Origin of the sequence: Bacillus sp. 123MFChir2 (assembly GCF_000383235.1) — a bacterium.
Classification (GTDB): domain Bacteria; phylum Bacillota; class Bacilli; order Bacillales; family Bacillaceae_G; genus Bacillus_A.
On sequence record NZ_KB910935.1, the window covers coordinates 1 to 57,671 of the forward strand.

The following is a 57,671-nucleotide window of genomic DNA, read 5'->3' on the forward strand; positions in this document are numbered from 1 at the left end:
CGAACGGGCGGCACTGCGTTGCGGCCATTATCGAGACAATATTTACTTTTCAGTTCCTCTAAAACAAAAGAAAAATCTACCATTTCATTAAATTGACGGAGCATATTATCTTTTGGTATGACGATATCGTAAATCGCCATGAATGGGCTAAGGTTAAGAGATTGTTGTTTTGAAATCATCCGAGACACCACCTAGAATTATTACAACTATTATACATGAAAAAAACGAAAGCTTCCTCGATTTCATCGAGGAAGCTTTCGTTTTTTCTATGAAGACTTTTTCAGTGGCCTCTTTCGAAAAAGACTGTCTTTTTTGTATATATTTAGTTAGATTGTGGTTTACGGCCTGTATGCTTTCTTTCTCCGCCGCGCCCTCTAGGAGCTCCAGAACGACCATCGCGACCTTCGCGTCCTTGACCTTCTCCTTTACGACCACCACGATTACGGTTACCATCACGGTTACGGCCACCTTCACGATTACGGTTACCTTCGCGGTTACCATCACGATAACCACCTCTTCCGTTGCCGTTTCCGCTGCCGTTTCTCTTTCTAGAACGATCTTTTGAAACTACCGGCGGTTCTGACGTTAAAGAAACTGGCGTTGCATCCGGCTCTTTTGTCATCATTTTTAAAGCAGCTGCTACAACCGCTACAGAATCATGCTCTTCTAATAGCTCTTCCGCAATACGTTTGTAGTATGATAAGTTTTCACTTTCGATTGTACTTTGAAGTTTTTCAGCAATCAAACGTTGTTGTCCTTCTAAAGCTTCATCTAATGTTGGTGGATTCATACGATCCATTTTACGTTTTGTTGTACGCTCAATATTCTTTAATTGTCCTGTTTCACGCGGTGTTACAAACAGCATCGCAAGACCTGTTTTACCTGCACGACCTGTACGACCAATACGGTGTACGTATGATTCAGGATCTTGTGGGATATCAAAGTTATATACGTGTGTTACACCTGAAATATCAAGTCCACGTGCTGCTACATCTGTCGCAACAAGAACTTCGATTGAACCTTCTTTAAATTTACGTAATACAGAAAGACGCTTCGCTTGTGTTAAATCACCATGAATTCCTTCCGCTGCATAGCCACGTAAGTTTAATGCTTCTGATAATTCATCAACACGGCGCTTTGTACGACCGAATACGATTGCAAGCTCTGGAGATTGAATATCTAATAAACGTGTTAACACGTCAAATTTCTTTTTCTCTTGCACTTCTACATAGAACTGCTGAATGTTTGGCATAGTTACTTCTTTCGCTTTAACCTTAATATGTTTAGGTTCGCTCATGAAGCGTTCCGCAATGCGACGGATTGGATCCGGCATTGTTGCTGAGAATAATAATGTTTGGTGTGTTTCAGGCACATCTGTTAAAATCGCTTCAATATCTTCAATGAAGCCCATATTTAACATTTCATCTGCTTCATCAAGAACAACTGTCTCTACGTTTTGCAGACGAAGTGTTTTACGTTTAATATGATCTAAAATACGTCCTGGTGTACCAACAATAATGTGTGGACCTTTTTTCAACGCACGAATTTGACGGTTAATATCTTGACCACCATAGATTGGTAAAATGCGCACACGCTTATGTTGACCAATTTTGTATAACTCTTCACCTACTTGAATTGCTAATTCACGAGTTGGCGCGATAACGATACCTTGAACTGTATCTTGGCGTGTATTTACTTTTTCTAATAGTGGTAATCCAAATGCAGCTGTTTTCCCTGTACCCGTTTGAGCTTGACCAATGATGTCTACACCTTGTAAGGCTACTGGAATTGTTTCTGCCTGAATTGGTGTTGCCTCTTCAAACCCCATGCTTTCCACAGACTGTAACAAAGAATTGCTTAATCCTAACTCTCGAAATGTTGTCAATTTTACTTCTCCTTTTCTATCTAAAATAGCCCAGATTATTCCTTCTTTTCATATTCACAGGATATCCAAGTAAGGTTGGGCTAAGTCTTCTTCAGACAAAATGCGTTATCAGCGCAAGATCGCCTGACAATTATAATAAAACTAGCTTTTGAAAAATGAATGTAACAAGTATACGCACTTTAAACATCCAAACGTAAAGCTAGACAAAAGTAGTCCCGAGACAAATTTATCCCGCTATTCTTGGGCAGTAAAGCCCCAACTTCAAGCAATTATATTTAAATGGCAGGAGTAATCATCCTAGCTATTCATTCAAAAAAGACATTTTCCGTGTTCGTGGAAAATGCCCTTTCCCTTATGTTCACATATATAAACGGGCCTACATTTATCACAAAAATACTCTACAACGTTATTACACCCTATCAATTATATGTTTTGTATGTGTAAAAAGCAAACCCAACTCTCCCCATATTTTATACATGAACTTTTCCATCTTCATCCTAGATTTTGAATCCCTTGATTGTAAGGGGTTCCAGTAATCAACTAATAGAGTAAACCGTATGCAAAGGCAACAAAGCCCTATTACTTTATCATCGTAATAATTTCCTCTAACTTCATGCCACGAGATGCTTTTACTAATACAACGTCTTTCACATCAATGACTTCTTTTAAATCTTTAACGAGTTCTTCTTTATTGTTATACGCCTTTACTCGTTCATTAGGAAAATTAATTTTTGCGCCTTCTGCCATTTGTTCCCCGAGCGTACCGTACGTAAACACATATGCAATACGAGCTGGATCAATTAGTTTTCCAACTTCATAATGAAATTGCACTTCTTGGTCACCAAGCTCCAACATATCGCCAAGAACGAAAATTTTTTTAGAAAATCCATTTAATTCATTCATTAAATGGAACGCTGCTTCCATCGCTGTCGGACTCGCGTTATATGCATCATTAATTATTGTTAACCCAGCATCCGTCTTTACAACTTCCATACGCATGCCTGTCATTTTTAAATTTACTAAACCTTGTTTCATTTCTTCCCATGTTACGCCAAAGAACTCAGCAACCGCCATTGATGCTAATGCGTTATATACATTATGTTTCCCAAGAACGGGCAAATAAAATACTACATCCTGCGCTTGATTCATTTTAAATTGCGTACCTGTTGCTTCCAATTTCACAGAAACTGGGTAGTAATCATTTGCTCTTGCATCACCGAATGTAATTGTCTTTGCTGGTAAATTCATGCCTGGTACACGTGTAGTCAACAATGGCTCATCTCCGTTATAAACAAATACGCCATTATCTTGTAAACCTGTCACAATTTCTAACTTCGCTTCAGCAATTGCATCACGAGAGCCTAAATCCATTAAATGCGCTTCTCCGATATTTGTAATAATCGCTGCATCAGGACGAGCAAGCTTTGACAAAAATTCAATTTCACCACGACTCGACATACCCATTTCTAATACAGCTATTTCTGTATCTTCTTCTAAATTTAAAATGGTCAACGGAAGTCCAATATGGTTATTGAAATTCCCTTCTGTTTTTTGCACTTTAAATTTTGCTCCAAGCAAGCTTGTTACAATATCTTTCGTTGATGTTTTTCCGTTACTCCCTGTTACACCAACAACCTTCACATTTAACTGATCACGATAGGTTTTCGCTAATGTTTGTAATGCTTGTAATGTGTCTTCCACAAAAATAACTGGTATATTTTCTGGCGGGTTGGCCACACCTTTTTTCCATAGTGTTGCAACAGCACCATTTTCGATCGCTTCCCTCGCAAAAGTATGACCATCAAAACGTTCTCCTTGAATAGGAACATATAAATTCCCTTGTTCAATCTTTCTTGTATCAATGGAAACACCTTTTATCGCTATATCATGCCACTGCTCTGCTAAAGTTCCACATACCATTTTCTCAACTTGCTTCGCTGTTCGTTGTATCATACAAAACACTCCTTACAAGGAAGAAACACTATTCATTTGAATAGTGCTTCTCCTTTCTTGTTAGATTGTATATTTAATTTTTTGTTTTTCTTCATGACGTTCAATCGCTAAGCGCACTAACTCTTGAATAAGCTCTGGATAGGCCAATCCTGTATTTTCCCATAACAGAGGGAACATACTAAACGGCGTGAATCCTGGCATTGTATTTACTTCATTAATAAATACATCACCATCTTTCGTTAAGAAGAAATCTGCTCGCGTTAATCCCGCACCGTCTAAAGACTGAAATGCACGAATCGCATACTCTTTAATCTTCTCATATTCCGCTTCCTTAACTTCAGCAGGAATAACCATCGCCGTATCGCCATCAATGTATTTTGATTTATAATCATAGAATTCTTTTTTAGCTACGATTTCACCTACAACCGAACATTTTGGTTCATCATTTCCTAATACACCAACTTCCACTTCACGACCAACAATATTCTCTTCTACGATGATTTTACGATCGAATTGGAACGCTTCTTCAAATGCGCTCTCTAACTCAGCACAATTTTTACATTTATTAATTCCAACGCTCGAGCCAAGATTTGCTGGTTTCACGAAACATGGATAGCCTAATGTTTCTTCCACTTTTTCATACGCTTCTGTGCGATTTTTCTCCCAAGCACTGCGAATGAACGAAACATATTTTGCTTGCGGTAAGCCCGCTTCCGCAAAAATATTTTTCATAATAACTTTATCCATACCTGCAGCTGATGCTAATACACCGTTCCCTACATATGGAATATTTATAAGTTCTAACAAACCTTGTACGGTTCCATCTTCACCATTTGGTCCATGTAATAACGGAAAGATTACATCGAGTGCATTCTCTTTATCAGAAGCTGACATCGGGATAATCTCTGAACTTAATGACACAGGAGAAATCGCGTTCTCTTCTCCGTTCAATCGCAACGCTTGAACGCTGTTTATTTCACCTTCAATACGCTCACCGCGAATCCATTGTCCTTGTTCAGTAATATAAATTGGATGAACCTCAAATTTTTCTTGATCTAACGCTTTACTAACAGCAAGAGCCGTTTGTAAAGAAACTTGATGCTCCGCTGATTTCCCACCATATAATAAACCTAATTTAATTTTCATAATGAAATCACCCTAATCGTTTGTTTTCATTTTTCTATTGTAGCACTTTTTACGAAAATAGATAGTTCCTATTTTCGTAAAAGGCGAAACTGTCCACAAATAGTGAGATAGCCGCATCGACATAATAATTTTTCTAGTTATATACCTAATAATATGAGAAAAAGAAGTTATTTGTGTATGATGAAAACTTCATCCGGCTATTCATGGGCAGTAATACTCCCAACTGATTAAAGTTTCACTTTATGACGTTTGCTTTACCATGTTATCTTTTTGTTTTTGCTCTACAAGTCGATCTAATGATATGTAAACAAGTCCCGCTATCACACATCCGATCCCTAAAATCGTAAATAAAACGTGACCTAACAAACGATCGAGTAAAAAACCTCCAAGTAGCGGACCAAACGCATTACCTGTAATCCATTGTAAGCTAGCCGCTCCCATATATGTACCTCGCAAATGCTCTGGTGCTAAATTTGCTACGAACGTCATTTGGACAGGAGACATAATCATTTCTCCCAATGTATAAATCGCATATACAATTAATAGCGTAACAAGAACTACAGTAGCACTTGCCCCCATTCCGCCAAACCATTTCGGAAGCCATCCGATTGCAAGAAGACCGATTCCAAATAACCAAGCACCATATAGCATCGTTTTTCCTACCGGTTTATCTGTCGCCCATTTCGAAATTTGAAATTGAAACAAAACCACCAAAAGTCCATTCATAGCCATTAAATAAGGATACGGATTATTCATTCCAAAGATCCCTTTCAGTTCATTGTCAAAATGAAGAGGAAGCATACCTTCTGTTTGCGAAAATCCCATTGAAATAACAATTCCAGCTAATAAATAAATCAGTAAAATTTTATCTTGCAACACAACTTTCCATACAGATTGTTTCGTCTCCTCTTCCTTATTCATCTGTGTTATTGCATCTTTTGGCATTGTTTCTTGAATAAGTAGTAAAACGAGTAATGCATAGAAGAGCATAGAAGATGACGCAATCATAAAAATGACATTTTTGGAAAGCACCGCAACTGAAGCACCTAGAATTGGTCCAATTGCTGCTCCGATATTATGCCCCATCCGCAGCAAACCGTATGCTTCTGTTCGCTTTTCAGGTTCTGTTACATCAGCTACCATCGCAGAAGCTGCTGGGTGGAACAACGAATTACTAAGCCCTAAACAAATGGATAGAATAGCATATGGTATAAATCCATCTATAAATAAGAACCCTAGCATTAAAATTGCATTGCTAGCCATTGAAAATATCATAATTGGCTTCCTTCCATAAATATCGGCAATTCGGCCACCTATAAGAGAACCAAAACTTGCCGCAATTGGAGACAATGCCATAATAATTCCTACTTGTAGCAACGAATCTACTTTATCTTTTAAATATAATGCAAAAAATGGCATTAACATCATCATCGCAATTCCATTTAACGTTTCGCCAATAAATCGAATCCAAACATTACGATCCATTTGCTTTAATTCTTGCCATGTTTTCTTCATATTCTCCCCCCCTTTTAGGCAGTAAGCGCCCAATCGGTTCAATAATCCAGCGAAACCTTCACTTTATCGACCAATTTTCATCTTATATCATTTTTCGAAAAATGTAAATTTTCAAAAACAAAAGCCGTCCTTTTTCTAGGAACGGCTTTCAACTTTATAGATTAACTGTTTTTTCATCATCAGATTCTTTGTGTAATGCACTATTCTTTCTGCTATATAAGAAATAGACTGCTATTCCAATTACCATCCAAATCCCAAAACTTTTCCATGTAATTGCCGGTAATTGAAGCATTAAATATAAACAGAAAATCACTGTTAATGCTGGTAAAACTGGCACAAGCGGCACTTTAAATGCACGAGGTAAATCCGGATGTGTTTTGCGCATTACAATAACCGCAACTGCTACAAGTGCGAACGCAGATAGAGTTCCGATATTTACAAGGTGAGCTAACACACTTAAGTCAACAAGTCCTGAAATAAGCGCTGCTACAATCCCTGTTATCCATGTATTTAAAAACGGTGTTTTAAACTTGGGATGTACTTTCGCAAAACGGTTCGGTAATAAACCGTCACGACTCATTGCATACGACACTCGGACTTGACCATACATCATAACTAACATAACAGTTGTAATCCCTGTAATCGCACCTACTGAAATAATACCTGCTAAACCATCTTGTCCAATAAATTGAAGTGCAAATGCTACTGGATCTGATATATTTAATTGTCCATACGGTACAATACCTGTTAAAATAAGCGAAACAGCAATGTACAAAACGGTACAAATTAATAACGATGCTATAATACCAATCGGTAAATCACGCTGCGGACGTTTTACTTCTTCCGCCGCTGTTGAAACAGCATCAAAACCAATAAAAGCAAAAAATACCGTCGCTGCACCTACCATTACGCCATCGAAACCAAACGGCATGAATGGTGTCCAGTTTTCTGGTTTTACATACTTAAACCCAGCGAAGATGAACAATAGTACAACGGTTAATTTAATAAATACCATAATATTATTTACACGAGCACTTTCACGAACACCTCGTGATAAAAGGATCGTCATAATTAAAATAATACAAACAGCTGGCAAATCGATAATTCCACCTTTTCCTGCCCCAGGAGCAGAAGCTAAAATTGTTGGAATTTGAATTCCAAACCCCTTTAATAAAGACTGAAAGTAAGCGGACCATCCATTAGCAACAGCTGATGTCGCTAATAAGTACTCAAGCATTAAATCCCATCCAATTAAAAAGGCAAACACTTCTCCCATCGTTGCGTATGTATATGTATATACACTACCAGATACCGGTACGCTAGAAGCAAATTCTGCATAGCAAAAGGCAGCAAAGGCACAAGCTAGCGCGGCTAATGCAAAAGATAAAATAATGGCAGGTCCAGAATGTTTCGCAGCAACTACCCCAGTCAAGACGAAAATACCTGTCCCAACAATTGCCCCTACCCCTAACATCGTTAAATCTAACGCTCCTAATGTTCGATCTAATTTCTTCTGATTTCCCTCTTGCAACAATTGTGTAATCGGCTTTTTTTGAAAGATTTGCTTCATACTCAGCACCTCAACATTTATAATTTTCTGAAAATTTTAATATTTACACTCATTTTACTTATTTCACCTTTTTTCGTCAATAACTTAATGAGAAGTTTGTCCTTCCACCACTATTTTTCACGATCTAAAGTAGTGCGGTTCGTTATTGTATTATTAAGTAAAGCAAAATGAAAATCATAATAATGGTTTATATTTCTATATTTTTATATCATTTTACAAATATTTTTGGTATTTTATATAAGTCGATTCCTTTATGAACACAAGCACACCCATCAAATGAGTGTGCTTGTTGTTCTTTACATCTTATACGGTATATGTGCCTTGTTCTAGCCAGCTATACATGTATTGCTCATCTTCCATATCATGCGCATCTTTTATAACGCGCAGTGGCCGGAATGTATCAATCATAACCGCTAGTTCAATTGTTTCTTTTTTACCAAGACTAGCCTCTGTTTTCCCAGGGTGTGGTCCATGTGGAATACCGCTTGGATGAAGCGTAATAGACCCTTCCTCTACCCCTTTTCTGCTCATAAAATTACCTTCTACATAATAGAGCACCTCATCACTATTTACATTACTATGATAATATGGTGCCGGTATTGCTTCTGGATGATAATCATATAGACGCGGAACGAATGAGCAAACAACAAAGTTATGTCCCTCAAACGTTTGGTGTACTGGCGGCGGCTGATGAATACGTCCTGTAATTGGCTCAAAATCCTCAATATTAAATACCCATGGATATAAATGTCCATCCCATCCAACAACATCTAAAGGATGATGTTGCAAAACATGTTTATGCATATATCCTCTAGATTTTGTCATTACAACAAATTCACCTTTTTCATCGTACGTTTCCAACGTCTCTGGCCCACGGATATCACGCTCACAAAACGGACTATGTTCTAACAATTGTCCGTACTCATTGCGGTAATTACGAGGTGTTGTAATTTGACTATTTGCTTCAACAACGAGAAATTTTGATTCTCCCGCTTCAGGGATTACACGGTAAATCGTACCGATTGGAAGTATAATATAATCTCCTTTTCGGTAATGAATCGCACCGAACATTGTCTCGATTTTTCCAGATCCATAATGAACAAATAGCATTTCATCTCCATCGCCATTACGATAAAAATAGTCCATTTTTTCCGCCCCGTTTACAACCCCAATTAGTAAGTCTTCATTTCCTAATAGAAAATTCCTTCCGTTCACGGCATCTCCTATTTTTCTATATTCTTTCGTCCGAAAATGACGATGCGCTAACGCCACATCTTCTTCGTACTGCGCACGACAAGACCGTGCTAAAGAAGCATGCCCAACTTCTGTTGGCATGTAGTGGTGATACAAAATAGATTGCGTACCAGAAAAACCTTTCGTCCCCATAACTTGCTCACGATAGAGCGTTCCGTCTTGTTTACGAAACTGTATATGTCGTTTACGAGGAAGTTCCCCCATGCGACGATAATACATGTTCATCCCCCGCTTCCTTTTCTGCTTTTACCGTATTACGCAATGTTCCTAAACTAGTAATTTTCAACTCTACCACATCGCCATCTTTCAGCCATCTCTCTGTTCCAAGTTCTAAAATACAGCCGCTTCCAACCGTACCAGAACCAAGTACATCCCCTGGATACAACGTAACATCTTGAGATGCTCGTTCTATCATTTCAGCAAACGTATAATAAATATCTTGAAATTTACCTTTTGACCATTGTTCACCATTAATATAAGCTGTCATTTCTAAATTGTAACGATCCTCATTTCGATATATATCTAACTCATCTTTCGTCACAATATACGGCCCAAGCGATGTAGCAAAATCCTTTCCTTTTGCCGGTCCAAGTCCGACCTTCATTTCATGCGCTTGTAAATCTCTAGCGCTCCAATCATTCATAATACAATATCCGAAAATATATTCATGCGCTTGCTCGCGCGAAATATTTTTACCTTCTTTGCCAATGACACAAGCAATCTCTAATTCATAATCAAGTTTCTTCGTTGCGCCTGGACAAACAATAACTTCTTCCGGTCCGATAACAGCGCGATGATTCGTAAAATAGAAAACAGGAATATCATACCACTCTGGAACAATATCCAAACCACGGTTGCCACGCGCTGTCTTCACATGCTGTTCAAACGCATAAAAATCACGGATACTTCCCGGATTTGGTAAAGGTGCACAAAGCTCTACATCCGTAATATGATAAATCCCTCTCTCTGGCGTACCAATCTTACTGATGATTTCCATATATTTATCGGATTTCTCTAAAAAAGAAATCATTGTGGACGGAAGTGCCCCATGGCTTGCTGTATGCATATCAATAACTTTGTCACCTTCAAGCCAGCCAGCTCGCATTTCTTGTGAAGGAAGACGAAATGTAATAAACTTCATCATTTTCTCTCCTCGCTTAAAAAGTAAAGCGCGGGAGGAAGGAGCATCTCTCCTAACCATTATCCCGCTCTAACAGACAGTAGAATTTTCACTTTACAGATTGCCGCGACGCGCCTGTTCTCTTTCAATCGATTCGAATAATGCTTTAAAATTCCCTTCACCAAATCCTCTTGATCCTTTACGCTGAATAATCTCAATAAATAAAGTTGGACGATCTACAATTGGCTTCGTGAAAATTTGTAATAAGTATCCTTCATCATCACGATCCACAAGAATTTTTAGCTCTTTTAATTTTTCAATCTCTTCATCAATTTGACCAACACGTGCTGTTAACTCTTCATAATACGTATCTGGCGTATCTAAAAATTCAACACCATTTGTACGCAATGCGGAAACAGTTTTCACAATATCATTCGTTAATAACGCGAGGTGTTGTACACCTGCTCCGTTATAGAACTCTAAATATTCCTGAATTTGTGATTTTCTTTTCCCTTCTGCTGGTTCATTGATTGGAAACTTAATACGGCTTCCATTCGTCATTACTTTCGACATTAATGCCGAATACTCTGTACTGATATCATCATCGTCAAAATGAATCATTTGCTTAAAGCCCATTACATTTTCATAATAACTTACCCATTCTTCCATTTTTTCTACATTTCCAACAACATGATCAACAGCAACTAAACCTGTTTCTTCAAATGGAACAATAGATTCAAGTGGTTCATATCCTGGCATAAACGCACCTTTATAATTTTTTCTTTCTACAAGTGTATGAATTGTATCGCCGTATGTGCCAATGACCGCTTTTTTAAGCGTTCCGTGTTCATCAGACAGCACTTCTGGCGGAGCAATTGCAACGGCACCACGCTTTACAGCTTCTGCGTACGCTTTCTCTACATCTTCTACTAGAAGTGCCACATCTTTTACACCATCACCGTGCTGTTTTACAAACTCGGCAATGCGGCTATTTGTATTTAAAGCACCCGACACTACAAAACGCATATTTTTTTGTACAAGTACGTAAGATACTTTATCGCGATTTCCTGTCTCTAAACCAGAATATGCAGCTATGCTAAACCCAAATGCTCTCGCAAGGTAATAACTTGTTTGTTTTGCATTACCGACATAAAATTCAAGATGATCAACATCACGTACTGGGAAAAAATCCTCCATCTGTGCTGCTAAAGTATCCATAGACTTTTGTTTCATAACTTCTTCATCCCCCTACAATATAAATTTCTAATACCTTTCCCTAAAACCGTAAACGCTTCCTATTGCAAGAAAAAAATTGCACTACAATTTATTTTATCAATTTTAAATTTTCTATCTTTTCTGTCAAATACCTTCCTTTTTTTCACATAGAAAATTCGACTTTTTTCTATCTATCCCATCCAAAATAGCGTTTCCCTTACCCTATAAACCTAATGACCAGGTACTCTCTTTCTCCCTTTGTTTTACTTCTATCCATGGTCATATGCTCTCGTCCACCTAAAAGAAAAGGGTTTTATGCCATTTTTTTAATTTGCATTTATATAATAGCGAAATAAAAAAAGGAACTTCTTTTTTCGAAGTCCCTCTTGTCTTTCACGTTCAAATTTATCTAATTAAATTATACTAAAGCACTTGATAGAAACATAATTAGTGCTGTTAAACCCATTGCTACTCCTGCTGATCCTAATAAGTCCGTTTTTGTTAATTGTAATACTTCTTTATTCTCCCTTTAATAGATTTCTATATGTACCTTGCATTTTGTAATAGTTTTCCGCTCTACTTCCTATACAAAATTACTTTGAATTATACTAACGCACTTGCAAGAAATACGATTAATGCTGTTAACGCTGTTGCTACCCCCGCTGATCCTAATAAGTCCGTTTTTGTTAGTTGTAATACTTCTTTATTTTCCATTGCTCTCATTCTCCTTTTAATAAGATGTATATATTCCGCTCGGTTTTTACAAATTACACTAAAACACTTGATAGAAATACGATTAGTGCCGTTAATGCCGCTGCCGCTCCTGCTGATCCTAGTAAATCTGTTTTTGTTAGTTGTAATACTTCTTTATTTTCCATTGTTCTCATTCTCCTTTTTTTATAAATATTTATATGTAATTAAAAATTTATGTCATCTTCAAGAAACAGTCTATTCATAGTTTTTAACTTAACGTCACATTAAAACAATAACTGTAATGTTTGTAACACTAATGTAACATAACTATTTTATTTAAGCAATAGCTCTATAAATTTATTACAAATTTTTTTAGGAATCTATAATAATACTATTATTTCCTTCCAATCTAGAAATCCACTTTAATTTTTCGACATATAGATTGCTGTTATGCAGAGAAAAAGGGAACTTTACTCGCTTGCTATCTCTGGTTTTCACTACGCATGGCCAGTTTCCCTCGCCCACCGAAAAAGAAAAGGGTTTTTGTGTTAGTTTTTCAATTTGCATCTATATATGTGTAACAGTTTCGATATACTGCGCAATTTAGTATGATGGAAAACGAAGAGGTGATCACTTTGAAATTAATCGCACTTGATATGGATGGCACACTGTTATCATCCAATCTAGAAATCTCCAATGAAAATTTAAAAGCAATCAGAAATGCTGAAGAAGCAGGACACATCGTTATGATTTGTTCCGGTAGAGCTAAAGAAGATATTTTAAAACTACTTGAGCAATACCAATTATCCCTTCCACTTGGGGCTAGTAATGGCGCAGTAGTATACGCTGATGGAAAGGTCATTCACTCACGTACTTTAAAAAAAGATAAAGTATATGAAATTGCCAAGCAGCTCGAAGCGGAGGAGTTTCCGTATAAACTCTATACAAACAAGGGTGTGTATGCACCATATAATTGGAAAGAACAAGTTACGAAATCTTTTCAACTAAACAAAGAGTCTCTTGACATTACAATTGAAGAAATTGAGCGAATTACTGAAAAACAGCTAAAGGCTAACTTAATTACAACATTCCAAAGTATCGAAGATGTAATATCTGATTCAACTATTGAAATTTCCAAATTCTTTATCCTTACATTCAATAAAGATAATCGTACACAATTACTACAATCATTAGAAAAAGATGCAGCAGTAATGGTGACAGCATCTGCTCCAACAAACTTAGAAATTATGGACAAACACGGGCATAAAGGCAACGGGTTACAAGAAATGGCAAAATACTTTCATATCCCTTTACAAGATACAATTGCCATTGGAGATAATTTTAATGATGTACCGATGTTAGAAGTAGCTGGTTTGTCGATTGCAATGGGCAATGCAGAAAACGATGTCAAACAGCTCTGCAATATCGTAACAGCGACAAATGATGAGAATGGTGTAGCTTACGCCATCCGGCAACATGTTTTACCTAAAACAATGCAGGGGTAATAAAGTGAAACTTTAATCAGCGGAGGGGTTCCATCCTCCACTGATTATTAGCCCTCACCAATACATACCAGCAGTTTATGTCAGGTTTTTAATTTGGATTTATATATATGAAAATCTATTCTACTTTTTGTAAAACGAGCATACAATAATAGCAGATTCTTAATAAAGGGGAGAAAATATGGACAAGTTATTCCTACACGTCTTGAACTATATTTGCTTAATGCTCGTTATATTAGGAGCATTACTCTTATTCCCGTTCTTCCCGACGTTCGTCCTCTTTTTAGTGCTTACTTTCATGTTCGGGATTGCGATTATCATTTCACTTAGACCAATGAAGAAACAAGAAAAAGAAAGCAGAATGCAGCGTGCCGAGCTGTAAATTCTGCTTTCTTTTTTCAATCATAACGTATTCTTGTTAAACCGATGGCAAAGAAGATAACAGCAAATAGAAGTAACACTCCAATATATCCTGTTATATCTGCCAGTCCTCCTCCTCTCGCAATTAATTCTGTAAAACCGCGCATTGCCCACGTTTGCGGGACAAAGTTGGCAATCTTTTGCATAAACTCCGGTTCTATTTCAATTGGCCAATACAGTCCGCTAATCATACAAGTTGAAATAATGACGATATTTCCTAATGCCGATTGTTGCTCTGTGGTCTTCACAACACTGGCTAACAATAAGGCTAACCCAATGACAGCAAGTAATAGCACCGAAACAAGCGCAATAATCCCTAACATATCTCCCCACTGTACATCAAATAATAGATTCGTTAATATCATAAGTGCTCCAAATTGAACCCAACCGATTAAGAAGAATGAGAGAATATATCCAACTAATACTTGGGCTCTTGTAACAGGTGTTTCTAGCAAACGATGCCATACACCCATTTGCTTCGCTTTTAAGATTGTTCCTGTGCTACTGAGCATAACAATCATTACAAATAAAATCGAAAATCCTGCTGCTCTAGCCGATACACCATTAATTGTTTTCTTTCCTGTTACAATAGATTCTTTGTGAATTTGAACAGTCTCTGCTTTCGTATGAATGGTTTCGTACATTGTTTCCCAAGACTTTCCGCTATTTTGACTCCATACATTTGCTCCCTTTACTTCCACTTCCATCTTTTTTAGTGTATTTTGTAGCACGTGCTCTACAGAAGCACCGCCTGTAAAATCAGCACTAGATTGAAATAGAACTTTATTATTTTTCCCATCTAAAATTTGCCGTTGAAAATCTTTCCCGATTGTTACAATACCAGATGCCTTTTTATTTTCAATTTTCTTCTTTGCCTCTTCATATGATCCTTTTTCCACACTCACAAGATCGCTATGCGTTAATGATTCATAATAAGAAGCTGACAATTTTGATTGATCTTCATCAACCAAAATAATTTTCACCTTATCATTACCACTTCCACCTAGAAGTCCACCAAAAATTAACGTAAAAATAATTGGCATACCTAACATTAGAAGATAACTTTGCGGCTTCATCAATATTTGCTTTAACTCTAATGAACAAATCGCCCAAATTTTTTTCACTGCTTTCTCCTCCTATCTAGTACGTAACCGTAATGTTCCAATGATAACGGAAAGGATGCCAGCACTAGATAAACTTAAAATAATTGGTAGTAACGCCTGCCAAGACGTTCCTGACATAATATCTAGGAAACTCGTAAGCGCCCATTTATTTGGTGCAATATTAGCAAGCTTTTGCAATGCATCTGGAAATGCATAAATTGGTAACATAGAGCCGCCTAATATTGCTAACAGTTGAATACCAATCCCTCCCATAACATCCGCCGTTTTTTCATCTCGAATAAATGCAGCAATCAGCATGGATAATCCCGACACACAAATTGCATAGGAAACTCCCACTGCAATAAGCTGTGCAATGTCATCCCCCCAATTCACACCGAATACATAATGAGTTGCAATGACAAATACGCCAAATTGAATACACGCGAATAGTAATGTTCCAAAAAATTTACCTAACAAGATAAAATAAGAATTTGTCGGTGTCGTTAACAACCTTGCCAACGTTTCTGTTCTTTGTTCTCCTACAATTGATTTTGCACCAACTGTTACGTTATATAGAAGAAACATAACTAACATCGCTGCAGAATAATACTGCATAGCTACAACTGTTTTCTTACCAATTGTGCCTGTTTTAATTCCATTTTCACTTGAAGTTGCAATAGCTGGTAGATCGGTTCCCATATTCTTTGCTACTTCTTGCACATTTCCTTGTTGAGATTGCGCCAGGTCTGTTACTACGCTCTTTGTAGCAATAGCTACCGTTTGCGCTCGTTCAGCAAAAGACTGAATGAATGAATCGACAATTTTTGCTTGTATGTCTTTGGCAGGATCAGTAAGCAGTTCAACTTCTTTTAGTTTTCCTTCTTGTATATGTTCACTCCACTGCTTCGGCAGTATAATCCCTACATCAACCCTCTTCTCTTTCAACATCTTTTCTAAGTCGGTTCGCGACGAAACTTTCTCGACCTTCACATCATCTTTTATTTCTTTTGCCTCCAATACATCTGTTCGAAACATAGTAGCAAACGTATCTTCATCTTCTTGATAGAATCCAATTACTGTTTTCGGTAATCCACCTTCATCTAGGACCGCACTTAAAGCTGACCCTAAAATAGCTGTTAATAAAAGCGGCATAAGCAACATCATCATGAAACCACGCCGATCCGTAAAACGTATCTTAAAATCTTTCCATGCGATAATAAAACTTTTCATATTCTTTCCTCCTTAATCACGAAGTGAACGACCAGTTAGTTGTAAAAAAAGTGCTTCTAGATTTGGTTCTTGTACTTCAAGCTTTGCAATTTGCACACGATTTCCAACAACCTCTGAAACGACCATACCAACTGCATCACTATGTGTTAGAGCAATATCAATCGTATTTGAATCCTCATCCGTTACAATACGCTCTACAACAGGAAGTCCTTGTAATTTCTGCAATAATTCTTGATCGTAACGATTGACCTGTAGCTTCACCATGAAACCATCTGCAAGACGAGTACATAGTTCACTTTTCGTTCCAAGCGCAATGACTTTTCCATGATCTACAATCGCAATGCGCTCACATAAATATTCGACTTCCTCCATGTAATGACTCGTATAAATAACTGTCATTCCCTTTTCATTTAACTTTTTCACTGTTTCTAAAATATGATTTCGTGATTGCGGGTCAATTCCAACTGTCGGTTCATCCATAATTAATAGTTCAGGTTCATGCATAAGTGCTGCACCAATATTTACACGGCGCTTCATACCGCCTGAAAATGTTTCAATCTTATCTTTCGTACGGTCTTCTAAACCAACATATGCTAGCACTTCATCCGCACGTTTCTTTGCTGCCGCTCCGCTAAGTCCGTACATTTTCCCCCAGAAAATTAAATTCTCTTTCGCCGAAAGTGTCGGATATAAAGCAATATCTTGCGGAACAACACCAATTTTTTGTTTCGTCTCCAACGGATGCTCTTTCACAGACTTTCCATCAACGCGTATATCCCCGCTATCATATGGAAAGAGCCCACAAATCATTGAAATTGTTGTTGATTTCCCTGCACCATTTGGACCAAGTAATCCAAATGTTTCTCCTTTTTCAATCGAAAATGACACACCTTTTACAACTTCTTTTTTTCCAAAGGATTTTGTAATATGATCTACGACTAACATGTCGATTCAACCCCTTTAATGTAATCTCATTCTGATTGTAAAGGAATCCCCTCATCCTTCCATCTCTCTTTAGATAGAAAATACATAATAAAAAAGCAGCATAATCTGCTGCTTTTTCATACTTATCTATGCCAAAAGTCATATGTACGCTGTCACACCGTACCGCACCGCAAAAATAGCTGCTTGTGTCCGGTCGCGAAGCTCCAATTTACTAATAATATTAGAGACGTGATTTTTTACCGTTCCTTCTGTAATAAATAGCTTCTCGGCAATTTCTTTATTATTTAATCCATATCCTAATTCCCGCAACACTTCCACTTCCCGTTCTGTTAACTGCTCTATTTGTTTTGGAGCGTGTTGCTCAGCAATGCTATCTACTTTCGTTCTCTTCAATTCTTTTACAATTTCTGCGGTCATATCTTGCGGGAGTACAACTCCCCCTGCATGCACAGTCAAGATTGCTTGCACAATTGTATCTGTCGCCATATCTTTTAATAAATAGCCGCTTGCCCCTTGTTCAAGCGCTTCAAAAATAAGTTCACTATCATTAAACGTCGTCAACATTAGTACTTTTATATGAGGAAATCGCTCCCTTATTAAACGTGTTCCTTCTACACCGTTTGCACGCGGCATCCGAATATCCATTAAAATGATTTCAGGCTGAAGTCGTTCGGCATTTTGCACAGCATCTTCTCCATCACTTGCAGTCCCAACTACTTCAAGTTCTGGACGTAAGTTTAATAACATCGCTAATCCATCACGAACTAACGACTGATCGTCAACAATCATAATTCGAATCATACCGCTCCCCCTATTACCCACGTCTTTTCTCTTAGTGGGAACTCTACGTTTAATTGAAATCCCTTATCTTTTTCACTTTCAAACCGAATCATTCCTCCGCGTTCTTCTACACGTTCTTTCATATTAATAAGTCCAAAACCGGGATGCACTTCATTTACGCCTGCTCCATCATCAGAAATGAATATGTGTACCTTTCCATCCAAGCAAGATAGTTTCATTTCACATGTATTTGCCTTACCATGACGTTTGGCATTTGTTAATGATTCCTGCATAATACGCAATATAATTGGGTGTAATGACAACGGAATGATGGCAGGATCACCATGCAATTTAAATGTCGTTCTCACATTTGTTACATTCGAAAATTCATTTAACATCTGCTTAATATTACCGACTAAATCCCCTACATTCTCTTCTTCTTTCAAAGTTCGCACAGAGGCTCTCACCTCTTGCAACGACTTTTTCGCTAGCTCATGGCATGTTTGTAAAACTACTTCAGTCTGATTTGATTTTTGCTTCCATAATTCTTCAGCAAGCTGCAATTGAACAAGTAACGCCGTCATATTATGACCTACCGTATCATGAATTTCACGTGCAATCTCATTTCGCTCTTTCACTGCCGTTAATTCTTCCACCTCTTTTGCATATAGTTGCAACTGCTCATGCGCTTCTTGCAGCGCTTCATGTGATGAAGTCAATTTCTCATACTGTTCATCTACAGTTTGGCGAGCTAATGTTAGTTTTTTAATTAACCCTCCAGTAAGAGCACTAAATACAACGAACATAAACGAAATAATATTGCCCCAAATTTCAAACGCTCCAAAATATTGATATGAATATATTAAAATAGCAAACCAACAGAGAAAGAAAAATCCAATAAAAAAACGGGCTGTCACTTTCGAGCGAACATTAATAAATAAAGTTACCGCATCTACACCAAATAAGATTAAATACAAATCGTTATTTGGAAATAAAAATCCAAAGATAGTTGTTACAATCCCATTCAATAACAATATAAAAAACAACCGCCGCTCCCCGTTATGCGACATCATAAGCAAACAATGATTCACAACATACATAAAACAAGCAGCACCAACAAATATTTGCAGCCCTAATTCTTCGTGCGGAATATGCAAAGCATACACAACACAAATGAGTACAAACATTAATAACCGGGTATATACTAACACATGGTTTCACCTCGTATTCAAACAAAATATACATACTTCATATTTTTCCCGTCTTTATCTCCTCCTTTTTTGGAATGGTAATTCTAAGGTTCATCATCAAAAGACGGGGGTGACATTTAGATAGATGTACACTCTACTCCGAGTGGACGCTTTCCGCAGGAGTCGCCACTCGGAGTAGAGTTTATTGAAAGTGATTCACTTTCAATAAACCAACCCCATGTTTCGATGACAAACCAATCTTAAACTTAAATTACAATATAAGGAAATTAAAATCGTTTTATGTTAAAATGAAATTGTGATAAATATTTAAAGGAGAATGACCTTATGAATCTAAAACTTAAAAAACTATTAATTTTATTGATTCCCTTATATATTATTCTCGTTTTATTTGATTATAACAATTATAACCAATTTAAATGGATCGAAAATATTATACAGTCATTATTTTTAATGGTTTTTTATGAATTTCTCATGTGGTTATTTTCTCCAAAAAAAGAATCAACCTCTAAAAATTAAACAGATTACGTGTAATATAACAACAAAGCGATGACTTAAATAAATTTATATATAAGAAATTTAAAAAGCTGGCATACACCAGCTTTTAATCCTTCATATCTATATTATCCTCTAAATCCTCATATAATTTTGTTCTTAATAACTCTTTTCCCTCTTTTTCATGATGCAACTTCTCCAGCTCTGCAACATTTTTCGTTTTCGCCATTTGGCAGTCTATCTCGTATATGCTTTTCTCCACATTCATAAGCTGCTCTTCCAGATCAATAATCTCCTTATTTATAGGCTTCGGCACAGCTGCTACTCGTTCCTGTTTCACAACGATTCGTTGTTCTGTTTCTCTTTTTTCTTGCCACTTTTCACGTGCCCAAGCATAATTCCCTGCAAATCCATATACGGTTTGATTATCCATCCAGTACGTTTTAGGAAACAATTTATTTAAGAAATAACGGTCATGAGAAACAGCTAAAATCGTTCCATTATACTGTTCAAGCGCTTCTTCCAATACTTCCCTTGATTCAATATCAAGGTGATTTGTCGGTTCATCAAGTACAAGAAAATTAATATCTTGATGCATGAGCTGGGCCAATCGTAACCGCATTCGTTCACCTCCGCTTAATTGATTCACCGTTTTAAATACAGCTGGTCCGTAGAATAGAAAGCGAGCAAGTATATGACGTGCTTCTCCTTCTGTTACTGCTACCTGCTCTCTAAACATTTCTAATACCGTTTGTTTACTGTTCACATTCATATGTTGAGACAAATAACCGAGCCTCACTCCGCTACCAATGCGAACTTCACCTATATCTGGATTCAGTTCTTGTAGTAATAATTTCAATAACGTTGTCTTTCCTGTACCGTTCCGTCCCACAATCGCAACACGCTCTTGAAAACGCACATGTAATTCTACATTTTGAAATAAAACACGTTCATCAAAATTCTTTCCCACTTCTTTCATAATCAAAACGTCTTTACCGCTGCGTTCCTGCCCTTCAAACTGAAGCCCCATTTGCTTATGCTCTAAGACTGGTTTCTTCAATTTCTCCATTCGCTCTAGAGCACGTTCCATATTGCGGGCACGTTTATGCAATCCCTCGTTTGGCGGATTCGCTTGATTGGCCCACTCCCTAAGCCTTTTAATAGCTTCTTTCATTTTCTTTACTTTCTTTTGTTGCTCTTGATATGCTTGAAACTCTTGTAATAACCTTTCTTCTTTCTCCTTTACAAACTGTGAATAGTTCGTATGGTATACATGTACTTCCCCATCTTCTAAATCAAAAATCTTCGTTACGACTTCATCCAAGAAATAACGATCATGTGAAATCACAACGACTGTCCCACCGTATTCCTTTAAAAATTGTTCAAGCCATTCCACTGCAAATAAATCTAAATGGTTCGTCGGTTCGTCTAGAAGCAATAAATCCGGCCTTTTAAGAAGCATATATGCAAGACTCACTTTCGTCTGTTCACCGCCGCTTAGCTCCCTAAAATCGCGTAAAAATAATTCCGTCACTTGCAGTCCATTGGCCACTTTCATCATATTTGCTTCTATTTCATAACCACCTAAAAACGAAAACTGCTCCTGTATGTCTCCGTACTCCGCCATTATTCTTTCCGTAACGTTTACAGCCATCTTCTCTTCAAGTTCCCGCATCTTTCTTTCTAATGCTTGCTCTTTCGCAAATGCAGAACGTAATACATCATATACAGTCATTCCTTCAGTAAACTTCGGAATTTGGGCAACATGACCCATCTGTGTACCCTTCTTCATATGAATCGCACCGCCATCCACATGTTCAATTCCCGTTAACAGTTGAAAAATTGTTGTTTTCCCACTGCCATTTCGGCCAACTAAGCCAATACGTTCACCTTTCTTTATTTCAAATGATATATTTTCAAATATGATATTTCCACCAAACGTCTTCGCTATATTATTTACACTACAAATCATCATCTTTTCCGTACTCCTTTCAACGTAAAAAAGCCATGAGTAAAGAACCTTACCCACAGCTTTCATTTCAAAATAGAAAAAGGAACTACCATAGTTCCCTTTTCACACGTTTCTATAAAATGGGTGAAGAGACCTCTATCGTTCAATAGTTGTTATGAAATTGCTAAAAAAGGGCATACGTATCCCGTTAGCAACTACACGATGAAAAATTGCACGACAAATGTAGATAAAATCTAAAAATTGCGTGCGCATAACTATAGAACGATTCATCTCTTTCACCTCTTTCGTACGGAATTTTATACTTACCTTTTCATTATACTCCCCTAAAACACGTTTGGATAGTCATTTTTCTGAAAATAATGTAAATAGACATATTCATACATAAAAGACAGCTGTAATTCAAAAATAAAAGGAGGAATAACACATGATAGATATTGTAAAAACCGTTATTCACATTTTAGTTGATGCAAAACCAATCGTTGATGAAATTAATAATGTATGAAAAGATGACGAAAAAGGTAAAGACGAGATATCCTAAATCAAGCAGGGTATCTCGTCTTTGTTTTGCTCCACGGCAAATTGCTGTTGAAAATTTTTTTGTAATATACATGATTCTCTATCAGTTCCTCATGCGTACCTACATCTGTAATATTCCCGTTTTTCCTAATTCCACTATAAAGGATTTAAAATGCCTTTTCACGAATATGTACTAGTTGGAATATGACAAATAGGGGGAGAAAAATGGAGACACAACAACAGTTATACTTTGTAAATCAGATTAGTCAACAAAAACCAAACAGCATGCAAAATAAAAAAACAACTTGCCCATTTTGCGATCACACACAACTAAGCGATATTTTAGAAACGGACGAAACAATTATTTGGCTGAAAAATAAATATCCAACATTACAAAACACATTACAAACAGTCATTATTGAAACTAATAATTGTCATGATCATATTGCAACCTATACAAAAGAACATATGCGAAAGCTTATCCGATTTTCAGTCGGGCACTGGTTATCGTTAGAGCAAAGCGGAAAATTCCAATCTGTTATTTTATATAAAAACCATGGTCCTCTATCAGGGGGAACAATCCACCATGCACACATGCAAATTATTGGTATGGAACAGGTCGACTATCGACAAAATATAAAAGTCGAACACTTCAAAGGAATTGTTGTAAGCAAAGAACACGAAATCGAACTAAATATTTCTACTCATCCCATTATCGGGTTCACAGAGTTTAACATTCTAATAGAAAATATAACTCAAATTGACCTAATGGCCGATTATATTCAAAAAACGGTACGCTACGTATTACACGATTTTCATAAACGATGTAATAGTTATAACATGTTCTTTTATAGCTTAGATGGTAACATTATATGTAAAATTGTTCCACGGTTTGTCGTTTCACCATTATATGTTGGCTATAACATCCCTCAAGTGTCTACACAATTACAAGCAGTAAAAGAACAGCTAGAAACATATTTTACAGAAAAATAGAGTAGGTCATCAATCAGCCTACTCTTTCATAACACCTTTATTTTGATAATACACATTCTCTAATCCAATATTATATTTCATATTTTTATCCGTCCACTCTGTTCCAAGAGTACCAGGCCAGCCGGATGTATTCGCTACATATTTAAGTAACTCAAATTCTGTTAACCCTTTTTCCATACCCCTTTTATACCCTTTTGCCAAATGAGGCATAGCAATTTCAGCATTTTTGCGCGGATCTTTTAACTCCTCATCGGTTAAATTCTCAGGAGCAAGTCCACCACCCCGGTGCAATTGAAACAACCCAAACGATGTCCCACGATCTCCAACAGCTCTTGGATTAAAACGACTCTCGTGCTCAGCAACTGTAAGAGGTATCCATTCTGGGAGATTATATTTCTTAGCCTCTTCGCTAATAATTTGTTTCATCTGTTTTGCTTCTTCTGAATCAACATAACTTGTTTGGCTTACAGGTTTTCCCGCACCTTCTGATTCGCCTCGAAAAAACATATATACTCCAAAAACAACTAAAAATCCTATAAAAAATTTCTTCATGTATATTACCTCTTCTTTCGCTGAAACTTGTCCCCTTTCAGCATTACGTATATACAACTCATTATCTATCATACCAAGAATATACAGCTCCAACATCCTTCTTAAGTCTGATTTTGCGATACAGAAGGTACGAAACAAATATAAAAATGGTAACTGAGTAGTTAACTTGGGTTTATATATTATAAAATTGAACCGTATTTTTATAGATCGTTTCCGCTACATCTTCAAGCGATAGTCCTTTTATTTCACTTACACTCTTTAACACTTGTAAAATCATACTTGGATGCGTCATCTCATCAGTAAATTTCCACGGTCCATCCGTCTCTACCATAATCTGTGATAACGGATAAAAAGCAGCAATATCTTTAATTTTTTCTTTGTATACAATGTCGGGGGTGACCGAAATATAATACCCATTCCTTATCATTTTTTCCATCGTTTGTTGACTTCCCTTAAACCAATGAAAATGAGCATGGCGTATTTGATAAGATTCAAGTAAATCACAAACGACTTCCGCATCATCGTATACAGCGTGTAATATGATTGGTAAATTATACTTTTTAGCCATATGTACAAATCTTTCTAGCATTTCAATATATGGCTCTAGCAACAATGCAGGATTTTCTTGGCGCAAATAATAAGGCAAACCAACTTCTCCAATCGCCGCAATACGATGCGCTTCTTTATCAATTAATTGACAAATTTTTTTGCATTGCTTAAAATCAACGTCTTGCTCGGGATGATACCCAAGAGCTGGATAAATAAATGAATAATTCTTCGCTAACTCCAATGTTTGCTGACAAGAATGATAATTCATCGACACCGCAATCAACCCTGCTATTTCCTTCGCCTTTTGTATATCTTCAATTAACTGTAATTGCTCTTCTTTTTTATATTGATCCAAATGTATATGACTATCAATCCATTTCATTTCTACCACCTCTTCCTGACATTGTATGTAAACCTATCTTCATTTTTAAACTTACATTTATATATATAAATGTAAGTTTACTTTTTAACATCTAATTCGCTGCTGTGCAGAACAAAACATGGCCGCTACTTGCTGTCTATCCTTGTTTTAAACGTTGCATGTGGCAGGAAAAGGAGCTGACCGCCTCTATGCATGGCCAGTTGCTCTCGCCCACCGAAAAAGAAAAGGGTTTTTATGTTAGTTTTTCAATTTGCATCTATATAGTACAACTTTCTAAAACATATATAAAATAAAAAAACAAGAAGGATCGCCTTCTTGTTCATTTATTTATTAAACAATAAAGTTTGTAATTATATCAAAAATCCCAATACATACAATCGCAACACCAAAGTAGCTAAAATACTCTACTAATGGAAACTTAACTACTTCTTCTTTTTGCATCTCACTTATCTCCCTTCTATAATCTCCCTAACTTTTATATCTGTTTCTATTATGAAAAAAATATGACAAAAGAGCCATTGAATTTGCTTACGTAAACCTTACATTTTTGTAAGATAGAAAAATAGTCCCACCTCTTTTGAGATGAGACCCACATGTAGTTGGTTGTTAATCCTTTTCATCACATTATTGATTCAAACAGAAAGATGTATTTCATTCTTTCTGCTTTTAGTATAGGTCATACTTGCAGCCGCAACTATCGAATTACATTACACGTACCTTACAGTATTGTAATATGTCGTAATCACTCAGCTATAAATTTCATTTAGAAGTTTGGCAAGGGGTATGATTCCAGTGAAAATACGCCCCTTATTACCTATAGAATGTTATTTTCATTTTTCAGCATATAGGTTGCTGCCATGAAGATAAAAATGGACCTACACCTTACCTTGCTACCTTTCTTTGTTTTAAAACTTTGTGCGTGGCAGAAAAAGGCCCTGACTGTTACTATGCACGGCCAGACGCTCTCGTCCTCCCCAAAAAAGAAAGGGGTTTTTATGTCAGTTTTTCATAGAGTGACTGAGTAGTTACACTATGTCTTTCTTTTTATTGTATCGTTAAAAGTTTCCCTCTCGCATTGAGCGGAATATCTTCTTTATCTATTTCAACTAACCTCTCAGCATAACGCCCTTTAGCGATTATTTCCAATGGTTCGTTTTGTTTTAACATTTTTTGAATCGTTTTTGTAATCTTCTGTTCCCGTCCATCTTCATCGTATCCAACAAACTCATATTCATACCAGCCATCCCCAATATGTTGACCAATACCTTTTACGACTGTGTAATACGCTTTCGTTTGATAAAACGGATTATATTTATCAATTACTGGACCAAGCTTTGTTGGTAATAGTAAGACAACGACAGCAATACTAGCAAGTACCCCCAAAAATACACGTCTCTGTATTTTTCCCACTTTGGTTTCCCCCCTTGCACTTTATACGTAACCTTTCTCTCAGTTTAGAGAAAAAAAGAAACGCCTACCATTGAACTGCCTTACACTTCTATTACAAAAATGTAAGCTTTCTGTAAGCTAACTCGATGGTTAAAGCGCCCCTGTTTTCGTACAATGAAATCAGAAACAAGGCAGCAACAAATAAAAACCTGTTTCTACTAAATCAAACAAGTAAGGAGAGATTATAATGGAAAGCCAAATGACTTTTAACAAATTTGATTACGCTGGGCTTGCTAGCGGCGCGGCTCTTCTTACAGCATTCATTTACGTTGCCGCAGTGATTCTTATATAATTTTGTGTCCCCTTTCCCCTTATATAGATAAATTTGAAAAGACGACCTTCTATGCCAGGTCGTCTTTTCCTATTACTATTATGCTGTTTTATCTTCTTGCAACGTTTCTTTTAACTGTGTAAACGTCTCATTTAATTTTTCTGTCATCAATTGCATCACTTCTTTACGATCCATCTGTGCTGACTGCTCCACTTGAATCGGGTCACCAAAAATTAATTGCGCTCTTTTTCCGCGAAACAATTCTTTTAAACTGTTAGGCCCAACGTATGCAGCCGGAACTAATGGAACATTAGAACGAAAGGCAATTGTAACTGCTCCAGCTTTCAATGAAGTCGCTTCTGCTGATCTCGTTCCACTCGGAAAAATCCCAACAACCTTTCCTTCTTTTAATAACCTAGATGGAATTTTCAGCGTACTCGGTCCCGGATTTTCACGGTCAACCGGAAATGCATTTACGCCCTTAAAAAACCAATTTCCAAATTTACTTTCAAACAATTCCTTTTTGGCCATATAGTAAATTTTTGTCGGTAACATCCCCGTTGCTAACATGACGACATCCATCCAACTTGTATGAGTACAAGCTACCACATATGCTCCGTTTTGCGGTAATTTTTCTCTTCCATATACTTCCACTTTTCCAAATGTTTTAAATATATATTTCAACAGCCTTACAATGAATGTATACATTCGACCTGTTCCCTTCTACAATTTAATTTTTATAACTGTATTTATATAAATTCAATTTGACTTTCCCACACACAAGTCGCCACCATGCTGAACAAAAAGTAGCCTATACTTGCCTTCTCTCTTTGTTTAAACATTGCCTGTGGCAAAAAAGGGTTTTATGCCAGTTTTTGAATTTGATTTATATATTTTTAATTATAACACTAAGTATTAATAGTTGGTAATAAAATTAAGTGACAATTTTTAAAATCTTTTCCTTACAAAACTGTAATTCTAATGTAAGCTAACTCGATAGTTACTTTCTTATACCTGTCATATACTTAAAGCAGCAACAGGGCAACACAAATACATCGAAAAGGCACTCACATACTAAACATGGATAGCAACTACAATGCAGCTCGTGTTTCCCCCTACCGATGCAAAAATGGTTGCTACTACATTACATAAGTAAGGAGAGATAACTATGAACAACATTACCTTTAACAAATTTGATTACATGGGACTTGTAAGCGGTGCGGCTCTTCTTACAGCAGTTATTTACGCACTCGCACATGTCCTTGTATAACCCCCTTCCCCTTTATATAAATGAAAAGTGCTGCTTGTAATTCTACAAGCAGCACTTTTCATTTTGTTTCATATATAATTTCACCTGTTTTACTTATATCATAACCACCAATAGCACGCAATTCATTGTGAAATTCAGGAGACTGCAATACCTCTTTTACTGTTTCAATCAGCTCAATATTTTCTCCTGTCTTTAAAATCACTAAATCGTAACGTTCTTGTATAAGTGGAACAAAATCTACATTTACAATTTGGGCTACTTTTTCTGTCCCTACTCCTACATCAGCCTTTCCATTTGCAACTTGAGAAGCAATGCCAATATGATTTGATTCTTCCCAATTGTAACCACAAATGCCCATTTTCGATATTCCATTTATACGCAATTGTTCATCGACAAGAACACGAATACCAGATCCTCTTTCCCTATTTACAAATTGAATGGATGGATTACATAAATCATTCCATGTCTTTATTTGTTTCGGATTTCCTTTTTTCACATAAAAACCTGATGTTCTTGATAATAAATTCATAACAATGCAAGGCTGTCCAACTAAAATTCGTTTTACATACGGAATGTTGTATTCTCCCGTATCCCCATCGAACAAATGAAGACTAACAATGTCTCCTTTTCCTTGATACATCTGAACCAAACTTGTTAAACTCCCTTGATACGCCCGCAATATATTAGAAGCTTTCAAACGGCTCTCTACATGTTTCGTTAACATATCTAAAGATAAATCTTGTCCACTGATAATACAAGAATCAGATTTACTAGGCGGATTCATTACTTGTATAGATGAAGAAACTACCTGTACTTTTCCTGTTTTCATCTCTGTAATATATTGCTCTAAATCACTTGCATCAACACGCATTTGCCTACCAACTCGATAAGAGGGCAATTCACCTTTTTTAATCAAATCATACACTGTTAACTTCGATACTTTTAACCGCTTCGCTACTTCTTCTGTTGTGTAGGAATGATGATCCATAAACCGATTCCTCGCTTTCTGCCTTCATTGTAACAAAAATAACCGTTTTGCTTCTATTTATTTTCACTATCGTGAGAAAAATCACAACATAACTAATTATAACTATTTATAATTAAATATATTTAGTTATAATTAAACTAGGGGGAAAAGAAGGGAGAAATGAAAATGAACAAGTACATATTTCGCGTTACGTGCAGTATTTTACTCACACTACTTCTCGTAATCAGTACGGGGTGTACAAGCACAAATAAACAAGAAAAAACAACAGCTAAAGAAGAAAAAATTGAACTTACCATTTCTGCAGCAGCTAGTTTACAAGATGCATTAAAAGAGATTCAAACACAATATGAAAAGAAAGAACCAAATATAAAGCTCTCATTTAACTTCGACGGTTCTGGCAAGCTGCAACAGCAAATTGAACAAGGAGCTCCTGTTGATTTATTCTTCTCTGCCGCAGAAGATAAATTTCAAACACTCGTAACGAAAGGACTTATTGATCAGAAAGAAGGAAAAAATCTACTCGGCAATGAGCTAGTATTAGTTGTTCCTAAAGATAGTAATCTAAAAAATTTTCAATCGTTAAAAGATGAGCAAGTAACAAAAATCGCACTAGGTACACCTGAATCCGTTCCAGCTGGAAAATACGCAAAAGAGGCGCTTACTCATTTAAATCTTTGGAACGACCTTCAAAATAAAGTTGTATACACAAAAGATGTGCGCCAAGTATTAACATACGTAGAAACAGGAAACGTGAATGCAGGGATTGTTTATAAAACAGACGCCCTTATTTCAAAAAGAGTAAAAATTACTACTACAGCACAGGCGAATTCACACGAACCAATCCGCTATCCATTAGGTATCGTAAAAGCAACGAAACATAAAAAAGAGGCAACTGCTTTTTATGAATATTTACAGTCTAAAGACGCTATAGCCATCTTTAAAAAATATGGTTTTACAGTGCTGTAATTGTAACTATGATATTTGATACATTTTGGTCACCTATCATTCTTTCACTAAAAGTTGCTGCACTTTCTACGATCATTGTGATGGTATTCGGAACGATAATTGGCCGTGTTTTAGCCCGATCCTCGAAGCGCTATAAAATTTTATTAGAAACCATTTTTCTACTGCCGATGGTACTTCCGCCCACAGTAATAGGATTTTTCCTCATTATTATTTTTGGAAAAAACAGCCCCCTTGGTCAGTGGATTGAAACCTTGTTTAAACAATCGATTATGTTTACATCTTGGGCTGCTGTGATTGCTGCAACTGTAGTTGCATTTCCGCTTATGTACCAATCAGCGAAAACGGGCTTCATCATTGCCAATGAACAAATTGAAGACGGAGCTAGAGACCTCGGAGCAAATGAATTACAAGTGTTCTTACATGTAACATTACCACTCGCGTTCCCTTCTCTACTAGGCGGAATGATTTTAAGTTTCGTCCGCGCTCTAGGGGAATTTGGTGCAACGCTTATGTTCGCTGGTAATATTCCCGGTAAAACACAAACGATTCCAACCGCAATTTATATGGCAATTGATGCAAGCAACATGCCACTTGCCTGGGCACTCGTTCTTACAACTGTCGGTATGTCAATTGTCTTTTTATTGCTCATTCAATTTATCAATAAAAAAATAACATCTGTTTAACAGTAGCTTTCGACAAAGCTACTGTTTTTTATATGATGTAAATACAAATTGAAAAACAAACATAAACGCCCGTTTCTTTTTCAGATGAGCGAGAGAATCTGGCCATGCATAGAAGCGGTCAGGGCCTTTTCCTGCCACGTACGATGGTAAAACAAAGAGAGAAAGCGAGGGTGCGGTCACTTTGTTCTTTTACATAGCAACGACTTATATGTTGAAAAATCAAAATGGATGTATATATTTCCCGCGAAATAAGATGAAAATATGCCTTCCTTGTAGAATGATAGAAGAAAAGGAGGAATTTCATGTACAATCAAACACTTTGCTTTATAAAAAAAGGGAATGAAATATTAATGCTAAATCGAGAAAAATCACCGCTGCAAGGCTTGTGGAATGGTGTTGGTGGAAAAATGATAGAAACCGAAACACCAATGGCATGCATTCTACGTGAAATTGAAGAAGAGACAGGACTATATTTAACAGAGCAAGAAGTCACCTATAAAGGAACATTATCATGGACAATCGACAATACAAGTTCAAGTGGATTGTACCTGTTTACCACTAATCTCCCAGCTCATACTTCTTATCACACGCCGAAAAAAGTAGCTGAAGGTATTTTAGATTGGAAGCACATTTCTTGGATTTTATCTAACGAAAATAGAGGAATAAACTCTTTAACAAAGTATTTTTTACCCACGGTTTTACAAGAAGAAGGCGTATATGACCATACTTCTGTTTTCCACAATAATCAGATTGTGCACTATGAACAAAGGGAACATGTAAATGCAAAATAGCCTCTTTAGCGGAGGCTATTTTTCTATATATTTCGGCAATACCGGTAAGATACGGCCGGTTCTTCTTCTGTACTTCCTTGATTCGGACGTTCAGATTGCTTTACAAATCCTTTTGCTTCATAAAAGGGAATTCCCTTTTCATTCCCCTCGGCAACCGACACCCACTGCTCTACAATCCCTTTTTCTTTTTGAATTTCTGTAAAATAATCTACTAACAATGTGCCGATTCCTTCTCTTCTTCGACTCGGATCTAAATAGAGGACAAAAATCTCTCCACAATTTTCACCCGTTGTTCCTCCACCAATCGCCCCTACAACTTGCCCGTTTTCAAGTGCAACGAACCATCCATACCAATTTTCGTTATTCGTCAGTACTTCTTTATGAATACGCTCATGATTATAGTATTCTTCAATGACACGATCGATATATTCCTGACTATGCAAACCTTCATATGTCGCTAGCCATCCATCTGTACAAACCTTGGCAATCCCTTCGACATGACTTATATCTGCTCTTACCACTTGAATCTTATTTGTTTTCTGTTCTTGCAATACATAACCTTCCACAGCTTACATCCCCTTTATATTCTATTTTCCCCGTACTCCATCAATTTAAATGGATAAAAAATCCAAATTTTTATAATTTATTATATCTTCAAATTCCCACATAAACTATTACAATTTTCATATTCATAGAAATATACATTCTATTTGAATTTACTTTCTAAAAGAGACTCTTTCCTGTTATTATATGAAGGTGCCAAAAAAGGAGATATGAAAACGCGTTTATATAATGACTGCGTTCTCCTTATAAACATCACTACTTCATCGTTTTAACGATCACTTCTTAAGTGGAAAATTACCAATCATTAGAACTACATATATTTTATTGCTATAACAAGAAGGGAGTCTTGTAATGGACATTTTATTAGCACTTCTTCCTGCATTAGCATGGGGAAACGTTTTATTAGTAAGTGTAAAAATGGGCGGCGGTGCATATAGCCAAACGGTAGGTATGACAATTGGCGCTCTATTCTTCGCAACAATTATGTATGCATTTACAACACCAGCACTATCTTTAACTATATTAATTATTGGCTTTATTTCAGGTTTATTTTGGGCTTTAGGACAAGTTAATCAATTAAAAACAGTTCAAACATTAGGCGTTTCAACAACAGTTACCATTTCAACAGGCATGCAGCTTGTAGCTACTTCTATCTTTGGGGTTATTGCCTTTCATGAATGGACAACTACTACTACAATCATTATGGGAACGATTGCAATTCTCTTAATCGTAGTCGGTGTTGTTTTTACTTCTTTAGATGATAAAGAAAATGCACAACCGCAGGGACAATTGAAAAAAGGGTTACTGACTCTAATTGTTTCGACTGTCGGTTATTTTATGTATGTAATCATTATTCGTTGGTACAATATTGATGGCTGGTCTGCTATTTTACCTCAAGCAGTTGGTATGTTTGTTGGAGCAGTTGTACTGACATTTAAGCATAAACCATTTAACAAATATGCAATTCGTAATATCTTATCTGGTCTACTCTGGGGAACAGGGAACCTATTCTTACTTCTTTCCTTACCACGAGTTGGCGTTGCAACAAGCTTCTCATTATCTCAAACAGGGATTGTCATCTCAACGTTTGGTGCAATTGTCTTCTTAGGTGAAAAGAAAACAAAACGTCAAATGGTATTTATCGCGCTTGGTAGTGCTTTAATTATTGGCGGGGCTGTTCTACTTGGTTTGGCAAAAGCTTAATGATATATAGATGCAAATTGAAAAACTAACATAAAAACCCTTTTCTTTTTTGATGAGCGAGAGCAACTGGCCATGCATAGAGGTGGTCAGTTCCTTTTCCTGCCACATGCAAAGTTTAAAACAAAGATAGACAGCAAGTAGCGGCCATGTTTTGTTCTGCATAGCAACGACTGGTGCCCCCCCCTATCAATATTATATTTAGGCCCATCTATTATCTTTCCATCCTGTACTGTAAACTCATAATAAAATTGATTACCTGGACAATAACTTATATAAAACATTACACAAAGTATAAATTACTTATCATTGATGAAATTGGTTATTTGCCAATCAATCCAGAGGATGCAAAATTGTTTTTTCAGTTAATTAATTGATATGCGTTATGAAAAACGTAGTACGATTCTAACTACCAATGTCAATTTCAAATTGTGGTATGAAGTTTTTTAAGACACAAAAATAGCTAACGCCATATTGGATCGTGTATTACATCACGCCACAGTCGTTAGCATTGTTGGAAAATTTTATTGAATGAAGGATCATTTTAATAAAAAGAATGAGTAATTTTGTACATCCTTAGACAAGCAAAAGTGTACATGTTTAGGTTGACAATTACACCAAAGGGTGAAATCTGCCTGAAATGAATCTGAATTCATTCATAAATTGTTTGGATTAGCTGTTTAACCTCTCCACTAACAGAATATTGCCGTTCTATGTTTCTGGTAAAGTATTTTTGCACCAGAAAAGTTTTTGTACTTAGGGGTAGTGAAAATTCTTAATTTGATTGTTCTCCAAAACGAAAAAAATAAGCTTTTTTCTTACAAATTAGTACAAAATTTTGTTCTGGGGGTAGTTGCATTGTCTTAGCTCGATAGCGATGGGCGGTACCCCAGGAAGAAGTGTTTTAACATACTTAAAAATATGTTCACTAAAATTATGAATATTTCTCATATATATTACCTTACAGTTTCGTGAAATATACTTGTATTAAACTTATGTTCTATATAGATTTGATACCATACCATAAATGATAAAACTGTCCAAATTTTACGGCTATAATCTCCTTTTCCAATACAGTGTGCTTCGAGCAATTTTAAAACGTATTGCCTATTAATTAAATGATCAGTCTGACTTTCTGTAATAATAGTTACAGCCCAATCATACATTTCATTCTTTAGCCAATGACGAATTGGTACAGGAAAACCTAGTTTTTTACGTTTTAGCACATGATTCGGAACAATGTCTTTTACTGCTTCTCGTAGAAGAAATTTTGTTGTGCCATTTGCAATTTTTAAATCATCTGGGATCTTTGATGCAACATCGAACACTTCTTTATCTAAAAATGGAACGCGAAGTTCTAAGGAGTGCGCCAATGTCATTCTATCTGCCTTTACAAGTATATCACCACGCAACCAGGTAAACATATCAATATATTGCATCTTGCTTACATCATTATAAGAACGTATTTCATTGTACAAAGGTTTGGTAATGTCCGTGTAGTTTACAGCATTACTGTAGTTTTGCATAAGCTCTACTTTTTCACTTTCTCTGAAAATTTTTGCATTTCCATAATAACGCTCTTCGATGGGCATACAGCCACGTTCAATGAAACTTTTTCCTTTGAAATCTGTTTGTAATGCACCACTCAATGCTTTTAAAGCGCGTTTTCCTGATGATGGAATATACTGAAATAACTTTAATGAATTCGGTTCACGATAAATATTATAACCACCGAATAATTCATCAGCCCCTTCACCAGATAAAACCACCTTGACATGCTTACGTGCTTCTTTTGCTACAAAATATAACGGAACAGCGGCTGGATCCGCCAATGGGTCGTCCATATGCCACATAATTTTTGGAAATTCATTCATAAATTCTTCTGGCGTTACAAGAACGCTATAATTTTTCACATTGAGTTTGTCTGCTGTTTCCTTTGCTATATCAATTTCACTAAAACCTTCATGTTCAAAACCTACAGAGAATGTCAATAAATTAGGATTAAACTCTTTTGCAATAGATACAACGATTGAGGAGTCGATCCCCCCAGATAAAAAGGATCCAACGGGAACATCGCTTCGCATATGCAATTTTACAGAATCATATAATACATCACGAATATTTTTGATATGATCCTCTTTTGATACATCAGAAGCATTGAAATATGGCTTCCAGTAGCGATGGAAGGAAATTTCTTTCCCAGGTTCCTTAACAAAATAGTGTCCTGGTTCTAGCTTATTAATCGCTTCATTTAAAGATTGTGGTTCTGGTGCATATTGATAAGTAAAATAATGATGTAGAGATGAAATATTTATACCTTTATCTCTCAATGCATAGAGAATGCTTTTCTTTTCAGAGGCAAAATAAATCATCTCTTCTTCTTGTGCAATAAACAATGGTTTAATACCAAAATGATCACGTGCACCGAATAAGCGCTTTTCTTCACGATCCCAAATTACAAATGCAAACATGCCGCGCAAGTAATCTACACACTTTTCCTTCATTTTTGCATATAAAGCGATTAGTACTTCTGTATCTGATTGTGTTGAAAATGTAGCCCCTTTTTCCAAGAGCATATTTCGAAGTTCTACATAGTTATAAATTTCGCCATTAAAAATAATTACATATCGCTCATTTTCATATGTCAATGGCTGATGACCAGCCTTTAAGTCAATAATACTCAAGCGACGGAAACCAAATTGTACATGTTCATCGCGGAAATAGCCTTCATCATCTGGACCACGGTGATGAATAATTGAATTCATCATCTCAAACTGTACAATATCCTCAGTTGAAAATTCCCTAGGTCTATCATATAAGCAACCTACAAAGCCACACATGCTGTTACCTTCTCTCTAAAAAATTCCTTTTACAAAATATCACCTTAGATATGAACAAAGATAAAGTAATCCTTACCATAAATTTTGAGTAAAGCAAGGATATTCGTTCTTTTATAACATATTGAAGGCACTATTTTGATTTATGTAGTTTGTTAGCACTAACTCTACAAATATAACCATCTTTAACGTGTTAATTGAGTTTATCCAGCAACTGAAATAGATGGTTGTTCTAAAGCATGAATGAGTACTTTTGCTGTTTCAACATTAGTAGCAAGCGGTACTTTATATACATCACATAATCTCATCAGGGCTGATACATCAGGTTCATGTGGATGTGCAGTTAATGGATCTCTTAAAAAAACAACAAAATCAATTAATTTTTTTGTTATTAATGTACCGATTTCTTGATCGCCACCATATGGACCAGACTGAAGACATTTAATTGTTAAACCAGTAGCTGCATTTATTTTCTTCCCTGTTGTTCCAGTTGCCAACAAGTAATGTCCCTCTAAGATTGATTTATATTTTTTCACAAGTTGAATCATTTCGTTCTTTTGATTATCGTGAGCAATTAGTGCTATTTGCATATAGCAAGCCTCCCAATGTTTTGGATATAACCTAATATATTTGCCAATTCCATCATTTTACTTAGTTAATCTTTTCACATAGATATAAAAAGTTGATAGTTATAATTATTTAAATAATATTGGATTTCCTGAAACATAATCTTTATTCCAAACATTCAACTTATAAACAATACAAGGGTTTTACAAGTACACCCCATTAATTTTTTCACAATAAGACATATTTGCTATTTTAAAATATAAATAACTTTACAAACGTGTTTATATTTTAAAATAGCGTATTCAAATTGATTAACGATAAATTATTTCATGTCTTTTCCATAATCATATATATTTACGAGGCATTTTGAGATGTTAATACTATTATTTTCACATTCTAATATTAATAATTCTTCTTTCCTCTCAAGCACATATGTGTGCGATATAGAAATTGTTCCTCCCTCCTTAAAACATGAATATTACGAATATTCATTGCGTAATATTTCACAGTCTCTTTTGTTGGGGTACGGCCACGATTACTTCTTTATTGAGCCACTCATCAATTTTTATAGTTTTCGAGGCATTTTACTATACCGAATACAAAAAACTATAAAAATGGGATTATAAATTACATTTTTCTTTAGTGACTCCAAAAGAAAGGAATCGTTTCCATACACCTTGTCGATCCACTCAACTACCTGATATTAGCATATTTTCATTTAAATGTATATTGATAACTAATTAATATTTTGCAAAAGAAAAAACATTATGCTTTATCTAAATAATCCTTAGACTGTAAGTTTCTAATGCTGTATATCTGTGCAAATTGCTCAAAATCAATTATAAAAATTAGATTAGTGCTTCAACTAAGCTTTTTCCAAACTCTTTAGCACCATCCGGACCATCACTGGTTATAATGTCATTATGGGCAATAACATGTTTTGCAATATATTCTACATTATTATCTTTCAATGCATTAATCATCACATCTACTGGATAACATGTTGCTTGTCGTCCGGAAAGTAAACCAGTTTGAGCTATTACAACGGATCCGGCACAAATTCCTGTTACAAGAACTTTCTGCTCATAAGCTTGCTTCAAATAACTTATCAAAATTTGATTTCCCCATAGATAATCTATAGTGCCAGAACCACCAATAACAGCTATAATATCATAATCATTTACTGGAACTTCAGAGAAAATAACTTCTGCTTTTGTCTTCCCTTGATTGTCTCCTGTAATTTCACCAATTTTGGTGCTTGCAATCGTCACTTTAACTCCTGCATTTTCTAATACTTCTTGGGGATGAAATAATTCATCTTCATTAAAGCGATCTGATGGTATAATAAATAATGCGTTTTTATTCATTGTGTGTTTATCTCCTCTAAATAAAAAATAATTTTAAGCCTGAATATAGTTTAACCTCGATTATTCACACTGTGAAGACTGCACTTTTTTGTACGAAGGTTACCAAAAAGTTACTATTGCAAGAAGACAAGGAGTTAAGAAGATATGTCAGATACATTACGGGAAGAAATTAAACAGAAGATATTAAATGGTGATTTTAATTGTGAAAAAGAACTGACTTTGTCTGTATTTAGCGGGAAGTGGAAAGTGGTTATTTTGTGGCACCTTGGTGTAGAAGGACCACACCGCTTTAGTGACCTTCAAAGACTTTTCCCTAAAATATCTCACAAAATATTAACTAATCAGTTACGTGAACTTACAGAAGATGAAATTATTTGCCGAAAAGTTTTCCCAGAGTCTCCTCCAAAAGTTGAGTACTCTATGACTAAACTTGGAATGACTCTGCTACCTATAATTGAAATGATGTATGATTGGGGAAAAAAACGAATGGTAGAAATTAAAGAAGAATTAGGTTCTTTAGAATCGACAGATTAATAAACTGACAATTCTACACCTAAAGATATTACAAACAAAGAAATAAACTACTCCAAACGATAAAATTGAGGAATTTCCACTTTTTTTATATCGAATATAGTCTAGTGTTTTCAAAATAAAATACAATCATTAAAATATCAAAAACCCTTAATTTCGATCAAGAAGCAGGGGTTTTTGACATTTTAATAGACTTAGGGAAATGAATACTTATTCAAGAAAAGCTACTTGTTAGGTGAAAAAATATTTATCTAGTTGATGGGAATGCGGCTGTATCCCTATATCTAAAGACTTTTCCTCTTGCGTCCTGAATTTTTCCAACTTTCATTTACATCGTCGAACAACCGATATACTGATGAGGAACAAATACTGGCTGTTCGCTGACAACTAGTGTAGCTTGCAAAACCGCCAATGCAATCGTTCTTTAATACATCATTTATTATATATAGAGACGTTATAAGGGGATTTCCCCCTAATTCACCCCTAGCCTCACTTCTCTCAACATGAGGGGGAAAAACAAACGAAAAGAAATAAAAACTTATAATATAACAGAAGCATGAGAAGAATCAAACATTCTTAGTGATAAATAAACTAAAATCTTGTTTGTCTCAGACATTACCTCATTATAAGAAGTAGACAACACGAAAACCCCTTAGCGTCCAAGGGGTTTTCGTGTTGTCCTTTTTATGGATTAGTAGATAAAAGACTAGCATTCTTCACAAAAATACGTGGATGTAGTTTTAATTGAGCTACCATGTATTCCGCCAAATCATCTGCTTGCATTACTTTCTCTGGGTTACCATCGGTTAAGTTTAATTCTATCGCCATATCCGTTGCAACTGTACTTGGTGTCAATGCATTTACACGTATATTATGTTTTCTTACTTCGTACATTAAAGACTCTGTTAAACCAAGTACTGCAAATTTAGAAGCACTATATGCACTTGTAACAGCTGCCCCTTTTTGTCCTGCAGTAGATGAGATATTAATAATATCACCATATTGCTGATTAATCATATCTGGTAATACTGCTCTTATTACGTTGTATACACCCATTACGTTTACTTGCATAATATTTTCCCAAGTTTCAGGACTAAGATCCAAGAAACCACCAAATTCACTAATACCAGCACTGTTAATTAAAATATCTAACGCGCCTAATTCAGATTTAATAACATCAACGGCTTTGTATACAGATTCTAAATCTTTTACATCTGCAGCTGCAATGCTTACTTCTACATTATATTCTTTTAGCTCGTCTGCAACCTTTTCTAAGTTTGCTAGTGTACGACCAACTAAACCAATTTTTACTCCTTCTTTCGCAAGTGCAATTGCTGTCGCACGCCCTATGCCTCTTCCAGCACCAGTAATTAACGCTGTTTTTCCTTGTAATGATTGCATGATTATCATCCCTTCGCTTACTATCTATAAAAAATTTCTCTTTAAGATTAACCATAGTTAGTTTAACCTTGATTTTCAACACTGTAAATAATGCACTTTTTTGTACGAAGGTTACCAAAATGTTACTATATATTAGATATACAAAAATAAGGAAGATTGAAATCTATGTCAGATACATTAAGGGAGGAAATTAAAAATAAAATATTAAATGGTGATTTTAACTGTGAAAAAGAACTTACCTTATCAATTTTTAATGGCAAGTGGAAAGTTGTTATTTTATGTCACTTAGGTTTTGAAGGAGTGCATCGCTTTAGTGATCTCCAAAGACTGTTTCCTAAAGTATCTCATAATAGACCTCACCATACATGCCCATCAACTTAAGAAATAATTGCTCCCCAAAACGAAAAAAGTGAGCCGAACTCTTATGAATAAATGTGAAAGAAGTAAAGGTAAATGACGTACAATCTATGCTGTTTCCAATATTAATTTGGGCAGCTGATGTTTTTCCTTGATGAACAATTTCATAGTCTATTCCCATTTCATATTCTCCAGGATGACTTCCACTTAACACCCATCCTTTCGGTAATCCTTTTTGCATTGAAACGCCCTCCCTTTCTATATAAAATGATTGAAAATACGTCCGATACCTTTTCGGTGGTAAATGAAACATGCCTTTAAATGCTCTAGTAAATGCTTCTTGTGAGGAAAACCCATACTGCACTGCAATATCTAATACAGATCGATTTGTCATCACTAATGCCTGCGCTGCATATGTTAATCGTCTCTTCCGAATATATGAGTTGACGCTCATTCCAATATTATCTTGAAAAACCCGATGAAAATGATACATAGACATAGCACAATAAGAAGCTACTTCTTCTAAAGTCAGTTCTTCCTCAATATGCTTTTCCATATAATCAATTGCACGTTTTAATAGTTCACCATACCTCTGCACACTCATCATCCCTCCTTGCATTTCCAATTTAACATAAATATTTCATCTATTTTTTGATTTAAATTGCGATATTTGGAAAAACAATCACTTTCTCTTACATAAAAAGATAAATATTGGAAAAACTTTATTTGAAAACAACTAAGGAGGCTTTACAAAATGAGAATCTTATTTTCAATCCTTTTAGCATTCATGCTATTACCTGCAATGACAGGCTGTACACCTAAGAAACAGGATACAACTACTGATAAGAAAACGACAGAAGGCGGAAAACAAGCAGCTAACCAAGATTTAAAATTAAGCTTTAATGAATTTGATTTAAAAGCAAACTACAAAGATACAAAGAAAGACTACGAAGCTGACTATAAACATAAAACAGCGAGTGACAAGCCTGAGGTAAAATTAGAAGATCGTAAAACAAATGAAAAGCTAGCTGGAGATGAAGCATTAACAAAGCTCACTCCACTCTTACAACAACTAAAATTTGATAAAGACACAAAAGATGAAGATGTCATTAATCAAGTAGTAGATGTATTCCAACTAGACAAAGATTATGAAAAATTCGACTTAGAAGTTGTCTTTACAGATGGAACGAAAAAAGAATATAAAATGCCAAAGTAAAAGGTGAACTCTAAAAGTACACCTTTATGTATCATGAAAATCCGAACAGATAGAAATAAAGTAGCCCTTTTAACTTTCGTCTAAAGGGCTACTTTATAATTTTTTTATTCTTCATTAAAACATTTTTTATGAAATCTTTTCCCATCCATTTTGTTATAATACACTTCATATTTCTCTCTCGTAGTTGGATCAAAGTATATTTCTCCTGTAAATAAATATCCAGTTGGCACCTCTGTACCATGATTATCTTGTAATCTTTTATCTTTTCTCTTAGCCATTAGTAAAATAATAAGGAAAATAATGATTTGTACACAAAAGTATATTACAATACCTTTCCACATACTATTCAGCCTTTTCTACAATAACAGCTGTACCGTACGCTACAATCTCACTCATATTATGACTTAAGCTTCCTGAATCAAAACGAACCATAATAATTGCGTTTGCTCCCATTGCTGCGGCATTTTCAACCATGCGATCTAACGCATACTTTCTTGCGTCCTCAAGCATCTCTGTATACTGTAAAATCTCTCCTCCAAATAACCCTTTGAATGCAGCCATAATATCTTTCCCTAATCCTCTTGCTCGCACTGTTAATCCAAATACCGTTCCTAACGTCTGTTTCACTTCATAACCTGGTAAACCCTCCGTTGTTACAACAATCATTTCATTCAACCCCTTCATTATTATTATCATTATTGATAATAATAATGTATGCAAAGAATGTCAAACATTCTTCAATTCCGATTAAATATATAAATCCAATTTATTTTTTACATATAGATTGCTACCATGAAAAAAGGAACCTGCACTTGTTTGCTCTTTTGGGTTTTCGCTGCGCATGTGGCAGAAATAGGCCCCGACCAATTCTACGCATGGCCAGTTGCTCTCGCCCACCGAAAAAGAAAAGGGTTTTTATGTTAGGTTTTCAATTTGCATCTATATATTTATAAAGTAAAACTTTAATCAGTGGGGGGTCTTATTGCCCACAAATAGCGGGATAAACTAACTAGATACACCTTATGAAATAAAAAATAACTTTGTTTGAAAACAAAGTTATTTGGCTGCCTTCTCTTCTTTCTTAAAGCGGTTATAATAATTAACTGCTGTAGACAGGTGCACCTCAATATCGCGAATGAATGAAGAGTCTTCTTCTTTCGCTACGCGTTCTAATTTTTTCATCGCTTGTTCGGTTTCGTTTAAAAAACCTGCGTATAATTCATTTTCTCTTTCTTTTGACTTTGGAACTCGAATTTCTTTACGCACATTTTCAATATCCGCTAACGTATTATCTGTTAATTTTTGTACGTCTTCTTTAAACTTTGGGAGTTTCATTGCCTTCCCAGACTCCTCTTCCGCTTTTTTCCAAAGCTTCATAGCCTCATTTACTTCATTATTAATTTTGTCTTCATATTGACTATGTACAGATTGATACACTTTCAGATCTTCAGAATTGTCTTCTTTATGATTTTTTTGCTCTACTTTTTCTTTCGTTTCTTGTTTTGCTTCTTTATTACTAGTACATCCGGTTAATAGTAATGCACTACTAAGCAGAATCGCGCCCCAAGCTTTTTGCTTCATTTTAAACTGCTCCTTTTGTTCACTGTATGTCTTCTATCATTATTATAGCGATAACAAGTAAAAATTCACACGTATCTGCTCTCATTTCTACTTACAGCCATATTGTGTTCACAATATCGTCACTTTATCCACTACATGCTAAAGCGCTTAAATTAACCAGGATAAAACAAATAAAGTAATACAAACTAACAATAGAACGTTTATGTAAATCAAAAAGGAGAAGATACCCATGAAAAAGCTATTCGTGAAATTCACACTGCTCGTTATGACTTGTACTTTCCTTTTGTCACCAATAAAAGTGGGCGCAGAAGAAAATGTACGTATCCAAAATCCGTGCCCTAGCCAATCCGCAATACAACTAAAAGATGATTTAAGAAGACTTTGGATTGACCATACAATATGGACAAGGAATTATATTATAAGCGCCTTAGCAGGACTGAAAGATCAAGAAAAGGTATTAGCAAGACTATTAAAAAACCAAGATGATATTGGAAATGCAATAAAGCCATATTATGGGGAAGCAGCTGGTAATAAGCTTGCTAAACTATTAAGAGAACACATTCTCCTTGCAGGAAAAGTAGTAGGCGCGGCAAAAAGCGGTAATCAAGCAAATTTAAAAATGTTTAACACAGAGTGGTATAAAAATGCTGATGACATCGCTCAGTTTCTTAGCAGCGCCAATCCAAATTGGTCAAATGCTGCATTAAAAGACCTATTGTATACACATTTAAAATTTGTTACAAATGAGGCTGTAGCCAGAATTAAAAAAGATTGGGACGCAGATATTCTCGCTTACGACAAAGGTGAAGACCATATTATTACAATGGCTGATACCCTTACAGAAGGTATTATCAAGCAATTTCCAAATAAGTTTTAACAAACTAAAACTCTTTCATAATTATGAAGGAGCTTTAGTTTTTCGTCTGTTATTGTATATCCATTTTAATTTTCCGACATATAAGTCGCTGCTATGCAGAATACAAAATGACCGTTTCTATGCGTGGCCAGTTGCTCTTGCCCACCGAAAAAGAAAAGGGCTTTTATGTTAGGTTTTCAATTTGCATCTATATATGGCAGTTCAATACTTAAATTGCGGTTCTGTTTGCAAGTAATACCCATTTCTAACATGTCCTACCCAGTTCGCAAAGAATTCTCTCCATGAAACACTGTTAAAAAATGCGTCTATAGATTGTGTTTCAGAATTCCAGTCTAATATTAAAAAGGGGGCATTTCCTAACTGCCAAATCCCTCTATTAACATCCGTTCCAGTTTCTCGAATTAATAATAATGGTAATCCATATTGATAACCCATCGATGGTTCGATTTGTGAAAACGGAGTCCCTTCCCAAAATGGTGTTTGTGGTTCAAACGGCCCAACATTTGTTCTTAAACCTTGAACAAAAAATCTTTGAAAATTGACCGCTACTAATCCATAACTAGATAATATCATTCTCCGTATACTTGTTAATGGCGCTTCAGGATATTGATCACTTCGGGGGATTGTACGAGGAAACAGAAGAGCTTGTTCAATTTCTATAATGAGTCGATCTAAAAATTGTTGTTGCAGTTGATTTAAAGTATTTACTGTACGTGAATAACCCCCTCCTTATTCACCTTATAATCTGATTGAAGAAGGAGCTTCCTGTTTCATAGACCGTTGCATAGACCGTTGCATAGCGGGGTGTCTCACTGCGTCTTACACAGTCTCCACAGGCGTGGATTATACTGTTCGGACATAACCTTGCCCTACAGTTTATAGATTTTAGTTTGTGGCAAGCAATTCTTCTAATCCTTTTTGTAAGATGTTCCGGCTCGCGTTATAGTCTCTATCCAATACCGTTCCACACTTTGTACAAATGTGAGTACGAATAGAGAGAGACTTCTTCACACGATTCCCACAAACAGAACAGTCTTGTGAAGTATACTTTGGTTCTACTTTGATGAGTACACCACCATGATTTTCGCATTTGTAAACAAGCATGTTTCGAAACATCCCCCACCCAGCATCAGAAATGGACTTCGATAAATTTCTATTTTTAACCATGTTACGAATGTTCAAATTTTCTACAGCGATAACGGAATACTCTTTTGCTAGATTGTAACTGAGTTTATGAAGAAAATCTCTGCGCTGGTTCGCTACTTTTTCATGTAGCTTGCGAACACGCTCGACTTGTTTCATGAAGTTAGCAGAACCTTTTTTTTCTTAGAAAGTTTTTGCTGTGCTTTCTGTAGCTGTTTTTCTTTTTCACGGAGAAATCTAGGGTTTTCAAACTCTAAACCATTAGAAAGAACAGCATACTTATGTAGTCCCACGTCAATTCCTATCGCACGATTGGTATCGATATCAGATGGTACCACTTGTCTTTCGACACTGAAAATAGCGTACCATCTTTTCCCTTGACGTTTGAGGATTAGTTGCTTGATTGTTTCTTCGAGTGGTCTATGAAGTAGGATATCTATTTCTCCCAATTTTTTATTGTATAACTTACCGTTATCAGAAAAAGACATAGCATAGCGATGCTTTCCATTTGGTTTGAATCCAAATTGCGGAAACGTCATACTATTGTAGTCTTTATACTTTTTCTGTTTTGGATACTTTGCATCTTTACAAAAGAAATGATCAAACGCTTTTTTCAGACGTATAAAAACTTCTTGCAAAGGCTGAGAAGGCATTTCTTTTAGAAAAGGATACGTCTTCTTGTCCAATGTAAGTTGTCTTTGCATATCATAACGATTGTAATTTTCTTTGTTTTCCTTATATTTCCGTTCTTTGTCTAGCAAGGCAGAATTGTAGGTTTGACGACAATATTGTAGCCAACGATCTAACATTTCTTTTTGTGCTTCTGTTGGAAAGATTTCATATTTTTGATTCAACAACATTGTCATCACCTCCCATTAGTTATGTCCTTGTGTTTCGATGTATTGTTTTAGAACTTTTAATGGTGTACCGCCTACAGTCAGCAAACAATAACTTTGAGACTAAAAGCATTCTTTACATAAATTCTGTCTGACTGAAGAAAATTCCTTTTTCATTCCTTGACGAAGGAAAATTCTTTCGAAAATATATTAAAAACACAGGAATTCGAAAAGCTTGATCAATTGCCTGCTGCAGCTTTGCAGAATGATAGACACCTTGTTCAGTATTTATATAAGGACTACCATTCACGTTTTCTTCCATTAGTATCTCTCCTTCCTTTTTGTTAATTAGTATATGTAATTAAAAAAAGAAAGTTTGCACACCCTCAAGTCGCAAAAGCAAGGAAATCTATTCCTATTGATTGAAAAATTGTGAAATAAAGTATTTTTATAATTGGTATAACATTTCGTTCGTTTCAAAAGCAATCGGCTTATATGCCTTATATAGTTTTCACAAGAACCGCAGCAAAGAATTGCAACAAATACCATCAACTTTATTCAAAGAAGGATAGCTGCGGGAATACACTAAAAAAACTATCCACCTATCGTGGATAGTTCCTTTTATTTATGCATTATACGGCTTCCTTCGCCCCTGTTAATGCTTTTATATCAGAAACAGCCTCGGCATGCTTTGCTTCATCAAATTCATTTTCACTCTTCGCAACAACAATTGTCGCAATCCCGTTTCCAATTAAGTTTACGATGGCTCTTCCTTCACTCATAAAGCGATCGACCCCAAGAAGTAAAGCTAATCCTTCTAAAGGAATAACCTTTAACGCAGCTAACGTAGACGCTAATACAATAAATCCACTTCCTGTCACACCTGCAGCACCTTTAGACGTTAACATAAGTACTAAAATAATGGTAACTTGCTGTCCAATTGTTAAGTCGATACCAAATACTTGTGCTAAAAAGACAACTGCCATGGATAAATAAATAGATGTACCATCAAGATTAAAGGAATAACCTGTTGGAATAACAAGACCAACAACGGATTTTGAACAGCCATATCGCTCCATCTTATTCATCATTCTTGGTAATACAGATTCAGAAGAACTTGTTCCTAATACAATTAATATCTCGTCTCGAATGAACTTTAAATAATTCCATAAACTAAATCCATACATCTTACAAATAATATTTAAAATAACAAAAACGAATAAGAACATCGTTACATATACCGACATCATTAATTTCCCAAGTGGTACAAGCGAAGCAAGTCCAAAGTGACCGATTGTATATGCCATAGCACCAAATGCCCCGATCGGTGCTGCTTTCATTACATAGCCAATAATTTTAAAGAATACGTGTGAAAGTTTGTCTAAGAAATCAATGACTGAGTTTCCTTTTTCTCCAAGAGCCGCTAACCCTACACCAAATAAAATAGAAAAGAATAATACTTGTAAAATATCACCTTTCGCAAATGCATCAACCATATTAGACGGAACGATATGGGTTACAAACTCAATCCAGTTAATACCATGTCCTCCGTTTTGCGTATACTTTGATACGTCTCCTTTTGCAAGCTCATTAAAGTTAAGGCCTTCTCCTGGCTTCATCACATTTACAACAATTAAACCAACAATAAGTGCAAAGGTTGTCACTACCTCAAAATAAATAAGAGCTTTTCCACCGACCTTACCAACCTTTTTCATATCTCCCATTTTGGCAATGCCGAGTACAATTGTTAAGAAAATAATCGGTGCGATTACCATTTTTACAGCATTGATAAATGTGTCGCCTATCGGCTTCATTTCTTTACCAACACTTGGCCAAAGTAATCCAACTAACACCCCAAGTACAATAGCCGCTAATACTTGAAAGGTTAAATTTTTAAAGAGTCGTTTCACCTTTCTTCTCACTCCCCTAATTTCTCTAAATTTTCCAGATGTTTATTTCTAACATAATGATAGCGTTTACACGAAAAAGTGAGAAGTTTATGGTCATAACGAATATTTTGTTCATTTTGGTCTTAACTTTTCGTTTCTCGAAACACATAACGATTAATTGGTCTTCCAACTCCGCCATACTGAACTGCCAAATGAATGACACCTTTTTTTTCTAAATAATCTAAGTAACGACGAGCTGTCACTCTAGCTATTCCAATGGCACGCGCCACATCTTCAGCCGAACGAGGTTCTTCTTGCTGTTTTGCATACGTTACAATTTCATTTAATGTAAACTCATTTAAACCTTTTGGTAAATTGCTCAACGTTCTCTCCGAGCGCCCAGAATATAATAATAAATCTAGCTGCTCCTGCGAAATAGATCCAGAATCTCTTAAACTTATTCTATATTGGCGATACTTCTCTAACGCTTGTTGGATGCGATGCAATTTAAAAGGTTTAATAATATAATCTATCGCTCCATTTTGCAGCATGAGTTTAATTGTTTCCCTATCTTTAGCAGCAGAAACAACAATTACATCCGTTTCTAATTGTTGTTTTCGAAATTCCTGCAATACTTGAATACCATCCTTTTTCGGCATAAAGATATCCAAAATAACAAGATCTGGATTCATTTTTTTTACAAAGCGAATCCCCTCCTCACCATTGCTGGCGATAGCAATTACTTGAAACCCCTTTACACTTTTTATAAACTCTTTATTTACTTCCTGAACCATTGGATCATCTTCTATTAGCACTACTTTAAATTTCTCTTTATACGCCATACAATTCCGCCTCCATCCCCATTGGAAAAGTAATGATAAAGCTAGTTCCTTCACCTTCAAAAGATGAAATTCTAATTTCTCCTCTTCCTTTTTCAACAATTTGTTTTACTAGAAAAAGACCATAACCTGTCCCGTCACGTTTATTCACAGTAAACCCTTTTTCATATAGCCTTGGTAAATGTTCTTCTTGTATCCCGCATCCATTATCTTCAATTAAAATCGCGCACACATCTTCTGACTGCTCAATACTAATATCAATTCTTTTATTCGTTGCCTCAATTTGTTCAAATGACCCAAATGCGTTTTCTATTAAATTACCTAATAATACAACAAAATCATGGTGATCTAATTGATACGGAAAGGCCTCTAAATAACTATTTTGATCAACATTCACTTGAATTCCGAGCTCTTTTCCTCTGCTTATTTTACTTAAAAGAAGCCCTGCAACGGCATCATTTTTAATTGTCTCATTTAAAAAGTTTGCTACGTTCTCCTGTTCTTCTGAAGTGTTATAGGCAAGTTGCAATGCCTTGTCAGCCTTACCGAGCTGAATTAAGCCTGCAATTGTATGAAGTTTATTCATATGCTCATGACTTTGCACACGCAGTGCCTCAACAAAGTTCTTCACCCCAGTTAATTCTTCCGCAAGCTTCGTTACCTCCGTACGATCTTGGAAAATTGCCACAGCTCCGATTAATTCATGATCCTTCTTAATCGGTATACGATTGCTTAAAATGACCTTGCCACTTACTTTTATCTCTTCATTATATACCGCTTGATTTTTCTCCACGATTTCCGGGAGCCTTGTATCCTGTAATATTTTACGAATAGGCTGTCCGACAACGTCTCCATTGACATGAAAAACTTGCTTCGCTTTCTCGTTAAAAACCGTAATCATTTCTTGATTATCAATGGCAATCACCCCTTCATTCATGGAATGAAAGGTCGCTGTCCTTTCTTCGAGTATTCTTTTAATCTCATATGGTTCGAGCTGAAACATCTGCTTTTTTATATGATTAGCGAGCATTAACGAACCTATCAATCCTAGTATTAACATTAAGATGACTATGAAAAGAATTTCTCCCTTTAATTCACTCATAATCTCAAAGAAGTTTGGTATTTTATTTCCTACAACAACAACGCCAATTTGGTTTAAATTTTGATCTTTAATGGGCATAAAAGCTCGAATTAAAGTACCCATTTCTCCCTTTGCCTTTGAAAAATAAATATGTTCTGCAAACGCCGCCTCTTCATCTGCTCCTTTCGAACGTTTTCCAATCATTTCTTTCACGGGATGCGAATATCGGACTCGTTCCATATTCATGACGACAATATAATCTGTTTCATTAATGACTCTAATATTTTCAATCACAGAATTTAATATCATCCATCCATTTTTTTCTTGAAGTGACTTCTTTACATCTGACATTTCTGCTACCGTTCGCGCTGTATTCATAGAACGAATTCTTAATTCTTTCTCTTCCTTTTGCTGAATATTGGCGACGATAATCCCGCCACCAATCATAAGTGAAACAATAACAACTGCATAAGAAAGAATCGTAATCTTCCAACGTATTGGTAAATCCCTCACACTTGGCACTCCTTTCCCCTAAAAGCATCTTTACGAATAGAAATCTTCTAGGTATGCTTACAATAAAGTGAAACTTCCATCAGTGACACATTTCTCACTGATGGTTAGTTGAACCAATCGGGCTTTTACGGACAGTTTTCTCCCACCTAACTTCCTTGCTTCTCTCTGAATCCTGGGGTGGGGGCTTACTGCCCGTTAATAGCGAGATAACTACTTCAAAAGGAGAACGACGATGAAAAAAGCAGCTACCTTTATACTCCTTTTCACCATTTCTATTGCAAACGCTTTATTTTTTTATTATCAGAGTCACCCTCCTCAAAATGAACTATCATATGACGATGACCAAGAAGGACTAAACGACCAAATCGTCTTTAAATTTAGTCATGTTGTTGCAGAAAACACACCAAAGGGACTTGCTGCTAACAAACTTGCGGAACTCGTGAATGAAAAATCAAATGGTAAAATAAAAATAGAGGTCTTCCCTAACGGAAGTTTACATTCTGATATAGAAGAATTTCGCGCTTTAAAATCCGGACAAGTACAAATGATTGCTCCTTCCACATCAAAACTCGGAACGTTCTCCCCTGAATGGGGTGTACTTGATTTACCATTTGCTTTTTCAAATTATGAAGCCTTACAAGAAGGCTTAAAAGGAAAAATTGGGGAACAATTACTTCAATCCTTACAAAAAGATGGAATAAAAGGGCTTGCCCACTGGTCCAACGGCTTTAAGCAACTCACGTCAAACAAAGGACCTATTTATACACCAAAAGATATACAAGGACAATCTTTTCGCATTATGCAAAGTAATGTCATCCAATCCCAATTCGATTTATTAAAGGTTAAATCGCATCAAGATTCATTCAATTCTACATATCAATTAATTGAATCAGGAAAAGTTGACGGTGAAGAAAATACCATTTCAAATATCTACTCTAAAAAATTCTATAACGTTCAAAACTATTTGACAATTAGTAATCATGGATATTTAGGATACGTTGTCATGATGGATCAAAAAACTTGGAATCAACAAACAAAAAAAACAAAGCAAATATTAGCGGAAGCCATGCAAGAAACTACCGCTTGGAATGATCAACAAGCCGCACAAATAAATAAAGAACAACTTGAACTTATTAAACAAAATTCATCGATTCAGATTCATGAACTAAACAATGAACAACGAAAAGATTGGGAAACCGCACTATTACCTATATATGATAAACTTGCTCCTACGATTGGAGAAGATTTGGTTGAAGAGTTGAAGGAATTACAGCGAAAATATCGTGTGCAGGGGTCATAATTGCCAAACTAGTAAAATAAAGAATCCGCCCTTTCTTTCACTGACTCAAGAAAGGACGGATTAAACTTATATCGATAGATTAGTTTGATAATCCTAGTTGCTTATATCAATATTTTTCATGAAATACCATTTTGGATTTTTTTTGTGCAATTTTATTAAATAATATACACAGAAAACAAGCGCTATTGCTGAGATGATAAGATAAGCCTTCTCCTGATAAGCCCCCATGTTAGCATTAGCATAGAATAAATGCTCGCTCCCCATACTGTCGTCATTAAATTTAAACAGCGTCTCAGATGCGTTATAAACCCCATGAATTATCATGCTTTTATATATGGAATTACTATCAACAGCAACTAAAAATAATAACAATCCCAGACAAAGAGCATACGTCAAAAATATTGGACTAAATCCCCCAAAGGAATGCATGAGAGAAAATAGAATAGAAGTGAAAAGAAAAACAAATAAAAGATTGTATTTTTTCACGAGCCATTTCGTTAAAAACCCTCTAAAAACAAGTTCCTCTGCGCCGCCCTGGATAAGATAAGTAACAAAACATAATAAAACATATGGATAAACATTAAAATTAGAGATCTGTTCTGTAAATCCGATTTGAACATTAAACATAAGAGCGTAAATATAAATACCTACAAAATTGATAAACAGACCAATTGCTATCCCACTAAATATATTCGTCATAACCTTATGTGACCGGTCTCTTGTAAATCCTATATTCGAAATCGGGTTCTTAAATATGTAAACATACACTAACAACAGCATCCATATTCCAATAAAAGTACGAATGACTCCTCCAAAACGATATGCAGAACTGGTTTTTGGAATTAGATCTTGGATAGATTGAAGCGACATGCTCACTATTGCTTGCGTTCCATAAAAGAGAGCCATTATACCAATACTGCATAGTAGAAGATATACCAAACTAGGTATTTTATCGACAAATTTATTACCATTTTTGCCTACTTTACTTTTAAACATCCATAAATTTTCCACACATTAATCTCCCTATAAATTATTTTTTAATTATTACTTCATAAGCTTTTATTATCAGATTGAAATAACAAATAAGCTATCTAATAACCTTACATAAAGATGACAGTTTTGTAAGATGATTCATTTTTAAGCGTATCCCGGTTGATCCTCATACCTATCAAGTTAAACTTATGTAAGAATGTTTCGCACTCTCAAAACACCACGAATGATTGACGTAAATCAAAGGTGTTGTTAAAATTATTACTGGAATTAATGTGAAAGTAATCACAAAGTTTAATTATTAATGTGAACCAATTCACAAAGTGTACTTTTTAATGTGAAATCATTCACAAATATTAACCTTACTTTTTAAAAAGGAGTTATACGTCATGAAAAGAATCGTAACACTTAGCACTCGCAAACTAATGGATACAGTAAAACATGGTGGATGTGGTGCATGCCAAACATCTTGCCAATCCGCTTGCAAAACGTCTTGCGGAGTTGCAAATCAAAAGTGTGAAAACACAATGAACAGATAGGAAACAAGACACGTACCGCCCAGCTGCTTCCCAGATGGGCGGCCATTTTTATCCCGTATTAACAAGTATAACGGAAGTTTCACTTTATACATAAAAGGAGCTTGATTATCAAGTATGATTCATCAATATAAACTAAACGGTTATAACATCGTGCTCGATACCTATAGTGGATCGGTACATGTTGTCGACGATCTCGCCTATGAAATTATTGCGCTTTATGAGACTACGCCTTCGGAAGCAATCGTAACAATGGTGCTAGAAAAATACGCACATGATGCAGGCATCTCTGAACAAGACATTCGAGAAACAATCGCAGATATTGAAGAGTTGAAAAATGATGGACAACTCTTTACTGAGGATAAATATAAGAATCTATCAATTGATTTAAGAAATCGCCAAACCTATGTAAAGGCCCTTTGTCTCAATGTTGCACATACATGTAACCTATCATGCGAATACTGCTTTGCCAGCCAAGGAAAATACAACGGAAACAGAGCGATCATGAGCTATGAGGTTGGCAAAAAAGCTATCGACTATTTATTAGAAAACTCCGGTCATCACCGAAACCTCGACATTGACTTCTTTGGCGGAGAACCGCTCATGGCCTGGAAAGTTGTTAAACAAATTGTCACTTACGCAAGAAGCAAAGAAAAAGAGTACAAAAAGAAATTCCGCTTCACCTTCACTACAAATGGGATGCTCTTAAATGATGAGGTCACTGATTTCTTAAATAAGGAAATGTATAACGTCGTATTAAGTCTTGATGGCAGAAAAGAAGTTCACGATCACCTGCGTAAAACAGTAACTGGAAAGGGAAGTTACGATTATATCGTTCCGAAGTTCCAGGAATTCATCGAAAAGCGTGGAGATAAAGAATACTATGTGCGTGGAACCTACACCCACAACAACGTCGACTTCACCAATGACATTTTTCATATCGCAGATCTTGGTTTTGACAAGCTCTCGATGGAACCGGTTATCTGTGACCCTCGGGAACCATATGCGCTCACCGAAAAGGACCTACAGGAGATTTACAACCAGTACGAAATTCTCGCCAAGGAAATGCTAAAGCGTGAGGAAGAAGGTAATGGCTTCACCTTCTATCACTACATGCTCGATCTCTCTGAAGGCCCTTGCATCCAAAAGAGAATTTCAGGATGCGGCTCTGGAACCGAATATCTCGCTGTCACACCATGGGGTGAACTCTTTCCTTGCCACCAGTTCGTCGGGGATCAAGAATACAGTATGGGAAACGTCTGGGATGGCATTACAAAACAAGAGACGCAGTGCCAATTTAAAGAAAGCAACTGCTATTCTAAGCCGGAATGTCAGAACTGCTGGGCGAAGCTTTACTGCAGCGGTGGCTGCCCTGCCAATGCGCTGCACGCAACCGGCTCTATCAATGGAATCTACGATTTCAGTTGTGACATCTTCCGTAAGAGAGTCGAATGTTCCATGATGGTTAAAGTAACTGAATCCATGAGAGCTATGGAAAAGAACGAACAAGTAGCGGCTGAATAAGTACAAAAATATAATAAGAGGCTGGTATTTATGCTCAGCCTCTTATTATATTTATGCTTGTATACTCAAAATCCCTTTGATTTGTTTTTAGATGGTAAAACATGTTGCTCTACTCTTTCATATAGGGTAAGCAGTGTTGTGATAAAAGAAAACTTCGGTACGAACCAATACGAAAATAACGCTGAAATACATCCTATTAAAGCCCCTATCGTAACATCAAAAGGATAATGAACGCCTACCCAAATACGAGAGATTGCTACACAAAACGCAAGTATAAGCCATAACCATCCCGTCTTTTTACGAACAAGCCAAAATGAAAAACAAATTGAAAAAAAGAGAATCGTATGGTCACTAGGAAATGAATTATCTACAGCATGGTCGACAAGTTTATTAACATCCGGCAACACCGCAAACGGTTGATAATTGAAATAAAATTTCCCTGCTATTTTTCCAATCACCTCCGCAATTACAAAAGCAATCATCGCCTGAATAACCATCATCCTACCTTTTCTGGACCCGGTAAACCAATAAACGATAATAATTAAGCATAAAATATATACCATATATTCCGCAAAAAATACCATGGCTGAGTTTAAGAACGAATATTGTTTACCTAAATCATTAATTGCTCGAAAAACATCAATATTGAATTGAGAAAAAGACATTTTCAAACCCCTCCTTTATCGTAAGGCGATAGACTGATTGCCATATACCTTCTTGTATGCCTCTCATTATTATTATCGAAAAAAAGGTTTAAATGGGACTTAACTACTCCTTAACTATTTCTTAATTAAGAAATAGAAAATGTAATTGCAGAAGCCTATTTCTTCACAGGAAATAAAAAAACACGAGGAAAAGTACTTCTTCCTCATGCGAAAACACCATTAAAATAACAACCAGAGCATCATGAATGGTTTAAACTGTCCCTTACAACTTTTGAATACGAAGTGTAATTCAAAAGTTGTGGTAAAATAAAAAAACTTTATACATTTAAATTCCATAAAGGAGGAGATTTAATCTTGAACCCAATTCATGATCATCTTAAAGAAGATTTAAACATTTTATTCGTCGGCTTTAATCCAAGTATTCGCTCAAGTGAGACAGGACATCACTTCGCCAATCCCAATAACCGCTTTTGGAAAATTCTCTATGAAGCAGGATTAACCCCCAAAAAATATGATGCTTCGGAAGATTATAAATTGTTGGATCTAAATATGGGTCTTACAAACATAGTAGCAAGACCAACTAAGGCAGCGGATGAAATTACAAAAGAAGAGTATAAAGAAGGAAAAGAGATTTTAAAACAAAAAATTATACGGTTAAAACCAAAAGTAGTCTGTTTTGTTGGGAAAGGTGTTTATCAGGAATATAGTGGACAAAAAGTAGCCCCCTGGGGACAGCAGTCTGAACCATTCATATCTGGAACAATTGACTTTGTTGCGCCATCCTCAAGCGGATTAGTAAGAATGAGACTTGAAGAAATTGTAGGGATTTATAAGCAGCTTGCTAAATTAGTATATAAATAAAACATCGACGGGTAGGCAAGCCCATCCGATTTTTATTTAATCCTCCTACATTTTTATTGCACCTTCGTTCCGATGACCACGCTGGCATCCAACTCTTCAAAACTAGCCAACTGCGTTATCAACCCATTACGAGTGAATATCTCGACAGTATGCGGCGCCTGCCGCTCACTCGTCTCAACAAGCAGATACCCGCCAGGTGCCAGCCAAAACGGCGTCATAGCCGCAGAAATAAGCAACCGGGCCTCATCTTCGGCGAAAACACAACCAGCGGCCTGAAGCCTGTTAACGATCATTGTATAAATGGTGTCCCCATAAAAACTACCACATTCGGATTTCTCAAGGTTCAAAGATGCTTTCCTTGAATCCATAACATCCCCCTCCTGCCCATCTTCACATTCTACTCATTAGATTAGTGGCTTACATTGCCATTCAGTTTAACCCTCTTTCTAGTCTAAAACTTTAGTTTCTATCTGAAAGTTGGAGCTAGAATTTTTCTTATTACGCTTTACAAAAAAACACTAAAAGAGATGTCATCATGATACCTCTTTTAGTGTTTTTAATTCTGTGATTTACTTTTTTTCCATTACTGCAAAATAATTATTTTCATGATCAGCAAAGTTAAATACTCTACCAGAAGGCATGCTTACAATTTCTCCGACTGTAATTTTTTTATCCGATAAGTCTTTATATAACTGATCGAGATTTTCTGTAAAGAACATCAGCGAAGGTGTACCAAGATTTAATTCAGGCTGCATTTTAGCAATTAGTTCCTTATTATGAAGAATGATACTCGTCCCCGCTTCCTTTACTGGAGAAATTTCAATCCATCTGAACCCTTGGCCATTATCTTCTTCAGAAACTACATGAAACCCTACTTTTTCTGTCCAAAATTGCACTGCCTCATCTTGGTTATTTACATATAACATAATTTGACCGACTTTATTAATCATTTACCATACCCACTTTCTTTCATTTTGGTTAATATTGATTTTTTCATTTAACATTTCATGTAACTTCTAATACCTTTGGAACATGAAGCCCACATGAATAAGCGTATTCTTGTTTCTTTGCCTCGTATAAAGATTCTGTGCTTGGAAAGTGTTATTTAAACACTTTTACAATTTTATTATCACAAAGATATATCTTGGCTGTATTCCCTATAGCTATCGGATCACCTAGGTTCAATTATTTTCTCTCCTTAAAATAAATTACAATAGTGCCAAATTCGATGTAGTGATAGTGAAATCCTTCTGCTGCTAGACTGCCCTTTTAATTAATGAAAAAGAATCCATTTGATTAATCAAAATGGATTCTTTTTCAGCAAATTTAAGTTTCGATTTTATAAAAAAGATCTAATCATTTTCTTTTTACCATAAAAATCCCCTTTAGATAATCGTATCTAAAGGGGGAAGACATCGTGACTTTATTTCAAATCTACAGCTTCTGTTACAAATATCTTTAAGAATTAACAACAGACCGTTCTTCTTCGCTTAAACCAAGCGTCTGCGCTGTTGAAGTAGAAATTTCTTGGAAAAGCTCTGGGTTTTCCACTAGTGACACGCCATAAGAAGGAATCATTT

At 35.9% G+C, this 57,671-nt stretch carries 55 protein-coding genes and 9 pseudogenes (1 of these 64 running past the window's edge); 18 read left to right on the top strand and 46 right to left on the bottom strand.

Translation table 11 applies throughout. The features are described 5' to 3' along the window. From H280_RS25675 to H280_RS0108715, 12 genes and pseudogenes are all read right to left on the bottom strand, one after another. Positions 1-179: pseudogene (locus H280_RS25675) on the bottom strand (IS5/IS1182 family transposase); the annotation flags it as partial. Between the two features lie 143 nt (positions 180-322). Continuing rightward, on the bottom strand, positions 323-1,885 hold the full coding sequence (locus H280_RS0108670) for a DEAD/DEAH box helicase (protein ID WP_020060731.1): 1,563 nt from the start codon (positions 1,883-1,885) through the stop codon (positions 323-325). A gap of 579 nt (positions 1,886-2,464) precedes the next feature. Beyond that, positions 2,465-3,838, bottom strand: a complete 1,374-nt coding sequence (locus H280_RS0108675; protein WP_020060732.1) for a UDP-N-acetylmuramoyl-tripeptide--D-alanyl-D-alanine ligase — start codon at positions 3,836-3,838, stop codon at positions 2,465-2,467. 60 nt (positions 3,839-3,898) lie between these two features. Beyond that, entirely contained in the window at positions 3,899-4,987 is a 1,089-nt protein-coding gene (locus tag H280_RS0108680) for a D-alanine--D-alanine ligase (protein ID WP_028411169.1), read from the bottom strand. Between the two features lie 237 nt (positions 4,988-5,224). Beyond that, positions 5,225-6,499 carry an MDR family MFS transporter gene (locus H280_RS0108685; RefSeq protein WP_020060734.1) on the bottom strand — a complete coding sequence of 425 codons (1,275 nt, stop codon included), beginning with the start codon at positions 6,497-6,499 and terminating at the stop codon, positions 5,225-5,227. Positions 6,500-6,653: 154 nt separating this feature from the next. Then, positions 6,654-8,069 carry an amino acid permease gene (locus H280_RS0108690; RefSeq protein ID WP_020060735.1) on the bottom strand — a complete coding sequence of 472 codons (1,416 nt, stop codon included), beginning with the start codon at positions 8,067-8,069 and terminating at the stop codon, positions 6,654-6,656. 303 nt (positions 8,070-8,372) lie between these two features. Continuing rightward, the gene (locus H280_RS0108695) at positions 8,373-9,542 is read right to left on the bottom strand and encodes a homogentisate 1,2-dioxygenase (RefSeq protein ID WP_020060736.1); all 1,170 of its coding nucleotides are present in this window, start codon (positions 9,540-9,542) and stop codon (positions 8,373-8,375) included. Next, on the bottom strand, positions 9,508-10,464 hold the full coding sequence (locus tag H280_RS0108700; protein WP_020060737.1) for a fumarylacetoacetate hydrolase family protein: 957 nt from the start codon (positions 10,462-10,464) through the stop codon (positions 9,508-9,510). Before H280_RS0108700 ends, H280_RS0108695 begins: the two co-directional genes overlap by 35 nt. 93 nt (positions 10,465-10,557) lie before the next feature. Further along, on the bottom strand, positions 10,558-11,676 hold the full coding sequence (gene hppD / locus H280_RS0108705) for a 4-hydroxyphenylpyruvate dioxygenase (RefSeq protein WP_020060738.1): 1,119 nt from the start codon (positions 11,674-11,676) through the stop codon (positions 10,558-10,560). A 400-nt stretch (positions 11,677-12,076) separates the two neighbouring features. Beyond that, a pseudogene (locus H280_RS24920) lies at positions 12,077-12,169 on the bottom strand (DUF3948 family protein); the annotation flags it as partial. A 92-nt stretch (positions 12,170-12,261) separates the two neighbouring features. Further along, positions 12,262-12,372 carry a DUF3948 family protein gene (locus H280_RS0108710; RefSeq protein WP_020060739.1) on the bottom strand — a complete coding sequence of 37 codons (111 nt, stop codon included), beginning with the start codon at positions 12,370-12,372 and terminating at the stop codon, positions 12,262-12,264. 53 nt (positions 12,373-12,425) lie between these two features. Beyond that, positions 12,426-12,536, bottom strand: coding sequence for a DUF3948 family protein (locus H280_RS0108715; RefSeq protein ID WP_020060740.1), 111 nt, complete (start codon positions 12,534-12,536; stop codon positions 12,426-12,428). 423 nt (positions 12,537-12,959) lie between these two features. Here H280_RS0108715 and H280_RS0108720 point away from each other — a divergent pair, with 423 nt between their 5' ends. Together H280_RS0108720 and H280_RS0108725 are read left to right on the top strand one after the other, a co-directional pair. Beyond that, complete coding sequence (locus H280_RS0108720; protein ID WP_081625639.1) at positions 12,960-13,856, top strand: Cof-type HAD-IIB family hydrolase; 897 nt, start codon at positions 12,960-12,962, stop codon at positions 13,854-13,856. A gap of 178 nt (positions 13,857-14,034) precedes the next feature. Then, the gene (locus H280_RS0108725) at positions 14,035-14,235 is read left to right on the top strand and encodes a hypothetical protein (protein WP_020060742.1); all 201 of its coding nucleotides are present in this window, start codon (positions 14,035-14,037) and stop codon (positions 14,233-14,235) included. 16 nt (positions 14,236-14,251) lie between these two features. On the opposite strand, the gene H280_RS0108730 is transcribed toward H280_RS0108725, so the two are convergent. The 7 genes from H280_RS0108730 to H280_RS26825 form a co-directional block, all read right to left on the bottom strand. Continuing rightward, a complete protein-coding gene (locus H280_RS0108730) occupies positions 14,252-15,397 on the bottom strand; it encodes an ABC transporter permease (protein WP_020060743.1) in 1,146 nt (381 codons plus the stop codon). Between the two features lie 12 nt (positions 15,398-15,409). After that, positions 15,410-16,606, bottom strand: coding sequence for an ABC transporter permease (locus H280_RS0108735; protein WP_020060744.1), 1,197 nt, complete (start codon positions 16,604-16,606; stop codon positions 15,410-15,412). 12 nt (positions 16,607-16,618) lie between these two features. After that, the gene (locus H280_RS0108740) at positions 16,619-17,551 is read right to left on the bottom strand and encodes an ABC transporter ATP-binding protein (RefSeq protein WP_020060745.1); all 933 of its coding nucleotides are present in this window, start codon (positions 17,549-17,551) and stop codon (positions 16,619-16,621) included. Between the two features lie 138 nt (positions 17,552-17,689). After that, positions 17,690-18,352 (bottom strand): response regulator, encoded by a 663-nt coding sequence (locus tag H280_RS0108745; RefSeq protein ID WP_020060746.1) that lies wholly within the window; start codon positions 18,350-18,352, stop codon positions 17,690-17,692. Then, positions 18,349-19,542 (bottom strand): sensor histidine kinase, encoded by a 1,194-nt coding sequence (locus H280_RS0108750; protein WP_020060747.1) that lies wholly within the window; start codon positions 19,540-19,542, stop codon positions 18,349-18,351. The genes H280_RS0108745 and H280_RS0108750 overlap by 4 nt, the downstream gene beginning before the upstream one ends. Positions 19,543-20,143: 601 nt before the next feature. After that, positions 20,144-22,009, bottom strand: coding sequence for a ribosomal protection-like ABC-F family protein (gene abc-f / locus H280_RS0108760; RefSeq protein WP_020060749.1), 1,866 nt, complete (start codon positions 22,007-22,009; stop codon positions 20,144-20,146). Positions 22,010-22,141: 132 nt separating this feature from the next. Next, positions 22,142-22,276 carry an RAxF-45 family protein gene (locus tag H280_RS26825; RefSeq protein ID WP_331271145.1) on the bottom strand — a complete coding sequence of 45 codons (135 nt, stop codon included), beginning with the start codon at positions 22,274-22,276 and terminating at the stop codon, positions 22,142-22,144. Between the two features lie 471 nt (positions 22,277-22,747). Here H280_RS26825 and H280_RS0108765 point away from each other — a divergent pair, with 471 nt between their 5' ends. Then, entirely contained in the window at positions 22,748-23,515 is a 768-nt protein-coding gene (locus H280_RS0108765; RefSeq protein ID WP_020060750.1) for a DUF4931 domain-containing protein, read from the top strand. Between the two features lie 18 nt (positions 23,516-23,533). On the opposite strand, the gene H280_RS0108770 is transcribed toward H280_RS0108765, so the two are convergent. The 3 genes from H280_RS0108770 to H280_RS0108785 all read right to left on the bottom strand — a co-directional run bounded on the left by H280_RS0108770 (position 23,534) and on the right by H280_RS0108785 (position 26,399). Then, entirely contained in the window at positions 23,534-24,067 is a 534-nt protein-coding gene (locus H280_RS0108770; protein WP_028411170.1) for a transglycosylase SLT domain-containing protein, read from the bottom strand. Between the two features lie 172 nt (positions 24,068-24,239). Beyond that, complete coding sequence (locus H280_RS0108775; protein WP_020060752.1) at positions 24,240-24,998, bottom strand: TatD family hydrolase; 759 nt, start codon at positions 24,996-24,998, stop codon at positions 24,240-24,242. A 1,044-nt stretch (positions 24,999-26,042) separates the two neighbouring features. Beyond that, complete coding sequence (locus H280_RS0108785) at positions 26,043-26,399, bottom strand: YxeA family protein (RefSeq protein ID WP_028411171.1); 357 nt, start codon at positions 26,397-26,399, stop codon at positions 26,043-26,045. A 235-nt stretch (positions 26,400-26,634) separates the two neighbouring features. Between H280_RS0108785 and H280_RS25680 the strand changes: the two genes are divergently transcribed. After that, positions 26,635-26,739, top strand: a complete 105-nt coding sequence (locus H280_RS25680; RefSeq protein ID WP_020060755.1) for a DUF3948 family protein — start codon at positions 26,635-26,637, stop codon at positions 26,737-26,739. A gap of 78 nt (positions 26,740-26,817) precedes the next feature. On the opposite strand, the gene H280_RS0108795 is transcribed toward H280_RS25680, so the two are convergent. After that, a complete protein-coding gene (locus H280_RS0108795) occupies positions 26,818-27,426 on the bottom strand; it encodes a lysophospholipid acyltransferase family protein (RefSeq protein WP_020060756.1) in 609 nt (202 codons plus the stop codon). A 460-nt stretch (positions 27,427-27,886) separates the two neighbouring features. Between H280_RS0108795 and H280_RS24925 the strand changes: the two genes are divergently transcribed. Continuing rightward, complete coding sequence (locus H280_RS24925) at positions 27,887-27,988, top strand: DUF3948 family protein (protein WP_020060757.1); 102 nt, start codon at positions 27,887-27,889, stop codon at positions 27,986-27,988. A 58-nt stretch (positions 27,989-28,046) separates the two neighbouring features. Here H280_RS24925 and H280_RS0108805 read toward each other — a convergent pair whose 3' ends face one another. Continuing rightward, on the bottom strand, positions 28,047-28,976 hold the full coding sequence (locus H280_RS0108805; protein WP_020060758.1) for a substrate-binding domain-containing protein: 930 nt from the start codon (positions 28,974-28,976) through the stop codon (positions 28,047-28,049). A 165-nt stretch (positions 28,977-29,141) separates the two neighbouring features. Between H280_RS0108805 and modA the strand changes: the two genes are divergently transcribed. The 3 genes from modA (at position 29,142) to H280_RS0108820 (ending at position 31,416) form a co-directional block, all read left to right on the top strand. Then, positions 29,142-29,942, top strand: coding sequence for a molybdate ABC transporter substrate-binding protein (gene modA, locus H280_RS0108810; protein WP_028411172.1), 801 nt, complete (start codon positions 29,142-29,144; stop codon positions 29,940-29,942). An 8-nt stretch (positions 29,943-29,950) separates the two neighbouring features. After that, positions 29,951-30,625: a molybdate ABC transporter permease subunit gene (gene modB, locus H280_RS0108815; protein ID WP_020060760.1), complete on the top strand. Its 675-nt coding sequence runs from the start codon at positions 29,951-29,953 to the stop codon at positions 30,623-30,625. Between the two features lie 302 nt (positions 30,626-30,927). Continuing rightward, positions 30,928-31,416 (top strand): NUDIX hydrolase, encoded by a 489-nt coding sequence (locus H280_RS0108820; RefSeq protein WP_020060761.1) that lies wholly within the window; start codon positions 30,928-30,930, stop codon positions 31,414-31,416. Between the two features lie 23 nt (positions 31,417-31,439). Here the strand turns inward: H280_RS0108820 and H280_RS0108825 are convergent, their stop codons facing one another. After that, positions 31,440-31,982: a GNAT family N-acetyltransferase gene (locus H280_RS0108825; RefSeq protein WP_020060762.1), complete on the bottom strand. Its 543-nt coding sequence runs from the start codon at positions 31,980-31,982 to the stop codon at positions 31,440-31,442. Positions 31,983-32,331: 349 nt separating this feature from the next. Here H280_RS0108825 and H280_RS0108830 point away from each other — a divergent pair, with 349 nt between their 5' ends. After that, positions 32,332-33,183 carry a GRP family sugar transporter gene (locus H280_RS0108830; protein WP_020060763.1) on the top strand — a complete coding sequence of 284 codons (852 nt, stop codon included), beginning with the start codon at positions 32,332-32,334 and terminating at the stop codon, positions 33,181-33,183. A gap of 176 nt (positions 33,184-33,359) precedes the next feature. Here the strand turns inward: H280_RS0108830 and H280_RS26400 are convergent. Next, positions 33,360-33,443: pseudogene (locus H280_RS26400) on the bottom strand (methyltransferase); the annotation flags it as partial. Between the two features lie 12 nt (positions 33,444-33,455). Between H280_RS26400 and H280_RS24930 the strand changes: the two are divergent. Beyond that, positions 33,456-33,711, top strand: a pseudogene (locus tag H280_RS24930) (ATP-binding protein); the annotation flags it as partial. A 425-nt stretch (positions 33,712-34,136) separates the two neighbouring features. Here the strand turns inward: H280_RS24930 and asnB are convergent. The 3 genes from asnB to H280_RS0108845 form a co-directional block, all read right to left on the bottom strand. Beyond that, positions 34,137-36,020 (bottom strand): asparagine synthase (glutamine-hydrolyzing), encoded by a 1,884-nt coding sequence (gene asnB / locus H280_RS0108835; protein WP_020060764.1) that lies wholly within the window; start codon positions 36,018-36,020, stop codon positions 34,137-34,139. Between the two features lie 200 nt (positions 36,021-36,220). Continuing rightward, positions 36,221-36,607, bottom strand: a complete 387-nt coding sequence (gene mgsA / locus H280_RS0108840) for a methylglyoxal synthase (RefSeq protein WP_020060765.1) — start codon at positions 36,605-36,607, stop codon at positions 36,221-36,223. Positions 36,608-37,432: 825 nt separating this feature from the next. After that, a complete protein-coding gene (locus H280_RS0108845) occupies positions 37,433-37,951 on the bottom strand; it encodes a DJ-1/PfpI family protein (protein WP_020060766.1) in 519 nt (172 codons plus the stop codon). Between the two features lie 144 nt (positions 37,952-38,095). Between H280_RS0108845 and H280_RS0108850 the strand changes: the two genes are divergently transcribed. Then, complete coding sequence (locus H280_RS0108850; protein ID WP_020060767.1) at positions 38,096-38,485, top strand: winged helix-turn-helix transcriptional regulator; 390 nt, start codon at positions 38,096-38,098, stop codon at positions 38,483-38,485. Between the two features lie 681 nt (positions 38,486-39,166). Here H280_RS0108850 and H280_RS0108855 read toward each other — a convergent pair. Continuing rightward, positions 39,167-39,883, bottom strand: a complete 717-nt coding sequence (locus H280_RS0108855) for a 3-ketoacyl-ACP reductase (RefSeq protein ID WP_020060768.1) — start codon at positions 39,881-39,883, stop codon at positions 39,167-39,169. Positions 39,884-40,048: 165 nt separating this feature from the next. Between H280_RS0108855 and H280_RS24935 the strand changes: the two are divergent. Further along, positions 40,049-40,231, top strand: a pseudogene (locus tag H280_RS24935) (winged helix-turn-helix transcriptional regulator); the annotation flags it as partial. A 145-nt stretch (positions 40,232-40,376) separates the two neighbouring features. Here the strand turns inward: H280_RS24935 and H280_RS23340 are convergent. Further along, positions 40,377-40,844: pseudogene (locus H280_RS23340) on the bottom strand (helix-turn-helix domain-containing protein); the annotation flags it as partial. A 150-nt stretch (positions 40,845-40,994) separates the two neighbouring features. Between H280_RS23340 and H280_RS0108865 the strand changes: the two are divergent. Then, a complete protein-coding gene (locus H280_RS0108865) occupies positions 40,995-41,456 on the top strand; it encodes a YusW family protein (RefSeq protein WP_020060769.1) in 462 nt (153 codons plus the stop codon). A 104-nt stretch (positions 41,457-41,560) separates the two neighbouring features. Here H280_RS0108865 and H280_RS0108870 read toward each other — a convergent pair whose 3' ends face one another. From H280_RS0108870 to H280_RS0108880, 3 genes are all read right to left on the bottom strand, one after another. Further along, on the bottom strand, positions 41,561-41,797 hold the full coding sequence (locus H280_RS0108870) for a hypothetical protein (protein ID WP_020060770.1): 237 nt from the start codon (positions 41,795-41,797) through the stop codon (positions 41,561-41,563). A 1-nt stretch (position 41,798) separates the two neighbouring features. After that, the gene (locus H280_RS0108875; protein WP_020060771.1) at positions 41,799-42,122 is read right to left on the bottom strand and encodes a YbjQ family protein; all 324 of its coding nucleotides are present in this window, start codon (positions 42,120-42,122) and stop codon (positions 41,799-41,801) included. Positions 42,123-42,512: 390 nt separating this feature from the next. After that, a complete protein-coding gene (locus H280_RS0108880; RefSeq protein WP_020060772.1) occupies positions 42,513-43,037 on the bottom strand; it encodes a hypothetical protein in 525 nt (174 codons plus the stop codon). 229 nt (positions 43,038-43,266) lie between these two features. On the opposite strand from H280_RS0108880, the gene H280_RS0108885 reads away from it, so the two are divergent. Continuing rightward, the gene (locus H280_RS0108885; RefSeq protein WP_020060773.1) at positions 43,267-43,914 is read left to right on the top strand and encodes a hypothetical protein; all 648 of its coding nucleotides are present in this window, start codon (positions 43,267-43,269) and stop codon (positions 43,912-43,914) included. A 201-nt stretch (positions 43,915-44,115) separates the two neighbouring features. On the opposite strand, the gene H280_RS23345 is transcribed toward H280_RS0108885, so the two are convergent. The 6 genes and pseudogenes from H280_RS23345 to H280_RS0108915 all read right to left on the bottom strand — a co-directional run bounded on the left by H280_RS23345 (position 44,116) and on the right by H280_RS0108915 (position 50,215). Further along, positions 44,116-44,487 (bottom strand): hypothetical protein, encoded by a 372-nt coding sequence (locus tag H280_RS23345; protein ID WP_020060774.1) that lies wholly within the window; start codon positions 44,485-44,487, stop codon positions 44,116-44,118. A gap of 312 nt (positions 44,488-44,799) precedes the next feature. After that, a pseudogene (locus H280_RS23350) lies at positions 44,800-45,923 on the bottom strand (RNA-guided endonuclease InsQ/TnpB family protein). Between the two features lie 106 nt (positions 45,924-46,029). After that, complete coding sequence (locus tag H280_RS0108900; RefSeq protein ID WP_020060775.1) at positions 46,030-46,215, bottom strand: hypothetical protein; 186 nt, start codon at positions 46,213-46,215, stop codon at positions 46,030-46,032. 310 nt (positions 46,216-46,525) lie between these two features. Then, a complete protein-coding gene (gene dctP / locus H280_RS0108905; protein WP_020060776.1) occupies positions 46,526-47,803 on the bottom strand; it encodes a C4-dicarboxylate transporter DctP in 1,278 nt (425 codons plus the stop codon). A gap of 122 nt (positions 47,804-47,925) precedes the next feature. Next, positions 47,926-48,624, bottom strand: a complete 699-nt coding sequence (locus H280_RS0108910; RefSeq protein ID WP_020060777.1) for a response regulator — start codon at positions 48,622-48,624, stop codon at positions 47,926-47,928. Next, positions 48,614-50,215 carry an ATP-binding protein gene (locus tag H280_RS0108915; RefSeq protein ID WP_020060778.1) on the bottom strand — a complete coding sequence of 534 codons (1,602 nt, stop codon included), beginning with the start codon at positions 50,213-50,215 and terminating at the stop codon, positions 48,614-48,616. The genes H280_RS0108910 and H280_RS0108915 overlap by 11 nt, the downstream gene beginning before the upstream one ends. Positions 50,216-50,447: 232 nt before the next feature. Between H280_RS0108915 and H280_RS0108920 the strand changes: the two genes are divergently transcribed. Further along, the gene (locus H280_RS0108920; protein WP_020060779.1) at positions 50,448-51,515 is read left to right on the top strand and encodes a TRAP transporter substrate-binding protein; all 1,068 of its coding nucleotides are present in this window, start codon (positions 50,448-50,450) and stop codon (positions 51,513-51,515) included. 93 nt (positions 51,516-51,608) lie between these two features. Here H280_RS0108920 and H280_RS0108925 read toward each other — a convergent pair whose 3' ends face one another. Further along, positions 51,609-52,526, bottom strand: a complete 918-nt coding sequence (locus H280_RS0108925; RefSeq protein ID WP_020060780.1) for a CPBP family intramembrane glutamic endopeptidase — start codon at positions 52,524-52,526, stop codon at positions 51,609-51,611. Positions 52,527-52,894: 368 nt separating this feature from the next. Between H280_RS0108925 and scfA the strand changes: the two genes are divergently transcribed. Both scfA and scfB read left to right on the top strand, forming a co-directional pair. Continuing rightward, positions 52,895-53,044 carry a six-cysteine ranthipeptide SCIFF gene (gene scfA / locus H280_RS24940; protein WP_081625642.1) on the top strand — a complete coding sequence of 50 codons (150 nt, stop codon included), beginning with the start codon at positions 52,895-52,897 and terminating at the stop codon, positions 53,042-53,044. Positions 53,045-53,158: 114 nt separating this feature from the next. Then, a complete protein-coding gene (gene scfB / locus H280_RS0108930; protein WP_020060781.1) occupies positions 53,159-54,565 on the top strand; it encodes a thioether cross-link-forming SCIFF peptide maturase in 1,407 nt (468 codons plus the stop codon). A gap of 65 nt (positions 54,566-54,630) precedes the next feature. Here the strand turns inward: scfB and H280_RS0108935 are convergent, their stop codons facing one another. Beyond that, positions 54,631-55,230 carry an undecaprenyl-diphosphatase gene (locus H280_RS0108935; RefSeq protein WP_020060782.1) on the bottom strand — a complete coding sequence of 200 codons (600 nt, stop codon included), beginning with the start codon at positions 55,228-55,230 and terminating at the stop codon, positions 54,631-54,633. Between the two features lie 354 nt (positions 55,231-55,584). On the opposite strand from H280_RS0108935, the gene H280_RS0108940 reads away from it, so the two are divergent. Next, entirely contained in the window at positions 55,585-56,091 is a 507-nt protein-coding gene (locus H280_RS0108940) for a mismatch-specific DNA-glycosylase (RefSeq protein ID WP_020060783.1), read from the top strand. Positions 56,092-56,144: 53 nt separating this feature from the next. Here H280_RS0108940 and H280_RS24945 read toward each other — a convergent pair. From H280_RS24945 to H280_RS0108960, 4 genes and pseudogenes are all read right to left on the bottom strand, one after another. Continuing rightward, positions 56,145-56,297: pseudogene (locus H280_RS24945) on the bottom strand (putative protein N(5)-glutamine methyltransferase); the annotation flags it as partial. Between the two features lie 363 nt (positions 56,298-56,660). Further along, positions 56,661-57,041 carry a VOC family protein gene (locus H280_RS0108950; protein WP_020060785.1) on the bottom strand — a complete coding sequence of 127 codons (381 nt, stop codon included), beginning with the start codon at positions 57,039-57,041 and terminating at the stop codon, positions 56,661-56,663. A gap of 58 nt (positions 57,042-57,099) precedes the next feature. Continuing rightward, positions 57,100-57,276: pseudogene (locus tag H280_RS26410) on the bottom strand (aminoglycoside phosphotransferase family protein); the annotation flags it as partial. Between the two features lie 273 nt (positions 57,277-57,549). Then, on the bottom strand, positions 57,550-57,671 hold the 3' portion of the coding sequence (locus tag H280_RS0108960; protein ID WP_020060786.1) for a malate:quinone oxidoreductase. Its footprint extends 1,384 nt past the window's final position; only the last 122 of its 1,506 coding nucleotides appear in the window; the start codon falls outside the window, past its right edge; its stop codon occupies positions 57,550-57,552.

What these genes read in the sequence shown, in the direction of transcription:
- H280_RS0108920 (WP_020060779.1), top strand. Translation starts at nt 50,448, where the DNA reads ATGAAAAAAGCAGCTACCTTTATACTCCTTTTCACCATTTCTATTGCA.
- mgsA (WP_020060765.1), bottom strand. Translation starts at nt 36,607, where the DNA reads ATGCAAATAGCACTAATTGCTCACGATAATCAAAAGAACGAAATGATT.
- H280_RS24925 (WP_020060757.1), top strand. Translation starts at nt 27,887, where the DNA reads ATGAACAACATTACCTTTAACAAATTTGATTACATGGGACTTGTAAGC.
- H280_RS0108805 (WP_020060758.1), bottom strand. Translation starts at nt 28,976, where the DNA reads ATGGATCATCATTCCTACACAACAGAAGAAGTAGCGAAGCGGTTAAAA.
- H280_RS0108700 (WP_020060737.1), bottom strand. Translation starts at nt 10,464, where the DNA reads ATGAAGTTTATTACATTTCGTCTTCCTTCACAAGAAATGCGAGCTGGC.
- H280_RS0108845 (WP_020060766.1), bottom strand. Translation starts at nt 37,951, where the DNA reads ATGAATAAAAACGCATTATTTATTATACCATCAGATCGCTTTAATGAA.
- H280_RS0108850 (WP_020060767.1), top strand. Translation starts at nt 38,096, where the DNA reads ATGTCAGATACATTACGGGAAGAAATTAAACAGAAGATATTAAATGGT.
- H280_RS0108695 (WP_020060736.1), bottom strand. Translation starts at nt 9,542, where the DNA reads ATGTATTATCGTCGCATGGGGGAACTTCCTCGTAAACGACATATACAG.
- H280_RS0108740 (WP_020060745.1), bottom strand. Translation starts at nt 17,551, where the DNA reads ATGTTAGTCGTAGATCATATTACAAAATCCTTTGGAAAAAAAGAAGTT.
- scfB (WP_020060781.1), top strand. Translation starts at nt 53,159, where the DNA reads ATGATTCATCAATATAAACTAAACGGTTATAACATCGTGCTCGATACC.
- H280_RS0108735 (WP_020060744.1), bottom strand. Translation starts at nt 16,606, where the DNA reads ATGAAAAGTTTTATTATCGCATGGAAAGATTTTAAGATACGTTTTACG.
- H280_RS0108725 (WP_020060742.1), top strand. Translation starts at nt 14,035, where the DNA reads ATGGACAAGTTATTCCTACACGTCTTGAACTATATTTGCTTAATGCTC.
- H280_RS0108900 (WP_020060775.1), bottom strand. Translation starts at nt 46,215, where the DNA reads ATGGAAGAAAACGTGAATGGTAGTCCTTATATAAATACTGAACAAGGT.
- H280_RS25680 (WP_020060755.1), top strand. Translation starts at nt 26,635, where the DNA reads ATGGAAAGCCAAATGACTTTTAACAAATTTGATTACGCTGGGCTTGCT.
- H280_RS26825 (WP_331271145.1), bottom strand. Translation starts at nt 22,276, where the DNA reads ATGAATCGTTCTATAGTTATGCGCACGCAATTTTTAGATTTTATCTAC.
- H280_RS0108880 (WP_020060772.1), bottom strand. Translation starts at nt 43,037, where the DNA reads ATGAAGCAAAAAGCTTGGGGCGCGATTCTGCTTAGTAGTGCATTACTA.
- H280_RS0108770 (WP_028411170.1), bottom strand. Translation starts at nt 24,067, where the DNA reads ATGAAGAAATTTTTTATAGGATTTTTAGTTGTTTTTGGAGTATATATG.
- H280_RS0108765 (WP_020060750.1), top strand. Translation starts at nt 22,748, where the DNA reads ATGGAGACACAACAACAGTTATACTTTGTAAATCAGATTAGTCAACAA.
- H280_RS0108875 (WP_020060771.1), bottom strand. Translation starts at nt 42,122, where the DNA reads ATGATTGTTGTAACAACGGAGGGTTTACCAGGTTATGAAGTGAAACAG.
- modA (WP_028411172.1), top strand. Translation starts at nt 29,142, where the DNA reads ATGAACAAGTACATATTTCGCGTTACGTGCAGTATTTTACTCACACTA.
- H280_RS0108775 (WP_020060752.1), bottom strand. Translation starts at nt 24,998, where the DNA reads ATGAAATGGATTGATAGTCATATACATTTGGATCAATATAAAAAAGAA.
- H280_RS0108685 (WP_020060734.1), bottom strand. Translation starts at nt 6,499, where the DNA reads ATGAAGAAAACATGGCAAGAATTAAAGCAAATGGATCGTAATGTTTGG.
- H280_RS0108675 (WP_020060732.1), bottom strand. Translation starts at nt 3,838, where the DNA reads ATGATACAACGAACAGCGAAGCAAGTTGAGAAAATGGTATGTGGAACT.
- H280_RS0108870 (WP_020060770.1), bottom strand. Translation starts at nt 41,797, where the DNA reads ATGTGGAAAGGTATTGTAATATACTTTTGTGTACAAATCATTATTTTC.
- H280_RS0108720 (WP_081625639.1), top strand. Translation starts at nt 12,960, where the DNA reads ATGATGGAAAACGAAGAGGTGATCACTTTGAAATTAATCGCACTTGAT.
- H280_RS0108795 (WP_020060756.1), bottom strand. Translation starts at nt 27,426, where the DNA reads ATGTATACATTCATTGTAAGGCTGTTGAAATATATATTTAAAACATTT.
- H280_RS0108935 (WP_020060782.1), bottom strand. Translation starts at nt 55,230, where the DNA reads ATGTCTTTTTCTCAATTCAATATTGATGTTTTTCGAGCAATTAATGAT.
- modB (WP_020060760.1), top strand. Translation starts at nt 29,951, where the DNA reads ATGATATTTGATACATTTTGGTCACCTATCATTCTTTCACTAAAAGTT.
- scfA (WP_081625642.1), top strand. Translation starts at nt 52,895, where the DNA reads ATGAAAAGAATCGTAACACTTAGCACTCGCAAACTAATGGATACAGTA.
- H280_RS0108885 (WP_020060773.1), top strand. Translation starts at nt 43,267, where the DNA reads ATGAAAAAGCTATTCGTGAAATTCACACTGCTCGTTATGACTTGTACT.
- abc-f (WP_020060749.1), bottom strand. Translation starts at nt 22,009, where the DNA reads ATGATGATTTGTAGTGTAAATAATATAGCGAAGACGTTTGGTGGAAAT.
- H280_RS0108830 (WP_020060763.1), top strand. Translation starts at nt 32,332, where the DNA reads ATGGACATTTTATTAGCACTTCTTCCTGCATTAGCATGGGGAAACGTT.
- H280_RS0108745 (WP_020060746.1), bottom strand. Translation starts at nt 18,352, where the DNA reads ATGATTCGAATTATGATTGTTGACGATCAGTCGTTAGTTCGTGATGGA.
- H280_RS0108950 (WP_020060785.1), bottom strand. Translation starts at nt 57,041, where the DNA reads ATGATTAATAAAGTCGGTCAAATTATGTTATATGTAAATAACCAAGAT.
- H280_RS0108910 (WP_020060777.1), bottom strand. Translation starts at nt 48,624, where the DNA reads ATGGCGTATAAAGAGAAATTTAAAGTAGTGCTAATAGAAGATGATCCA.
- H280_RS0108855 (WP_020060768.1), bottom strand. Translation starts at nt 39,883, where the DNA reads ATGCAATCATTACAAGGAAAAACAGCGTTAATTACTGGTGCTGGAAGA.
- H280_RS0108710 (WP_020060739.1), bottom strand. Translation starts at nt 12,372, where the DNA reads ATGGAAAATAAAGAAGTATTACAACTAACAAAAACGGACTTATTAGGA.
- H280_RS0108820 (WP_020060761.1), top strand. Translation starts at nt 30,928, where the DNA reads ATGTACAATCAAACACTTTGCTTTATAAAAAAAGGGAATGAAATATTA.
- H280_RS0108865 (WP_020060769.1), top strand. Translation starts at nt 40,995, where the DNA reads ATGAGAATCTTATTTTCAATCCTTTTAGCATTCATGCTATTACCTGCA.
- H280_RS23345 (WP_020060774.1), bottom strand. Translation starts at nt 44,487, where the DNA reads ATGATATTATCTAGTTATGGATTAGTAGCGGTCAATTTTCAAAGATTT.
- asnB (WP_020060764.1), bottom strand. Translation starts at nt 36,020, where the DNA reads ATGTGTGGCTTTGTAGGTTGCTTATATGATAGACCTAGGGAATTTTCA.
- H280_RS0108715 (WP_020060740.1), bottom strand. Translation starts at nt 12,536, where the DNA reads ATGGAAAATAAAGAAGTATTACAACTAACAAAAACAGATTTACTAGGA.
- hppD (WP_020060738.1), bottom strand. Translation starts at nt 11,676, where the DNA reads ATGAAACAAAAGTCTATGGATACTTTAGCAGCACAGATGGAGGATTTT.
- H280_RS0108690 (WP_020060735.1), bottom strand. Translation starts at nt 8,069, where the DNA reads ATGAAGCAAATCTTTCAAAAAAAGCCGATTACACAATTGTTGCAAGAG.